We start from the raw sequence: 56698 nt of genomic DNA, 5'->3' as shown, positions 1-56698 counted from the left end.
GCGACACGAAGGAGGATCTGGGGCTGCTGGCGTTGGCGCACGAGCGTTACTACCGGTGGCAGCCGATGCCGCCTGACTGACGCGAGCCTACTGGTGGTAAGTAATGGAGACGTCGGTCACCGACGGCTGCCGCTTGTGCACCTGTGCCGTGCCCAAACCGGAAATGGTGAGCGACGTGTCCGAAGTCCAGCGAGCCTGCAGGGGCACGTCGCCATCCAGGATCAGGGCGTTGCCTGGAATGTTGGACAGCTCGGAATAGGAGGCCAGCACCGAGACCTGGGTATTGGGGACGGTCCCCTCGCAGATGCGATGGAACACCACGGCCTTGTTCTTCCCGGACGGAGACGGGACGGTCGTCACCGGGTCATTGCTGCATCTCTTCCCACAAGCTGACGTGCTTGCACCGAGCAGAACCGCCACTGACAGGATCAGGAACTTGTTCATGGGGCGCTACGCCTGATATGGCCAAGCCGCGGGAACCGCGTTGGTGTCGAGCGTAGTAGCCAGGCATGAGTAAAACGTGAAAGTACTGCGGACGTCGGGCCGGGGGCGGCGAGCTTGAATCTAAGGCGAGTCGCGGAGAGGTTCGGCTTCCGGCTCAAGCGAGTTGGACGCGTCGGCGGACACTTGCGATGCCTGACAAGTGCGAAGGACCCGGTTGGCGGCGAACAGATTCCTGGCGGGCAGGATCAGCCCGGACTCGAATGGGCTCAGCACCAGGGTAGTGATCACGACCGGCCACAATCCAACCGTGCGGGCGGCCGGGTCAATCGTCCGGCAAAGCCTGTGGACCCGGACCGTATACAAGAGCACCGGCGGGACGGTGACCAGCGTCAGCAGCACGGAAACCTTGAGGCCATGCGGGCTCCATCGCAGCCCGATCAGGGCGCACATGACGGAAAACCACGCGACATGCAGCACGTACGTGCGAACAAGGGCCGTACGTGCTTTTTCCAGCTCGTGAACGAGAGGGGCTTTCATGATGGAGCAACGCTTATCCGGCGTGGGCTTTCACCAGTGGATGTGCCGCTAGGTTTGCAGCCCGTAGTACGCCAGGTACGAGCCGGCAACAGTGAGCATGCCGGACGCGATGTAGGCCAGGACAAGTGCACCGGTGGCGACCGCGCCCTTCAGTGCGCCCCGAGACCTGAAGAAGTAGTAGGGCAGGGCGACGATGGCAAGGGCTATGACACCGACGTTGAGCCACGGCGACCGCCGGTAGCCGTTCTGCGCCGAGTCCATGCGATACCAGAGGAAGATCAGGAGCACGCCCACCACCATGAAGCCAATGGCCGAGGGAGGGAATGGATGGCCCGGGTAGAAATACTGATCAATCACCCCGGATGCCAGGGAAGCCCCGGCAAGCGCAACAAGCACCCAATTCTTCGGACTCATGAGACTCTCCCCAAAAAAACCGACCAGCGGTGCGTTCAACGTTGCGAAGCTGGCTCGCCTTGAATGGCGCGCTGTCGCGGTCGGCCCGTTGCGCTAAATGGTCGCCCTCCCCAGGGCGGCCCCAAGGCAAAGGATGCCATGGTCGCTGGAACTGGAGCTGGGCTTGCAGAGGTTTTGTTGGGCGCTGAAAGGCCGATCCGCAAACGGTTGTGACGCAACGGTCAGCCTTCGCCGGCCGACCATTGGTCGCGGATGGTGTAGACGACGGAGAAAATCTTCCATCCTTCTTCGGTGCGAACCAGTTGCCACATCTCTTTGCCCCAGTTCGTCTTGTTTCCGTTTGCCAAAAAGGTGTAGTCGAATGAGACCGAAGCAATCTCGCCGTCCGTGTCTATGCTGACATTGGAGAATGTCTCTTCTCTCGGCTCTTTCGTCGCGACGGCGCCATCGATAAGGCTGATGAAATTGTTGCTCGGAATATGCCGCGCTTTGATCGCGTCCGGCTTTGTTTCCCTGATGTGTTCGAGCCTCGCGTCTTCCGAGACGAACTGCCAGCCGATGTCCTGCGGCTTGTCCGAAAAGAACAGGCTCATATAAGTCGCCTTGTCCTTGTTGACGAGTGACGTCCTGAACAACTCCACGACCTGCTTGAGGGCGGCAACGTCTTCGGGCTTGCCATGCGACTTCACAGATGTCGTTTGACATCCGGCGAAGGCAAGGCAAAGGACCAGCAATAATGCTCGGCTATCAGACACCCTGGAATCCTTGATATTAAGTGAAGTAGCGCCTGAGCCAACCGGGTCGCGAAGCGCTCGGCTTGAATGATTGTCAGGCGGAGGAGTGTGGAGGCTAATCGGTCTGGCGATCATGTAGGCTCGCTTCGGCCGGTTGTCTGAGTCGGACGAATGCGTATGAAGGCGACTTCGCCATTCGGCAAGCATTCTCGATCCTCTGACGCCTAATACGTGAATTAAGCCGAGCCGCGAAGCGGCTTCGGCATGTCGCCGGCCGGATGGCCGACAGTGCTTTTTATATGGGCCTCGGTACATGAGGCGCAATCAGGTCATGTTCAATGGCCAGAGTCCATGCAGTACTGCGGGGATCCACGCGTTCCCGGAACGACGGTAGATGATGCCGAAGAATAGCCCGATGCCGAACACGGCGAGGAGGCCGCCCCAGCGCACGCCGGCGGTTCCAGCGAAGTAGTCGACGTGCAGCGGCCCGAACGTGAAGGCTATGTTCGCAGCGAGCAGACCGGCCGCACCACCGAAGCGACGAGTCATTTCTGTTTGCAACCAACCACGGTAGAGAAATTCCTGCACTGCGCCCCAAAGGAGCCCGGTGGGAATGGAGAGCAGCAGGAATCCGACCAGTCCGTGCCGCTCGCGCAACCCGGCAAGGTGATCGCCGAACACGGCGGCAAAGAGCACCGCAGCCAGCGGCACCACCTGGAGGAAGTACAGGCGTTCGCGACGCGTCCAATCCGAAAATCGGCGCAACCCGACGTCGCTCATCGGGACTCCCACAAATGCCTGTTGCGCCACTACAAATGCCGCCAGCAGCGCAACGACGAAACCCAGGTTCGCAGCGGGAGCTCCACGCGCATCCACTGCAGCGAAGACAAAGCGCAGTGCGAAGAACAGGCCGACGCCGACAACCAGAAACGCCACCAACACGCGCAGCCCGGCCGCGTTTCCGTACGTCGGCGTCAGGGGCCTCTCGAACCTCAATAGGTGAGCGCGCACCGATTCGGCAAGCAGCGATTGCGGACGATCGTCACGTTCCATCGATCACTTTCCAATACGGCCCGAACGCCTGAATCAAGCCGAGCCGTGAAGCGGCCTTGGCTTGAATGAATTGTTAGGCCGCGGACCGACTGCCACGACCAGCAACCTATATTGCCATCCTCATGCGAGAGACCGGTACTCGGATACCGCCAGGTAGATCCAAGTCAAAACGCCCCTCGACGACAAATCCAGACGCCAGATAGAGTGGCTCGCCTGGCATGGTGGCAACCAGCTCCAGCGAACCAAAGCCAGCCTGTCTTGACGCAGCGATGCACGCGGTCATGAGCTGGCGTCCCAGGCCACGACGCGCCATAGACGGATGCACAAAGAACGCGCGAATGCGGGCTGGCTCTGTGCTCGGGTCAAGCAGTGGATCAGGCCCAGTCTTGGTTTGATCCCCGCCGAAAAGCGTGCGTCGCTTGCTCCAGCCGCCACAAGCAACAATTTGGCCGTCCTGCTCAATGACGAAGTAGGTCTGATCGTCAATCAGCTGAGTATCGACGCCGAATACGTGGCAAGTGATCGCTTCAGCCTGCTCCGGCGAATAATGGCCGATGCTCAGGGCGCGACCGGAGAGTTCAATGAGCCCGCCAAGGGCAGCGATGTCGGATCGCTCGGCAGTACGAATCTCCATTGCGAGAGCCTTAAGCAAGCGACCTAACTCCTGAATTAAGCCGAGCCGCGTCGCAGCTCTGGCTGGAATGAATTGTTAGACCGTGCCGGCGACCTCACCGTGAGCTTCCTTGTGCAGTAGAGCGATGGTGGACGCATGCGGCGATCCAAAGCGAAAAATGTCAAATGCAAGATCACCGCAGGCCATAGACAATTCCGCCGATCCTGTTCGCCACATAGCTGTAGACCAGCAACAGTGGTATTGCAACGTTGTACGCCAGCAGTCCTATCAGCAGGGCGTTAGGCGAACCTCCGCGAGCGCTAACAGCCTCCAGCCAACAAGTGAGTCCGATAGCTACCAATGCAGACCGGCTACGCGACCTACGACGAGAGGCTCAACCGAGCCTAGTGGAGCGCCCAGCAATAGCTCAGCAACTAGGCCAGGAACAAGCAATAGTGCGATGCCTGTCACAAGTTTCAATGACGGCGAGTGCCGTCGATGCAGCAGAAATCCGGTGTCTCCATGACACGGCCGTTTTTTTGCTCCGGAGATAGTTCCAAGACAGCGTCTGGTTGGGAAAATCCGTATCCAGGCGGCCATTCGTCATGTTGTTTTCCGCACACGCTGCATTGATGTGTCATGGGCAAGCTAACGCCTGAATTAAGCCGAGCCGCGAAGCGGCTTCGGCTTGAATGAATTGTTAGAGCCCTTGCGGTGACGCCGAAAGAGCCAGAAAGCAACTATTGCCAGTACTAAGGCAAGCGCACCAACTGCGTATGAGATGTAGAGCAGGCGCATGCCAACGCGGCAGTACTGCTCGGCCGCGTCTAAGGAGGTTGGCCCACAGTAGCCGAACCGAAGCGACGCAGTGGCGACCGCCGACAGGAACAGGTAGGCAGCCACGGCGGCCGTACCGATCGCGGATATCCCAAAGAGCCAGGCTGCAAGAGTACGTTTGATCAAGGGCTCTAACGCCTGAATTAAGCCGGCCCGCCCCGATGAACTGTCCGCTCGCGGCCATCACGAAGCGGGCTCGGCTTGAATGAGTTGTTAGGCGGTGATGCCCCAGGAAGCAGCAGACCCCACCGCCGCTGAGCCAAGCATGCCATCGAAGGTCGGGGGGCGGCCAGAGCCAGGCTGTTGGGCTTTACCTGTGAACCTGGGCGCGGAAACGGGCCGAAGTCCAAAGCAATGAGAGCGCGGCGGAGCGCCAGAAATCCGAGCAGCGTGGCGCGCGAACCCAGTGCGGAATTGCCAAGGACTGCTGGCCGGAGCCGACCCCAAACGTTGCGATGACCCTGCCGATGGAAGAACAGGCAAGGTCTTTCAGCAGCAACCGCCTAACGCCTAGTAGACCCCGCATCCGGGGTGTAGCACTGACTATTCAGGAGCCGGGGAGGGGGTGTCAAGGCAGCTTTCCTACGTTCAAACAACGCTTCACCCGATCAACGCCGGCACCGGACTGCGAAAAAATTGTCGGGAATTCCGCGCAAGGCGAAGTGCTATGTCCTATCCACCTGCATTCGGGGCGTTATCCGAGAAAGTCACATCGCCCCCGCGATTGATGGACGAGGTGCGGGCGCGGTTGCGGTTGAAGCACTACAGCGTGCGCACGGAGCGGGCTTATCTGGGGTGGATCCGTCGCTTCATCCTGGCAACCGGCAAGCGCCACCCGAGGACGCTGGGCGGGGAGGAGGTCGAGGCGTTTCTCTCGACGCTGGCGGTGCAAGGCCAGGTGGCGGCGAGTACGCAGAACCAGGCGCTTTCGGCCTTGCTGTTTCTGTACAAGGAAGTGCTCGGGATAAACCTTCCCTGGATGGAAGGCGTCGTGCGGGCCAAGCGGCCGCAACGGGTACCCACCGTGTTGTCGCGGGATGAGGCGCAGCGGCTGTTGGCCCAACTCGACGGTCGCGCCTGGTTACTGGCCAGCCTTCTGTATGGCACGGGCATGCGACTGATGGAATGCCTGCGCCTGCGGGTCAAGGACATCGACTTCGCGCGCAACGAGGTCACTGTGCGCAATGGCAAGGGTGGCAAGGATCGGCGAACGGTGCTGCCCAGATCGCTGGCCGAACCCCTGAAGCGCGAGGTCGAACGCGCACGACTGCTTCATCAGGAAGATCTCCTGCTCGGGTACGGCTCGGTGTGGTTGCCGTTCGCGCTGGCCCGCAAATACCCCAATGCTGCCCGCGAGTGGGGGTGGCAATACGCTTTTCCGGCGGCGCAACGCTCTTTCGATCCGCGCGACGGCAGCGAGCGGCGTCATCACGTCGATGACGCGGTCCTGTCGCGCGCCCTTAAACGAGCCCGCCTGTGCGCCGGAATCGAAAAGCCGGTGAGCGCGCATACACTCCGGCACTCCTTCGCCACGCACATGATCGAAGCGGGTTACGACATTCGCACGGTGCAGGAATTGCTGGGCCACAAGGACGTGGCCACCACGCAGATCTACACGCATGTGCTGAACCGCGGAGCGGGCGGAGTGGTGAGTCCGCTCGATCGCTGAAGACGGCGGTCAGTCGAGGAACTGCAGCTTGGCCAGTTCGGCATACAGGCCGCCCTGGGCCAGCAGTTCCTCGTGGCGGCCTTCGGCGATGATGCGTCCGCGATCCATCACCACGATCCGGTCCGCCTTGAGCACGGTGGCCAAACGGTGCGCGATGACCAGCGTGGTGCGTCCGCGCATCAGTCCTTCCAGGGCCTGCTGGACGGCTCGCTCGCTCTGCGCGTCCAATGCGCTGGTCGCTTCGTCCAGCAGCAGGATCGGTGCGTCCTTGAGCAATGCGCGCGCGATGGCGATGCGCTGCTGCTGGCCACCGGACAGGCGCGCTCCACGTTCGCCAAGTTCCGTGTCCAGGCCCTGCGGCAGGTCGGCGATGAAATCGGAGGCATACGCGGCGCGTACCGCTGCGTCCACCTCGGAGTCGTCGGCTTGCAGGCGACCGTAGCGGATGTTGTCGCGCGCACTGCTGGCGAAGATCGTCGGTTGCTGCGGCACCAGGCCGATGGCATCGCGCAGCACCGACAGGTCGAGCTGGCGGATGTCGGTGTCGTCGATGCGGATCGTGCCGGACTGCGGATCATGGAAGCGCAGCAGCAGCGAGAACACCGTGCTCTTGCCGGCGCCGGACGGGCCCACCAGGGCCACGGTCTCGCCGGGGCGCACGCGCAGGGTGAAATCTTCCAGCGCCGGCAAATCCGGGCGCATGGGGTAGTGGAAGGTCACGCCGTCGAAGGCGACGTCGCCCTGGAAAGGGTGCGGCAAGAGCTGCGGATGTGCGGGCGAGGTGATCGCCGGATCTTCCGACAGCAGCTCGGCGATGCGACCCATGCCGCCGGCGGCACGCTGCAGTTCGTTCGACACTTCGGCCAACGCGCCGATCGAGCCGCCGCCGATCAGCGCATACAGCACGAACTGCCCCAGCGTGCCCGCGGTCATGCGTCCGGCGGCGACGTCGTGCGCGCCCATCCACAGCACCAGCGTGATTGCGCCGAAGATCAGCACGATGGCGACGGCGGTGACCCAGGCCTGCGCCTGGATGCGGCGGCGCGCAGTAGCGACCGCGACCTTCAGCGCATCGCCGAAGCGGCCCTGCTCGTACGGCTCGCGCGCGTGCGCCTGCACGGTACGCACGGCCCCGAGGGTTTCGGCGGCCAGTACATTGGCGTCGGCCACGCGGTCCTGGCTGGCGCGCGAGATCTTCTTCAACCGCCGCCCGCCGATCACGATCGGCAGCACCGCCAGCGGGATGCCGATCAGCGCATAGGACGCAAGTCGGGGACTGGTAACGAACAGCATGACCAGGCTGCCGACGACGGTGACCGAGCTGCGCAACGCGACCGACATGCTGGAGCCGACCACGCTGCGCAGCAGCTCGGCATCGGCGGTAAGGCGCGAGACCAGTTCGCCGCTGCGGGTGCGGTCGTGGAAGCCGGCGTCCAGCCCGATCAGGTGGGCGTACAGGCGTTCGCGCAGATCGGCGACGACGCGCTCGCCCAGCAGCGATACGAAGAAGAACCGGGCGGCGGTGGCCAGTGCCAGCGCGACTGCCACGACAAACAGCAGCACGAAGGCGCGGTCGATGGCGCCGCCGCCTTGCGTGAATCCCTGGTCGATCATGGTGCCGAACGCCTTTGGCAGCACCAGCGTCGCCGCCGAGGAGCAACCCAGGGCCACCAGCCAGCAGACGAACAAGGTCCGGTGCCGGCGCACGAAGGGCCACAGGGCGCGCAGGCTGCCGATCGGCGCCTTGCTGGGGGAGGTGTCGGTGCCGGTCATCAGGACTCGCTTTGGGGTTCCACGGTGCGCAGGCGCACCCGATCACGTGTGGCGTCGCGAAGCCGCGCTTTCAAGGGCTCCAGCTGCGATTCCGGCAGGCGCAGATGCAGGCGCACGCCATCGGCATCGAAGCGTTCGTCCAGTTTCTCGGCATCGTGCGCGGCGAGTGCGGCGTGCACGGCCCCGGTGACGTCGAACGGGTACTCCAGCATCACGCTGGCATGGACGATCAGCGTGCGGCGGGCCGCGACGCGCAGGCATTCGGCGGCGCTGCCGCCATACGCGCGGACCAGGCCGCCAGCGCCGAGCTTGATGCCGCCGAACCAGCGCGTCACCACCGCCACCACCTGGTCCAGTCCCTGGCCATCGATCGCGGCGAGGATCGGTCGCCCGGCGGTGCCGGCGGGTTCGCCGTCGTCGTTGAAGCGGTACTCGCTGCCAATGCGATAGGCCCAGCAGTTGTGCGTGGCGGCCGGGTCGCCGACATCGGCGACGAACGCCAGCGCCGCCTCCGGCGTGGTCACCGGCGCGGCATGGACGAGGAAACGGCTGTGCTTGACCTCGAGCAGGTGCGAGGTCGGTCCGGCCAGCGTGGCGCTCATCGCCCCGGCCCGGAGGCGGGCAAGGCGCGCAGGTCGTCGGGGACGCGGTGATGTGGATGTTCGCGGCGGAACAGCATCAGGCTGCTGCGTGCGCCGTCCAGGTCGCCGCCGTCGCGACGCTCGCGGATGCGCTGCAGCCAGTCCTCGATCGGGAGTCGGGCGTCTTCGCGGACGGGGACATCGGCAAGCGCGAGGCGGCTTCCGGTTACCTCGATGCGGTCGAGTTGCGGCGACTGTTTCGCGGCAAGCTCACGCGCCGAATCCGCCGCTGCACGCGCCTTGGCTTCGCCTTCAACCGCGACGGCCTTGCGCTGCGCCATGTCCGCGGACGGTGCGGGAGGCGCGGATGCAGGCGGTGCCGGGACGAAGTCGGACTCGGCGGCAGCCGGGCTGGCCATGACGGTCGCCGCCGCGGGAGCGGCCGCTGCACGGGGTGCGCGTGCACGAACGTAACCGGCCGGAGCTGCCGGCGCGGGCGCATCCACCACCGCTTCGTCCAGATACGCCTCAGCGGCAGCATTGGCCGCCGGCGCGGGCGCGACATCGTTCCTGGCGACGGGAGCCGCCGCCTGCTGACGGACCTGGGCAGGCGCAGCGGACAAGACCTTGGCGGGCGAGGGTGAGGTGCGGCGTGCCAATGGCGGGGCCGGGGGCTCGGCCGGCGCAGCAGGTGGCGGAGGCGGCGCCGGTGGTGCGGGCGGCCGCTCCCGCTTGATGATCTCCGCACTGACGTAGCCCATGTCGTCGGCCTCGCCGCGCGGTGCGCGAGCCGGCCCCGAGGCCGGACGCAACTGCCAGACCACGCCGACGACCAGCGTCAGCGCCGCGGCCATGCCCACGCCGGTGATCAGGCTGGCCGGGACGCTGGTGAGCGCCAGCCAGCGGCGTCGGCGCGAGGGCGCAACGGCGGCGTGCGCGGCGGCGAGGATCTTCGCGTCCAGCGACGGCGGCGGGCCGTCGTCGTGCGGGCCGATCCGTGCCAGGCGTTCGGCCAGTGCGCGTTCTTCCGGCGTCAGCGGTTCGTGGCGGGGGTGGTTCATTCGCTCAGTCTCGCGCGCAGCTTGTCCAGGGCGTAGCGAAGCCGCGATTTCACGGTCTCGCGCCCAACGCCGGTGATGGCGCCGATCTCGTCCAGGCTCAGTTCCTGTTCCAGGCGCAGCAGCACGGCCTCGCGCTGGTCCTCCGGCAGTTCTTCGATCGCACGTTGCAGGCGGCGGCGCTGTTCGAACTCGGACAGTTCGCGCTCCGGCGTGGTCGGGTCGGGTACGCGGGCGGCGCGCTCGTCGCCGTCCTCGGGAGCTGGCGGACGGTGCTTGAGCCCGCGCCAATGATCGTTCAGCCGATTGTGGGCGATCCGGTAAAGCCAGGTGCTGAATGCTGCCTCCGGCTTCCAGCCGTGGCGGGCGGCGATCACCCGCTGCCAGACGTCCTGGAAGAACTCGTCGGCCAGCGCGTTGTCGCGCAACTGACGAAGCAGGAACCTGTACAGGGGGCCCCGATGGCGGGCGTAGAGCATTTCGAACGCACTGGTATCGCCGGCCGTCCAGGCCAGCATCAGTACGTCGTCGCTCGCGTCCGCTGCATTCATCCGCGGCAGGTTACGGGCTGGCGACGGCAAGGTGAAGCCGTCGGGTGCACCCGGAGGGAAGGGGGGCGTCCCGGTCATCGTCAGATCCATGACCTGATCAAACGGATACCGGGGTGTGACGGGGTTGAGCCTCCTCGGGCTTTCATCACGGTATGCTCCGGGTTCGCAACGGGGGCGGAGCGGGTGCAGACGGCTGGAATGCAGAAGGCAGGCGGTAGGGAACGGGAGGCGGTCTCCGTAGACGCCTTGGCCCGTACCCTGCAGCAGACGTTGCCCGACGGCTCCCATGTGGCCGTGGGCTGGCATGACGGCGCCAATGGTTCGCGAGGATCCGTGTCGGGCGACGCCGGTGCGGGAATGCCGCAGCTGGCAGAACAACTGCTGCGCGGTGGGGATGCCGCCGAGCATCCACAGCGCCTGGTGACCGCCTGGACGTTCGCCGACGGTGGTCGCGCCGCCATTGCCGCCTGGTCGGCCGAGCCGTTGCCCCCAGCCTCGCGCGAGGCTTGGGTGACCATGGCGCAGCGCCTGGTCGCGGCGGAACTGGCGGTGTCGCGAGCCCAGGCCCGCGTGGAATCGCTGGAGAAGTCCGAGCGCCTGCAGCAGGCGCTCTACGAGATCGCCGACCTGGCCGGCTCCGACCTGGAGATGGCCGACATGCTTGGCCGCATCCACGGCGTGGTCGGCGGGCTGATGTACGCGGAGAACTTCTACATCGTGCTGTATGACGATGCCCGCGACAGCATGCGGTTCCTGTACTTCGCCGACCGCATCGACACCTATGTGGCTGAGCCCGACCGCGAGCTGCACGCGGCGGACATGCCCAACAGCCTCACGCTCGCGCTGCTGCGCCACGGCGACCCGCTGATCGGTTGCTCCGAGGACATCCGCGAGCGCCTGGGCATCATTTCCGACACCACCCACGGTCCCGATGCACGGGACTGGCTCGGCGTGCCGATGCGACGCGACGATCGCGTCTGCGGCGCCGTCGTCGTGCAGAGTTACGACCGTGCCGGCATCTACGGCGACGAAGAGCGCGCACTGCTGGTCTTCGTGGCCCAGCACATCCTGACGGCACTGGACCGCTTCCGCGCCCGCGAGGAGCTGGAACGGCGCGTCGAGGAACGCACCCAGGCCCTGCAGCTGAGCAACCGCGACCTGCAGGCCGAGATCATCGAGCGCCAGCGCGCCGAGCGACTGCAGCGCGCCCTGTTCCGCATCGCCGAGCTATCAATTACCTCGGAGACGCTGGAGCGGTTCTACACACAGGTCCACGACGTCGTCGGCGAACTGCTGTATGCGCGCAACTTCTACATCGCGCTGCTGACCGAGGACGCCGAGCGGCTGGAGTTCCCGTATTCGGTCGACGAGCGCGACCCGGTGCGCCACAGCCGCAAGCTGGGCTCCGGCCTCACCGAGTACGTGATCGGGCAGGGTCGGCCGTTGCTGGCCGACCGCCACCGCATCTCCATGCTCGAAGCTCAGGGCCTGCTGCGCAGCCGCGGCTCGCTGGCGCATTGCTGGCTCGGCGTGCCGCTGTTCCGCAACGAGGCGGTGGTCGGCGTGATCGCGGTGCAGAGCTATTCGGCGGCGATCTCGTTCTCGCTGCGCGATCAGGAATTGCTGACCTTCGTCGCCCACCACATCAGCATCGGCCTGGCGCGCAAGCAGGCGCAGGATCGCCTGCTGGCCGCTCACACCGAACTGGAGCAGCGCGTGACCTCGCGCACGCGCGAGCTGGCCGAGACCAACGCCGAGTTGCTGGCGCAGATCAGCGAGCGCCTGCGTGCCGAACAACAGCTCACCCACCAGGCCTGGCACGACTCGCTGACCGGCTTGCCGAACCGTGCGCAGTTGCTGGATCGCCTCAACGGTGCGATCGAGCGTGTGAAGGGGGACAAGGGCGGGCTGTTCGCCGTGCTGTTCCTCGACCTGGACCGCTTCAAGCTGGTCAACGACAGCGTCGGCCATGCCGCCGGCGATGAATTGCTGATCGAAGCAGGCCGTCGCATCGTTTCGGCGGTACGCGCGGACGACACGGTGGCGCGGCTGGGCGGTGACGAGTTCGCGATCCTGGTCGAGGACGTCGACCACCTGCACGCGGTCGAAGAACTGGCCCAGCGCATCCTGGCCGAACTGGGCGAGCCGTGCTGGATCGCCGGCCGCGAGGTATTCCCGTCGGCCAGTATCGGCATCGCCGCGTGGCATCCGCGCTACCGCTCGGGTGCCGAAATGCTGCGCGACGCCGATGCCGCGATGTATCGCGCCAAGTCGACCGGACGCGATCGCTGCGCCGTGTTCGACGAGGCCATGCGCGAGGAGGCGATGCGCATCCTCGACCTGGAAGCCGATCTGCGTCGCGCGATCAATGGCGACGGCTTCGTCGCGTTCTACCAGCCGATCGTGCGCCTGGACGACCGCAAGGTCATCGGCCACGAGGCGCTGCTGCGCTGGCGTCACGAGCGGCGTGGCCTGCTGCTGCCGGCCGAATTCATCGGGCTGGGCGAGGACAGCGGCCTGATCGAGGAAGTCGACTGGTTGCTGTACGCGCAGGCGATCGAGCACCTGGCGCACGACAAGGGCGGCGGTTATATCTCGGTCAATGTCTCGCCGCGGCATTTCCTCGCGAACGATTTCGCCGACCGCCTGTTGCGCATGATCGACCGCGCCGGTGCCGATCCGCACCGGCTGCGCATCGAGATCACCGAGGTGGCCCTGCTCGACGACGTGCCGCGCGCGCTGCGCATGTTGCGCACGCTGCGCAGCCACGGCGTGCTGGCGCAACTGGACGACTTCGGCACCGGCTTCTCGGCGCTGTCGTACCTGCACCGGTTCCCGATCGAGTGCCTCAAGATCGACCAGAGCTTCGTCGCCGGCCTGATCGGCGAGACGCAGCCGGAAAGCGTGGCGGTGGTGCGTGCGATCCAGGCGCTGGCCGGCACGCTGGGCATCCACACCATCGGCGAGGGTGTGGAAACCGAGGCGCAGCGCATCGCACTGCGCGAACTGGGATGCACCTACGGGCAGGGCTTCCTGTTCGGCCAACCGGCCGAGGTCGCACCGAAGCTGGTGGCGCTCACGCGCTGAAGGCGGGCGTCTCCCGCACAACTCCCTGGCGCGGAAGCTAGCCCCTCTCCCGCACGCGGGAGAGAGGTGGTGTCAGGGCAGACCGCGACGCAGCCTATCGAGAGGAAATCGCGGTTTCCGCATCGCCGCGGATCTGGCGTCGCGCCTGTTCGACCAGTCCGGCGAACTCAGCACGTTCCCCTTTTCGATCTCCCTGGGCAGCCGCGCGCGCCTCGCGCTCGATTGCATCCCATCCCCAGCCATCGAAGGCCGTGCCGCCGCGCAACTCGTCGGCAAACGCGGCGACCGTCGCCGCGAAACGCAACGAATTGCCCGGGTGCGCAACGCGCTGCGAGGCCAGGATCGGGGTTTCGATCAGGCGGCTGCTCGACTGCGCCGGCAGCTTGTAGCGCAGGCGCAGGGTCGCCACTTCGCAGGCCTTGCCTTCGCAGGCGGAAGGACGCTCGGACGTGGCGCCGTAGCGCAACGCAGGCACGCGCGTAGCCGCTGACCCCACCGGCGTGATCTCGTAGAGCGCGGTGACTTCATGGCCGGCACCGATGTCGCCGGCGTCGACCTTGTCATTGGCGAAATCCTCGCGCCGCAGCACACGGTTTTCGTAGCCGATCAACCGGTATTCGGCGACCTGCGCAGGGTTGAACTCGACCTGCACCTTCACGTCGCGGGCGATCGTCATCAGCGTGGAGCCCATCTCCTCGACCAGCACCTTGCGTCCCTCGCGCAGGCTGTCGATGTAGGCGTGGTTGCCATCGCCGACATCGGCCAGCCGTTCGGCCAATGCGTCGTTGTAGTTGCCGGTTCCGAACCCGAGCGTGGTCAGCGCGATGCCGCTCCTGCGCTGATCGGCAACCAGCGTCTCCAGAGCGTTCTGGTCGACGGTGCCGACGTTGAAATCGCCGTCGGTGGCCAGGATCACGCGATTGACGCCGCCGTCGACAAACGCCTGTTTCGCCATCGCGTAAGCGAGGCGGATGCCGTCGCCGCCGTTGGTGCTGCCGCCGGCATCGAGCCGGTCGAGCGCGGCGATGATCTCGTCGTGCTGGTCGCCCGGCGTGGGCGGCAGCACCAATCCCGCGCTACCTGCGTAGACCACCATCGACACGCGGTCCTGGCCGCGCAACTGCGGCACCAGTTGGCGCAGCGCCTGCTTGACCAGCGGCAGCTTGTCGGGTTCGTCCATCGAGCCGGAGGTGTCGATCAGGAACACCAGGTTGGCCGGAGGCAGCGTCGCCTTGGGCACGTCATAGCCCTTGATGCCGATCATCAGCACCTGGCGCTGCGCGTTCCACGGCGCCGGCGCCAGCTCGGTGGTCACACGGAACGGCGTATCGCGCGAGGTCGGGGCCGGGTGCCCGTAGTCGAAGTAGTTGATGAACTCCTCGGCGCGCACCGCATCGGCGGGCGGCCTGACGCCCTGGTTCAACATGCGCCTCACGTTGGCGTAGCTGCCGGTGTCGACGTCGATGGAGAACGTCGACAAGGGCTGCTCGGAGGCGCGATGCACGGGATTGTCGCCATGCGCGGCGTACTTCTCGGTGTTGGCCGGCTGCTGCATGGCGAGGTTGCCGGCACCGAGGCGGGCGCCGGTGACGACAATCGAGTCGAGGGCCATTGAAGCGGGCGGAGGCGGAGGCGAGGACGGCGCTGGCGCGACAAGCATCTTGGCGACATACCCTTCCTGCTGTCTGGATGCGCGCCGCGATCTGGCGTCGGCTTCGGCGGCCACGGCTTTGACTTCGGGTTCTTTGACGTTTTGGGCAGCGGCAGCATCCGCTCGTTCGATTGACTCGACAGGTGCGGGGGCGGCAGCTTCGCGTGCGGTATGACAGGCGGCCAACACGGACAGGATGACAACGAACAGCGTGGTGCGGGCGGGCGCGGTACGGGCGAGGCGTTTCATCGGTCGTTCTCCGGGCGGGTTGCGAGGGAGAACGGGTGAGGGCGGGGAACGGGGTTTGGCCGCGGGCCGGGGTAAACGGATGGATGGTCACCCGCGGCGAGTACATGGAGCTGGTGGACTGACTGACCGGGAAGCTCTGTCGCTTTCGCCGGCAGAGTGACCGCCAAGTCACTCCGTCTTGATCACCAGCAGCCGCTGCTCCGTCATGTCCTCGATCGCGTAACGCACGCCTTCGCGACCCAGGCCGGAGTGTTTCACGCCGCCGTAAGGCATGTTGTCGACGCGGAAGCTCGGCACGTCGCCGACGATCACGCCTCCCACTTCCAGCCGGTCCCAGGCGTGCATGGCGTGGTCCAGCCGGCCGGTGAACACGCCAGCCTGTAACCCGAAGTCGCTGTCGTTGACGCGAGCGATGGCGTCGTCGAAGTCGTCGAACGGTTCCAGCAGTGCCACCGGAGCGAACGCCTCTTTCCGGTACAGGTCGCTGTCGTGCGGTACGCCTTCCAGCAGCGTTGCCGGCACCATGTTGCCGACGCGGTCGCCTCCGGCCAATCGCTTGGCGCCGCCTTTGCGTGCCGCAGCGATCCAGCTTTCGATTCGTTTGGCGGCCGCCTCGTCGATCATCGGGCCGATGAAGGTCTTCTCGTCGCGCGGATCGCCCATGAGCAGCTTGCCCACCGCCGTCTTGAGCTTCTTGCGCAGCTTGTCGTAGATGTCCGCGTGGGCGTAAATACGCTGCACGCTGATGCAGCTCTGGCCGCTCTGGTAGTACGCGCCGAACACCAGGCGTTCGACCACCTGGTCCAACGGCATGCCCGGGTCGGCATCGACGATGCAGGCGGCATTGCCGCCCAGCTCCAGCGTGACTTTCTTGTGTCCGGCCTTCGCCTTGAGGTCCCAGCCGACCAGGCCGCCGGTGAAGCTGAGCAGGGCGATGCGCTGGTCCTCCACCAGTTGCGCGGCATCTTCGTTGGAGCAGGTCAGCACCGAGAACGCGCCCTTGGGCAAGTCGGTCTCGGCCAATACCTGCGCGATGATCAGGGCGCCAATCGGAGTTTTCTCCGAAGGTTTGAGCACGAACGGGCAACCCGCGGCGATGGCCGGGGCCACCTTGTGCGCGACCAGGTTGAGCGGAAAGTTGAACGGTGTGATGAAACTGCACACACCGATCGGTACGCGCTTGACCATGCCGCGGTAGCCGCGCGTGCGAGGCGAGATCTGCATTTCGATCACCTCGCCGCCGATGCGCGTGGCCTCGCCGGCGGCGATGCGGAAGGTGTCGATCAGCCGGGTGACTTCGCCGCGTGCATCCCGGATCGGCTTGCCGGCCTCGATGCACAGCGCCAGCGCGAGTTCCTCGAAGCGCTCGCTGAAGCGCTTCACGCAGTGTTCGAGCACGTCGCGGCGCGCGTCCGGTGGGAACGACGCGACCGCTTCGCGCGCCCGGTGCGCAGCGACTATCGCCTTGCGCACCGCGGTCGCGTCGGCCCTGGCCACGCGCGTGGCGCGCTTGCCGCTGTACTTGTCGAACACCTCCAGGTCGGTTTTGGCTTCGACCGGCAGGTTGGCGAGGTAGTAGGGATATCGTTTGGCGAGCATGGGCGGACCTCCTGGCTGCACGCGATCCGTGGTCTGCGGATTATTCGTCGTGCCCGATTACTTTCACGCGAAGGCTGCCGTCCACCAGACGTGCATCGAGACGGTCGCCAGGCGATGCATCCAGCACGCTGCGCACGATCCGCCCGTCGTCGTGGCTGAGGATGCTGTAACCGCGTGCCACCGTGGCCAGCGGACTGACGGCCTCCAGCGAGCGGGCCAGTCCGCGCAGCCGCAGCGCCTCGTTGCCCAGCCGGCGCGCGATCGCGTTCTGCGGCCGCTGGGAGATGGCGGCCATGCGTTCGCGCAGGCGTGCGATGCGTCGCTGCGGATGCGACGCGCGCAGCACGGTATCGGCATGACGAAGGCGCGCCTCCTCGCGCTCGAACTGTCGTCGCCAGCCGGCGATGAGGCGACGCAGCGCCTCGTTCTGTCGCCGGCGAAGCAGGTCGAGCCGCGCTCGCGGCTTCCATGCGTTGAGGCGCAACTGTGCCCGGTCGGTGCGCTGCATGGCCTGGCGCAGGCGTTGCCCCTGCAGGTTGAGCAGGCGCGCTTCCAGGATGCGCAGGCGGTGCAGCAGGTCGTCACGGTGCGGGACCATCAACTCGGCCGCGACCGACGGAGTCGGGGCACGCACGTCAGCGGCGAAATCGCTGAGGCTGAAGTCGGTCTCGTGGCCGACGGCGGAAACGATGGGAATCGGCGACGCCGCGATGGCCCGCGCCAGGTGTTCGTCATTGAAGGCCCACAGGTCCTCCAGCGAACCGCCGCCGCGGGCCAGCACCAGCACGTCGTAGCGCTCCGATGCGATGGCGTCGCGCAGCATCTCCACGATCTGCGCCGCCGCGCCGCTGCCCTGCACCGGCACGGGCAGGACATCCGCCTCGACCAGCGGGAACCGTCGCGCCAGCACGCTCAGCACGTCGCGCACCGCGGCGCCGCTGGGAGAGGTGATCACGCCGATGCGGCGGACGAAGCGTGGCAGCGGCCGTTTGCGTTCGGTATCGAACAGGCCCTCGGCGGCCAGCCGCGTGCGCAGTTCTTCGTAGGCCCGGCGCAGCGCGCCCTCGCCGGCCTCCTCCATGTGGTCGAGCACCAGCTGGTACTCGCCGCGGGCTTCGTACAGGGTCAACCGGCCGCGCGCGAGCACCTGCAGGCCATCGCGCGGCTGGAAGCGCAGCCAGGTGCTCTTGGGCTTGAACATCGCGCAGCGAACTTGGGCGCGCGAGTCCTTCAACGTGAAATACAGATGCCCGGAGGAGGGCCGCGAGACGTTGCCCAGTTCGCCCCCGACCCAGATCAGCGGGAAGGCGCCTTCCAGCAGGTCGCGCGCCAGCGTGTTCAGCTGGCTTGGGGTCAGGACTTCGCTGGCGTCGTCGTTGCGCATGGAAGGGCCGGGTCGGCGGGCCAAGGTAGCGCAGTGACGGCCCGGGGTCACGCCGGCGGTACAATATCGGCATGAATCAAGACGCTCCTTTGCCCTGCGCCAACCCCGGTTTTGGTCCCCTGCCGCGACGCCTGACCCGTTCCGTACGGATCGGCGACGTCGACGTGGGCGGCGGCCATCCGGTGGTCGTGCAGTCGATGACCAATACCGACACCGCCGACGTCGCTTCCACCACCAAGCAGGTGGCCGAACTGTGGCGCGCCGGCTCGGAGATGGTCCGTGTCACGGTCAACACCGCCGAGGCCGCGGCGGCCGTACCGCGCATCGTCGACAAGCTGGCGATGATGGGCGTGGAGGTGCCGATCATCGGCGACTTCCACTACAACGGGCACCAGTTGCTGACCGCCGAGCCGGCTTGTGCGCAGGCCCTGGCGAAGTACCGGATCAATCCCGGCAACGTCGGCTTCGGCAAGAAGAAGGACACCCAGTTCGCCACGCTTATCGAACTGGCGATCCGCTACGGCAAGCCGGTGCGCATCGGCGCCAACTGGGGTTCGCTGGACCAGGCCCTGGCCGCGCAGCTGATGGACGAGAACCACAAGCTGGCCGAGCCGAAGGAAGCCGCCGAAGTGCTGCGCGAGGCGCTGATTCGCTCGGCGTTGGACTCGGCCGCGCGTGCCGTCGAGTTGGGCCTGTCGGCCGACCGCATCGTGCTGAGCGCCAAGGTCAGCGGCGTGCAGGAACTGATCGCGGTGTATCGCGAGCTCGCCCGTCGCGGCGACTACGCGCTGCACCTGGGCCTGACCGAGGCCGGTATCGGCAGCAAGGGCATCGTCGCTTCCTGTGCGGCGCTGGGCGTGCTGCTGCAGGAAGGCATCGGCGACACGATCCGCATCTCGCTGACGCCCGAACCGGGCCAGTCGCGCACCAATGAAGTCATTGTCGCCCAGGAACTGCTGCAGACCGTGGGCCTGCGTGCGTTCACGCCGATGGTCACGGCCTGCCCGGGTTGTGGGCGCACCACCAGCACTTTCTTCCAGGAACTGGCCAAGCGAGTGCAGGAACACGTGCGCGCGAAGATGCCGGAATGGAAGATCAGCCATCCGGGCGCGGAGAACCTGACGCTGGCGGTGATGGGGTGCGTGGTCAACGGCCCCGGCGAGTCGCGCCATGCCAATATCGGTATCTCGTTGCCTGGCACGGGCGAAGCGCCGTCTGCGCCGGTGTTCGAGGACGGCGAGAAAACCGTCACGCTGCGCGGCGAGAACATCGCCCACGAGTTCGTCGAGCTGATCGACCGCTACGTCGAGCGGAACTACGGCGCGCGTGGCGGTTGAAGACGGCAGTCCCGTAACCGGCGAATTGCGCTACGGCGCGGGGTTCCTGCGCCGCCACGGCTGGCGCCTGCTGCTGGTGTTCATTGGGCTGCTGCTGCCGCTGTGGGGATTCGCCGAACTGGCGGACGAGATCCGCGAGCAGGAAGTGATCCCCTTCGACGAACCGATCCTGCGCTTCGCCCACACTTTGGCACGCGAAGGTTTCGACCGCTTCTTCGTGCTGATCTCGAAAGTCGGCTATCGGTGGGGCGTGGTGCCGCTCGACATCGCGCTGGTGCTGTTGCTGACGATGCTGCGTCGGAATCGGGAAGCCACTTTCGCCGCGATCGCGCTCGGCGGATCGGCGCTGCTCAACATGGCCGCCAAGCCGGCGTTCGCGCGGACCCGCCCTTCGTTGTGGGATTCCATTGCGCCCGAGCTCAACTACAGTTTTCCCAGCGGCCACGCGATGGGCTCGATGACGCTGGCCTGCGTGCTGGTACTGCTGGCTTGGCGCACGCGCTGGCGCTGGCCGGTCCTGGTCGTGACGGTGCCGTTCGTGTTGCTCGTAGGCCTGTCGCGCGTCTACCTGGGCGTGCATTACCCATCCGACATCCTGGCGGGCTGGGCGGCGGCGATGGTGTGGACGGTGGCGGTGTTCCTGACGGTGTACGGCATCCGTCTGCGGCCGTGGCATAGACATGCGAATACCGGGCCGGGGGGCGATCGGTTGCGGCGACCGAATTTTAAGAGGGAATAAGGCTCACTCGCCCGGCTTGGCCCCGGCCGTCGGCGCCTCGGAAGCCGCGCGCCGCGAGAGCAGGGCTTCGCGATGGGCGATGTAGGCGTTGGACGTCAGGATGATCGCGGCGCCGACCCAGGTCCACCTGTCCACGCTTTCGCCGAACCACATCCAGCCCGCGAACGCGACCAGCGGCAGCTGCGCGAAACTGATCGGCGTCAGCGCCGAAACCTCGCCGAGCTTGAGCGCGTGCGTCCACAACACCTGTCCGGCAGTGCCGAACACGCCAGCGGCGACCACCCATACCCAGGCGGTGCCTTGCGGCCATTCCCAAACGAACAATGCCGGGACCAGCGAGATTGGTACCCAGAACAGGTACGTGTAAAGAACGATCGTGTTGGCTGCGTCCACGCGCGACAGCTGCTTGATCTGGATCGCGACGATGCCGCTCAGAACCGCCGACAGCAGTGCGATCAGCGTTCCGGTGGAAAACTCCGCCGAGCCCGGTCGCACGATCACCAGCACGCCGATGAAGCCCATCGCCACCGCGGCCCAACGCCGGCCGCGCACGTGTTCGCCGAGGAACAGCGTGGCGGCGATAGTGACGAACACGGGGGTCGAATACGACAGCGAGATCGCCTGCGCCAGCGGCAGGTGCCCGATCGACCAGAAGCCGGCGAGCATCGAGCCGATTCCGATCACGCAGCGGATGAAATAACGTCCCAGCTGCTGCGTGCGCAGCGAGGCCGGATCGACGCCGATCACCAGCGGCAGCACCGCCAGCAGCCCGAACAGGTTGCGGAAGAACGCGATCTCGAAGGTATGCAGGGTCTGCGAGGCGAAGCGGATCGCGATGACCATGAACCCGAACGAGATCGTGCTGGCGAACATGAAGCCCGCCGCACGCATCGGGTGGTGTGGGGCGGAGGTACTCACCAGGCCGCGCCGATGACCCGTGGTTCCGGTTCGATCGCGACCTCGAACCGCGTCTGCACCGATTCGGCGATGCGCCGCGCCAGGCCGAGCAGTTGCTGACCGGTGGCGTTGCCGTGGTTGACCAGCACCAGCGCGTGCGACGCCGCCACGCCGGCATCGCCGTCGCGATGGCCCTTCCAGCCGCAGGCGTCGATGAACCAGGCGGCCGACAGCTTGCGCGTGCCGGCATCGTTGCCGCGGAACACCGGCATCGCCGGATATTGCGCCTGCAGCGCTTCGGCCTGCGCCTGCGGCACGATCGGATTCTTGAAGAAGCTGCCGGCGTTGCCGAGCACGACGGGGTCGGGCAGCTTGCGGCGGCGTATCGCGATCACCGCGTCGGCGACCTGGCGCGGCGTGGGCGCGCCGATGCCCATGGCGGCCAGTTCGTCGCCGATGCCGGCGTAGTCGAGCTTCGGCGCGGGCGTACGCGGCAGGTCGAACTCGACGGCGGTGACGATATAGCGATCGGGAGCGAGCTTGAACACGCTGTCGCGGTAACCGAACGCGCACGCATCCGCATCGAGACGATGAACTTGCCCGGTGGCAGGTTCGTAAGCCTCCACGGCGTGGATGAACTCGCGTACCTCCACGCCGTAGGCGCCGATGTTCTGGATCGGTGCCGCGCCGACGGTGCCCGGGATCAGCGCCAGGTTCTCGAGCCCGGCGAAACCGTCGGCAAGCGAGCGCATGACGAAACCGTGCCACGCGACGCCCGCGTCGGCGCGGACGATGGCGCGCTCGCCATCGTCCCGGGCGATGCTGACGCCACGACCGGTCATCGCGATCAGCGGCATGTCGGGATTTGCGGCGAACAGCAGGTTGCTGCCGCCGCCGATCACCAGCGGGGGCTGCGCGGCGAACTCGGCGCGCGCCATCAGTTCCGGCAGCGCCGTCGCATCGATCACCTCGGCCAGCAGCGGCGCGGTCGCCTCGACACCGAAGGTGTTGCGTGTGAGCAGCGGCGCATCGTGGAGGATGCGGATGGCAACGCTCATGCGACCGGCGGCACGGGGCCGCGGCTGGGGGCTTCCTTGCGGCGACGCATCGCCTCGACGCATTCGTGCACCAGCGCCGGACCGCGATAGACCAGGCCGGTGTAGCACTGCACCAGTGTCGCGCCCGCGGCCTGCTTGGTGACGGCGTCGGCGCCGGAAAGGATGCCGCCGACGCCGATCATCGGGATCGACTCGGGTAGGCGCGTGCGCATCATGCGCAGCACCGCCGTGGCCTGGCTCATCAGCGGGCGGCCGGACAGGCCGCCCTGTTCGGCGACGAACGGCGAGGCTTCCACGCCAGTGCGAGAGATCGTGGTGTTGGTGGCGATGACGCCATCGACCTGGAGATCGGCCAGCACGCGCGCGGCGGCTTCGACGTCATTGTCGGACAGGTCCGGGGCGATCTTGACCAGCATCGGCACGCGCCGGCCGTGGCGCGTGCCGAGCTTTTCCTGCGCATCGCGCAGTGTGCCGATCAGCCGACGCAGCGCCTGTTCTTCCTGCAACTCGCGCAGCCCGGCGGTATTGGGCGAGGAAATGTTGACCGTGATGTAGTCGGCCAGCGGGTACACGCGCTCCAGGCAGTGCAGGTAGTCGTTCTCCGCCGAATCGTTGGGCGTGTCCTTGTTCTTGCCGATGTTGATGCCGAGCAGGCCGCCCTTGCGTTGGGCCTTCTCGACATTGCGCACCAGCGCATCGACACCGCCATTGTTGAAGCCGAGGCGATTGATGACCGCCTCGTGCTCCGGCAGGCGGAACATGCGCGGCTTCGGATTACCCGCCTGCGGCCGCGGTGTGACCGTGCCGACCTCGACGAAGCCGAAGCCGAGCGAGAGCAGGGCGTCGATGTGCTCGCCGTTCTTGTCCAAGCCGGCGGCCAGGCCGACCGGGTTGGGGAACGTCAGGCCGAAGGCCTTGGTCGGCAGCGGAGCCGGACGGCGCGACAGCAGTGGATTGAGGCCGGCGCGATAGGCCACCTCCATCGCCTGCAGGCCAAGCCCGTGCGCGGTCTCGGCATCCAGGTGGAACAGGAAGGGGCGGGCAAGTCCGTACATCGATCAGGGGTTTTCCGCTTTGGCTGTCATCCCCGCGAGGGCGGGGCCAAGTGTCTTCCGTGCTGCCGCTGTGGCTCGTTCTTGTTTTGCTCGTCTTGCCTCGGCATGTCTTGCGTCGGCGCGTCTTGCTTTGGCTCGTCATCCCCGCGAAGGCGGGGATCCAGTGCCTTCGATTCCCAAGTGCTGCAGCGAACAACCGTCAGGCACTGCATCCCCGTTTTCACGGGGATGACAGCAATCCATTACAGGTCGAACTTGATGCCCTGGGCCAGCGGCAGCGCGTCCGAGTAGTTGATGGTGTTGGTCTGGCGGCGCATATAGGCCTTCCACGCGTCGGAGCCCGACTCGCGGCCACCGCCGGTTTCCTTCTCGCCGCCGAACGCGCCGCCGATCTCCGCACCGGACGTGCCGATGTTGACGTTGGCGATGCCGCAATCCGAGCCGGCCGCCGTCAAGAACGCCTCGGCCGCCTTCAGGTTCTGCGTGAAGATCGCCGACGACAGGCCCTGTGGCACGTCGTTCTGCAGATGGATGGCCTCGTCGAGATCGCGGTACTTCATGACGTACAGGATTGGCGCGAAGGTCTCGGTCTGCACGACTTCAGCGTCGTTGGTCAGGCCGGTCACGATCGTCGGCAGCACGAAGTTGCCGGCGCGTTCGATCGCGGCGCCGCCGGTCTCGACCTTGCCGCCGGAGGCTTTGGCCTTCTCTACCGCTTCGAGATAAGCCTGCACCGCGTCAGTGCTGTTGAGCGGGCCCATCAGGTTGGTCGGGTCGGTCGGGTCGCCGATCTTCTTCTCGACCTGCTTGTAGGCCGCGACCAGCTTGGCCAGCACGTCGTCGTAGATCGACTCGTGCACGAACAGGCGGCGCGTGGTCGTGCAGCGCTGGCCGGCCGTGCCGACCGCGCCGAACGCGATGGCGGGGATGGCCAACTTCAGGTCGGCGCTGGGGTCGACGATGATCGCGTTGTTGCCGCCCAGTTCGAGCAGCGAACGGCCCATGCGGCGGGCGACGCGCTCACCGACGATGCGGCCCACCTTGGTCGAGCCGGTGAAGCTGATCAGCCCGATGCGCTTGTCGTCGACGAAGCTGGAAGCCAGCTCGGTGCCGGCGTCGTTGAACAGATAGAAGATGTCCGGGAAGCCGCCAGCACGCAGCGCCTCGTTGCAGATCTTCATCGAAGCGATCGCCGACAGCGGGGTCTTCGGCGAGGGCTTCCAGATGGTGATGTCGCCGCAGATCGCCGCGATGAACGAGTTCCATGCCCAGACCGCGACCGGGAAGTTGAACGCCGAGATCACGCCAACGATGCCGATCGGGTGCCACTGCTCGTACATGCGGTGGCCCGGACGCTCGGAGTGCATGGTCAGGCCGTACAACTGGCGCGACAGGCCGACGGCGAAGTCGCCGATGTCGATCATCTCCTGCACTTCGCCGTCGCCTTCCGGCTTGGACTTGCCCATTTCCAGCGCCACCAGCGAGCCCAGGGCGTCCTTGTGCTTGCGCAGCGCGTCGGCGCACAGGCGGATCGCCTCGCCGCGGCGCGGGGCCGGGGTGGTGCGCCACACCTTGTAGGCAGCCTGGGCGCGCTCGACGATGGTGTCGTAGTTGCCTTGCGAGGAGGCGTAGACCTTGCCCAGCACCTCGCCCGTGGTCGGATTGATCGGCTCCAGGATGCCGGCGTCGCGGGTGGGCGACCACTGGCCGCTGCCCAGGTAAGTGCCGGATTCGCTGTCGTTCAGGCCGAGCGCGGCGAGCACGGGATGGGTCATTGCAAACTCCTATAGGGATGGCGGCCCCGACACGATTCGAACGTGCGACCTTCCCCTTAGGAGGGGGACGCTCTATCCAGCTGAGCTACGGGGCCTTGCTTTTGGATCAATGGCTTACAGTCGCCGAGGCGGTGCCTCGCCCACAAGGCCGGGCGCAACCGACTGCCGCTGATCGTTTCATTGTATCAACTGCTGAACGGACATCGCCCGGCTCTGAGGCGGCTGGCAGCCGGTGGAGGCGCTCAGAACGTTGGCGTGATCTTCATCTGCGGGAGCGGGCGAGGGGCTCCGTCGGTCAGGTCCGGGCGGAGTTCATCCTTCCATTCCCGTCCTTGTTCGGTGAGACCCCCGAGCAGGTCCGCGGCCCCGTCGCGCTTGGCCTGCGAGGAGAATCGGTAGGAAGGCGGCATGCTGCCCGAACTGGCTGTCGCATAAGCCGCAGCGTACGCCGGAATCCTGGGTTTGCAGTCGGCGCCCTCTGCCATCTCCATCGTGTACCGCTGATAGGCGGAGGCAAGGTTGCGCCAGCGAACCCAGTAGTGGTTCTCGAAGGAGAAAGCCTGGAACCGGGTTCCGGCGGCCGTTCCTTTTTTCGAGATCCGGGTGAGCACGTTCTGCGGCATGTCGAGGTTCATGCCGCCTTCGTCGCCGTGCAACGAGACGTGGACGATGCGGTCGCGCTGGCCCGGCGCGCGTGATTGCAGCAGGTCACGCCAGTTCTGCATGGTGGCGATGATGGCGAACAGGAACCCCGATACCTCCTTCGCCGCGATCGGGTGCGTAATCGATTGGTAGGTCCGTTGCCACCCCTGGTTGTTTTCGGTGGGCAGGAAGACCGCGTCCTCGATCTCCTGCTGTTCGCCGGTGCGTGCGACCTGCGGCAAGGGCCGGTCCGAGTCGTCGGTCTTGGGGTAGACCAGGTTGATCGCGAATGTCGGCCACAGCGGCAGCGCCGCATCGAACAGATGGATCGGGAAGTTGCTGGCGATGCCCCCATCGGAAAACCAGCAGGTGCGAAAAGCAGTAATGGTCGAGGTCGCCTCGCCACCGGTTGCCAGGGCTTCGGTACTTTCGGCCACGTTCTTTTCCGCAAGCCCGCTTTCCTGCGTGGCTGGCTCTTCGGTCCTGGGTTTTCGACTACGGGCCGCAGGCTCGTGGAGCGGAACTGCACTGATGATCAGCGGAAAGCTGAGGCTCATCCGCATTCCGACCAGAACCGGCAGGTTCTCGCCAGCGGGCAGCGGGTGGAAAGTCTTGCCCGCTACTTCGATCGAATCTCCGCCCTGCTTGACCATCCAGTCGACCACGGACTTGGGGAACAGCAGATCGAACTCTTCGCGCAGAAACCAGAAGTTGGCATCGTTGAAGGGCAACGTCCGCGGTTCGCGGTGGGAGACGCCTGTCGTGATCACCTGCAGGCTGATCGCATGCTTGGTCTTGGGTTCCCCGTCATAGCGCTGCGCGGCGTGAAGATCCGCGAATGTCAGCGGCTCGGCCATCGGCTTGCCGGACAGTTCCTGCAGTACACCATGAAGCCATTGGGTGAGCGCTGGCTTGGGCTGGCGGCGGGACGGCGCGGTCCCCGGCTCGGGAGCTGGCGCGGGATGTGGGGAGAGACCGGTGCACAGACCCAGCAGATTCTTGCGTGCGACCCGCGCGACACGCAGTGCCGAAAAAAGCGCGCCGCCGGCATAGGCGCAGAGCAGGGCAGGCGCGAGCGCGGCCCAGACTCCCTGGCGATCCGCCGCCCAATAGCCGATGCCCAGGAACGCGGCGAGGATCAGCAGCGTTTCGATTGGCGCGATGGCGACTACCGCGACCAGCAGCGCAAGAAGCTTGCGGAGCGCACCGTTGTTGCCGGCCAGGATCACGATCAGGCGGTACGCGTTACGCGCCCCTTTTGCAGGTTGGAACAGCCCGTAGATGAATCCCTGCGATGAGAGCTTGCTGGAGACCGCGGCGAGCCCCTCGAATCCCATCTTGTTTGCGTCATGCTGCGGCATGCGGTCCCCGGTTCGATCGCCGGCGGCCTTGGCTCGATCGCCCATGGCGGCTGCGGCCGAAACCGCCGCCGCGATCGCGCCGGCCGAGGTTCCGCCGATGTTCTTGAACCGGTATTCCTTCGCGAGCGCGAGAACGGCATTGGGATACACGATGCCGCTGGTGAGCCCACCCTTCATGACGAGATCGCAATACTTTGCGGGCTGGCCTGTCATTGTTCCCCTCCGTGGTCGGTCGATCGGAATGATGCCATCGGTTCGGCCCGTTTCGACCGTTGAGATATTGCGTGCTCGCGGGCGACGGGATGACGTGCATCGGTTTCGGGCAGGGCTTTGCCAGCATGAGCGGCCCTGCCAAGGAACTCGAACGGCGCATCGTTGGCCGCGAGTTGCAACACGACGGCAACCCGGTGTTGCGCTGGATGGTCAGCAACGTCACCGTCACGCAGGACCCGGCCGGGAACATCAAGCCGGATAAGGCCAAGAGCACCGAGCGCATCGACGGCATCGTCGCCGCGTGCATGGCCATCGGCCGCTGGCAGCAGGCCGAGGCTGCGCCGAGCGACCCCTATGCCTCGCGCGGCCTGCTGTTCGTCTAGCGCCTGAATTAAGCCGGGTCGCGGAGCGGCTTCGGCCGTCTGCGCCAAAGAAAGGCGCATGGCCACGCACTACGTCAGCAAGCCGAGTAGATCCACTAGCTCGCCCTTAGGTAACTTTTTACCCCTGTTGTAGACGTAGGCAATCAGCTTGGCCTTTTGAGCGGTTGTCAGCTTGAAGTACTTGTCTCCGATCTCCTCCAAGCCGGAGATCGCCATAAAAATTCGAGTGGCGAACGGGTACATGCATGCCGTCGTCGTTATCCAGCCAGCCTTCCGCCTTGTTGAAGGCGGCTTCGAGTTGACGCGCAGATGCCGGGCGTATGTTGCGAGCTTGAGCATCCTCAGGGGCAGCCAACCACTGATAAATCTGACTCTTGTCCTTGCCGGTTGCGGAAGCCAAGGCGATTACTGACCCGGCTTCAGCGGGCTTGAGCGGCGACAAACAGCGGATGCATCAGGTCGTCATCAAGTATGGATCGCCGGTGCCGTCCGCCTCAGGCGCCGGCTTGACCATTATTGGCTCCCCGTTCTTTGACCAGCCAATAGGTCACGCCCAAGGCCACAGTAGCGCCTGCCAACCCAAACAACTGATCCGCCGAGACTGTGTGCAGGTCCAGGATGATGAACTTCCTGGCCAGGGCCAAAAGAGCAATGAGGATTACAACCGTGGTCTGGATGATGCTCTGTTGTCGAGTGACCACGTATTGGAGCGTGTGGTTGAACTCGAGCGCGATCAGCAGCGTCATGATCTCGCCAAAGATGGTCTGAAATACAACGTGATCCAAGGGATCAAAGGCGCCGAGCAGCAAACCGGAGATGACTGCAAAACTGAGCCGGAAGAGAGCGACGACGATGATTAGTCCGATAAGCAGGGTCAGGACGAGAGCAACGATGCTCTCGAACCTCTGGTAGTACGTAAGCAGCGGCCAATCATCCTTCAGACGCTTGAGTCCGGGTGAAGACATGGGTTGCTCCTACGCTTTTCTTTCAGAGGCGCCTAACGCCTGAATTAAGCCGAGCCGCGAAGCGGCTTCGGCTTGAATGAATTGTTAGCCTTCTGGCCCGTCAAGTTTGGGCATTGATTGCCAGTAGGCGCCAAGAACGGGCAAAGGCTTATCTGACTTGATATGCACGGATTTGATGACGGTTCCGTCCGGAATCTTAGATTCGCAGGCGCATGAAACACAGGCGGAGAGCTCCTCGCTCGAAGTAATGGCACCGTGCATGGCCCAAGCTTGCCCAACACTATCAAGTTGATATTCCTGGCCGTTATCGGCAGTGAGCAAGGCCGAGACCTTTGCCCCTTGGAGCAAGGATTCAAAGTCTCGGTCCATTTGTGCCTGCGGCCCCAATGGATAGTTTGCCTTTAAGACGACGCAGGCATTGGATATGCCCAGTGCCTTCATTTGATCTTTGCTAGTTAAGGTGCGGCCTTGAGGGTCCAGCTCAAATGGCTCCGAGGAAAGGGCGACTGTCTCCCAGCCCGCGAACTGCATCGTTGCTTTGTCGAGCCGATCGCAACTGGCTGTCAGAAGGAGTGCTATGAGAACTAGCCGACGCATCGCTTTCCCCAGAAGGCTAACTACTGATTAGACGGACCCGTGGGTCCGGTTATACGTCCAACGCCACACCCCGGCGAATGGGATGCAACCCCCTGATTCGGCTTGAGCTTATGTAAGCTGGGTCCGGCTAACAAGCCGACGTATAACCGGACCGAGTGCGCAGGCATCGGAGGTGCAGCCGGTTCTTCAACGGCGGGCGCCGGATCATGTTCGATGGTGTCGGCGCGGACTGGTCGACGTGCATCAGCGCAGCGAAGCGGCGGCCAATGATCGTGGGGAGCGGTGCGCGGATATGCCGCTATTTGCTGTTACCACGCTGTTACGAAAAAGCCGGCACTTGGCCGGCTTTTTGATAACTCTTTGAATTTATTGGTGGAGCGGAGGAGGATCGAACTCCCGACCTTCGCATTGCGAACGCGACGCTCTCCCAGCTGAGCTACCGCCCCACGTATGGGGTCAAAGTCTAACGGGCGGAGGAGATTGGCGCTAGCCCTGCGGGGGGCGCGGCGCGAACTCCCGCCAGATCGGCATGCCTGGGGATGAGAGAGGGGCCGTTCAGTCGGCCTCGCCAGCGTGCATGCCGCCCGGCAACGAACCGTTGCACGCGCGGCATCTGACCGGCGCCCACCCCAGCGTAAGATGCCGCCTCCTCACCTCCGCCCGCCCATGAGCTCACGCCCGGTCGCTTACGACAACCTGCGCATTGCGCTGCTGGAAGACGATGACGTGCTTCGCGATGCGGTGCTGGTGCCGCGCATGCGCGATTTCGGGTTCGATCTGGTGGCCATGCGCACTGCAGCGGAACTGCAGGACATGCTGGCGTCCGATCCGCCGGACGTCGTGGTTCTGGATATCGGCCTGCCCGACGCCGATGGTTTCGAACTGGCCCGCAATCTGCGCGACAGCGATCCGCGCCTGGGCATCGTGATGCTGACGGGTCGCGGTGAAACCGACGACCGCATCCGCGGGCTGGTCGAAGGCGCCGACGCGTACCTCGCCAAGCCGGTCGACTTGGGATTGCTTGCGGCGACCCTGCACAGCCTGGCGCGGCGCATCGGCCGCCAATCCAACACGGCGTTCCGCCGTTCCAGCGGCAAATGGCATCTGGATGCCGATGGCTGGTGCTTGATCACGCCAAGCGGGCACAGCGTCGCCCTGAGCAAGACCGAGCGCCGGCTGATGAAGCCGATGATGGCGGCGGCCGGTCGGCTGGTGACGCGCGCGCAGATCATCGATGCGCTGACTTCCGATGTGCACGAGTTCGACCCGCACCGGCTCGATTCGCTGATCCATCGCCTGCGCCGCAAGGTCAACAGCGCCAGTGGCGAAGCCCTGCCGTTGACTTCGGTGCACGGCGAAGGCTACGTGCTCCAGGCGTAGTCGATCGCCTGCTGCAGGGCCGGCGGCGCGGCGATGGCGAGCGGCAGCGCGATGCACACCGTCGTGCCGCATCCCGGCTCGCTCTCCAGGTGGATCTGGCCGTTCGCGCCGGCGATCAGGCTGTGCGTCGTGGCCAGACCGAGCCCCGTGCCCGCGCCGGCCGGTTTGGTGCTGAAGAACGGTTCGAAGACGCGATCGATCATGCTGCGCGCAATGCCGTGGCCGGTGTCCGACAGGCGGATATCGACCACGCCTTGGGCACAACGTGCGGTGATGCGGAACTCGCCGCCTTCTTGCATGGCGTCACGTGCGTTGGAGGCGATGTTGAGCATCGCCAGTTCGAGATGGCCACGATCGACGAACACCGGCATCGGGTCGTCGGCGACGTCCAGGCTGACGGCGATCGTGCGCGGCAGCAGCCGGCGCAGCATCGGCTGTATCTCGCGCAACGCCCGACCGGCATCGACCAGCACCGGGTGCGACTGGTCCGGGCGGCTGAAGTGGAGCAGGCGCTTGTTGAGGTCGATGCCTTTCTGCGCGGATTGCTCGATGCCGTCCAGGGCGTCGGCCATCTCGTAAGCGGTGGTGCGAAGGTCGTGGTCGGTGTCGTCGAGCTGGTGGCGCGTATGCGTGTAGCCGACCACCACGCCGAGGATGTTGTTGAAGTCGTGCGCGACACCACTGGCCAGGCGGCCGACCGCCTCCATCTTCTGGGAGTGGATCAGTTGCGATTGGGCGCGCTCGCGTTCGCCGATCTCCCGATACAGGTCGCGCCGCCGTTCCTCGGATTCGGACAGGCTTGCGCGCAGCGCGGTGATGCAGCGGTCCAGCACCAGGGTGACGACGAAGTAGCTGAAGATCGCCGAAGGCAGGTAGTGGAAAGCCATCTCCACGGATTGCCCGCTCTCCTGTGCCCGCAATGCGTCGGCGCAGAAGCCGGCGACGAAGATCGCCACGATCGCCAGGAACACCGACCACAGTGCTCGCCGTCCCAGCACCAGGCCGCCGATCGCCAGTGACAGCATCTGCGATGTCTGGTCGACCGAGTGCGTCTGGAAGCCGAGTTTCAGATGGCCTATCAGCAACGCCACCAGCAACGACGACACGAACGTGATGACCGCGGGGCGGAAGCGACCGTAACGGATCATCACCACGCCGCAGAACGCCAGCGCCGCGGTAACCATGTCCATGGCGCCGACCAGCAGCCACCCCGTAGGAACGTCATCGAAGCGGGACAGATGCCGCGCCCAGCTGATCGGCAACGTCGTGCCGAAGACGAGGAACAACAGTTGCATCGTCGGCGCATTGCGGCGATCGATGGGATCGTCGATCGGCACGCGCGCGAGCCATCCCATCGCCGGAGCGATGGCGCGGCGGATGGGGCGCAGCAGCGATTGGACGAGGTGGTCGAGGGGACTCATCAGTGTCTGGCTTCGTAAAAAGCGTGAGAAATAGGGAAGAAATACGGAAGTTCGCGTGCGTGACAAGTCATCTGAGTGAAACGTAGTGTCCCAATCGTTCCATGGACTGGCGCGACAACGAGTATGTCGCGTGTCGGGACGAATGCCGCCGAGGAGTTCGGCGAGGGAGAGGGGAACGACATTACCGCGCGTCGCCACGACGCCGCGTTCCTTCTGATTTCACACGACTATCAGCCGAAAGGGTCGGAAGACAATGTTTTGTATGCTCGGGGAGAAGAACACCGGCGCGCAGATCGACATGCGCCGGCATGCTGCAGCAGGTACACGGGACAACACGATTCGGCCGCTGGCGCGCCACGCGCTGGCCGTTGCCATGGCACTGGCCTGTGTGGCGCCTCTGCCGCTGATGGCCGCAGTGCCGACGGCGAACAAGTCCGTCGACGCGAAGAACACGGCGGCTGTTGAACCGATCGACGGCGCGGCCAACGACACGCTCGTCGAAGCGGCCGACGCAGCATCGGCGGAGAATTACTTCCAGGCCGATGGCGCGGGCGACGGCAGCGATGCCGCGTTCACTGACGGCGTCCATGCGGTCGCAGCGGGCGCGTCGAGCTTTGCCGGCGCGGAGAATGCCGCCGCATTCGGTTACGGCGCGGCGGCCCTGGGCATCGACAGCACCGCAGTCGGCGCGCTGACGCTCAGCCTGGGGCAGGGCTCGTCGGCATTCGGCTTCGGCACCACCGCGACGGGCGACTACAGCTCGGCGATCGGGTACGGCTCCAATGCCGGCGGATTCGCATCGATTGCGATGGGCTACAACGCCAGCAGCAATGGCGCTGGCGCGATCGCGATCGGTACCGAGGCGTATCTGACGGTGGGGCCGTTCGAAGGTATCGGGCACTTCGTCACCCGCGCCGACGGCGTGCTGTCGACCGCGTTGGGCCCGGGTGCCGCTTCCGACGGCGACGTATCGGTGGCCATCGGCCCGGGCGCCGAATCCTATGGCGCGCTCAGCGTGGCCATCGGCCACCGCGCGCAGGCGACTGAAAAATCCGTGGCAGTGGGCAATTTCGCCGAGGCGCACGGCTACCTGAGTTCCGCGTTCGGCAGCGAGGCGGAGGCGACGGGCAATGGCAGCACGGCCATCGGCGGTGCTTCGACCGCCCGCGGCGAAACCTCGACCGCGATGGGCGGGGGCACGCTTGCCAATGGCGACCAGTCCACCGCAGTCGGCGCGTATGCGATGAGCTGGGGATACCAGTCGGTGGCGTTGGGCAACGCCGCGCTGTCCCAGTCCGAAGGAACAGTCGCGATCGGCTTCCAGACCTTCACCTGGGGCGAAGGCAGCGTCGCCCTGGGCTATCTCGCGCAGACCGGTGGCGATCGTCCGCTCAAGGAGCTGCCGCCGCCCTGCGATCCGAACACACAGGATTGTGGCGGCGTCATCATCGGTCCGTTCGATTACACCGGGCCCGAGCAGCCGTTGCACGCGGTCGCGATCGGCGAGAAAGCGCACGCGTTCGGCAACAACAGCATGGCGCTGGGCTACAACAGCCTGACGATGAGCGAGAACAGCGTCGCCCTCGGCGCAGGTTCCATGACCGATCGCGACAACACGGTGTCGGTCGGTGCCTCGCAGGACTGGATGCGCCGTGACGGCTCGACCGTCGCCGCATTCACCCGCCAGATCGTCAACGTATCGGCGGGTACCGAAGCGACCGATGCGGTCAACGTCGCCCAGCTCGGCCAGTACGCCGGTGCGCTCGGTGGTGGTGCCAGCATGCAATCGGGTGTACTCGGCGCACCGACCTACGCCATCCAGGGCGCCAGCTACAGCGACGTCGGTGCGGCGCTCGCCGCGGTGGACAGCCGGCTCAGCGGTCTGCAGGACAGCGTCGACAACCTGCCGCCTCCGCCGCCGCCGCCGCCGCCGACACAACCGGAGCCCCCGCAGCCGCCCGCGACCGGCGATGGCATCGCCTACGACGGCGCCGGCAAGACCAGCCTGACGTTGGCCGGCGCCAACGGCACGCAGATACGCAACCTCGCCAATGGCGTGGCCACGACCGACGCCGCCACCAAGGGGCAGGTGGATGCAGCCGATGCCGCCACGCTGGCCAGCGCCAACAACTACACCGATGTCACCGCCACGCGCACGCTGACGTCGGCCAACGGCTATACCGACCAGCGCTTCCAGACATTGAGCGACCAGTTCAGCGACTTCACCCAGGACATCGAACGCCGTTTCTCGGATCAGGACAAACACCTGGACAAGATGGGCGCGATGAACTCGGCGATGATGAGCATGGCGATCAACGCCGCCAATACTCACAGTCCGCGCGGGCGAGTGGCAGTCGGCGCCGGTTGGCAGAACGGCGAAAGCGCGCTCTCGGTCGGCTATGCCAAGCCGATCGGCGATCGCGCGTCCTTCAGCATCGGTGGTGCATTCACCGACGACGACAGCTCGGCCGGCATTGGCTTCGGCCTCGACCTCTGACCACCTCCAGGCGCCCGCCGCGCCTGCGTGGCGGCGCCTCAAATCGGGACTACTCATGAAGCTCATCCAACACATGGCCCTGCTGGGGCTGATCGGCGGCGTGGCCGCCACGACCGACGCGGCCGAAGTCAGCCAGGCCGTGAAATCGAGCACCAAGGCGGCGCCGCGCAGCGTGATGCGCTACACGCCGGACCGCGCGCCGGTGCAGAACCGTTTCAACCGTTTCATCGTCAAGTACCGCACCGCCAACGGCGCGCGCCGGACCACCGCGGCGATGGAACAGCTGGCTAACGCGGCGGCGAAGGGCGCAGGCCTGGTGCAGGTTGCGGCCACCGCGCGCAGCGCGGCCAAACCGCTGCAGATGCGGCACGTGCGCCGCATGGCGGCAGGCGGCGAAGTGCTGAGCAGTTCGCGTCCGCTCGATGCCGCGGAAACGAGCGCGCTGCTGGCGCGCCTGCGCCAGGATCCTGACGTGGTCTACGCGCAGCCGGACTACTTCAAGTACAGGCAGGACGTCATCCCGAACGATCCGCGCTTCGCCGATCTGCAATGGGACTACACCGATCCCGTCGCCGGCCTCGGTGCACCCGCGGCATGGGAAGGCTCGACGGGTACCGGCGTGGTCGTCGCGGTGATCGACACCGGTTATGTCGATCATCGCGATCTCGCCGCGAACATGGTTCCCGGATACGACTTCATCAGCTGGTACGGCCAGACCGAGGACGGCCAGCTCTATCCCGACGTGGCCGCCGACGGTGATGGCCGCGACGCCGATGCGCACGATCCGGGCGACTTCCTCGACGGCAGCGAAGCGTTCTGCAATGGCATGGTGTCGGACAGCTCCTGGCACGGCACGCACGTGGCCGGCACCGTCGCCGCGGTGACCAATAACGCCATCGGCGTCGCCGGCGTCGCCTATGGCGCGAAGGTCCAGCCGGTGCGCGTACTGGGCAAGTGCGGCGGCCTGACCTCGGACATCGCCGATGGCCTGACCTGGGCTTCGGGTGGAAGCGTGCCTGGCGTGCCGGCCAATCCGACGCCGGCCGAAGTGGTCAACATGAGCCTGGGCGGCGGTTACCGCTGCGAGGAAGATCCGGCCACGCAGGACGCCATCAACGGCGCGCTGTCACGCGGCACGACGGTGGTCGTGGCAGCCGGCAACAACAACATGAATGCCGAGAACTTCTCCCCGGCGGGCTGCTCCGGCGTGATCACGGTCGGCGCTACCGGCATCGACGGCGGTCGTTCCTACTTCTCCAACTACGGCCCGGCGGTGACGCTGTCGGCTCCCGGCGGCAATGCCACCTCCGGCAGCGACGGCGACACCGCCTGGATCTGGTCGCTGGGCAACAGCAGCCGCACCACGCCGGTGGCGTCGCCGGCGGGCGACGTGCTGCGCGGGATGATCGGCACCTCGATGGCGTCACCGCACGTGGCGGGCGTCGTCGCGCTGATGCAGAGCGCTTCGGTCGCTGCCGGTCACGCGCCGCTGACGCCGGCGCTGGTCAAGGCGGTGCTGCGCGCGAAGACCAAGCCGTTCGCGATCGTGCCGCCGGTTTCGCAGCAGGTCGGCACGGGCATCGTCGATGCGCCGGCCGCGGTTGCGGTCGCCATCGCCGGTGTGCGCGAGGAGGACCTGGCAACGCCGTTGATCAACCGTGCGCCGCTGCCCTCCCAAGGTGTCGCGGCAGGCGAGAGCGCGCTTTACAGGTTCACCGTTCCGGCCGGCGTGCGCAGCCTCAATCTGCGCAGTTACGGCGGTACCGGCGATGTGTCCCTGTACGTGGCGCGCAACGTCCTGCCGACCACGACGAGCTACCTGATGTCGTCGGCGCGACTGGGCAACGCCGAGGCGATGGTGCTGAGCAATCCGGCCGCTGGTACCTACTACCTGCGCATGGTCGGCGTGGCGGCGGCGAGCAACGTGACGGTGCTGGCTTCGTACTGACCGCAGCGGGGCACGCGGTCCGGATCTTTTCCGGACCGCGTGCACTCGCGCCTTTTCCTTTGGACCTCGTCACGTCCGGGTTTCGACCCCTCGAGGTCCAGGCGTCGATCTCCCGAGGTCCAACGGCCGGGCTTTGGGCTCCGTGCTTCGACCTGTGGTGGTCCAACGATGAAGCGTCGAGGTCCGGGCTTTGAGCTCCGGAGGATCAAGCGTCGACCTCCGATGGTTCGAGCGTCGACCTCCGGTGGTTCGAGCGTCGACCTCAGAGGTTCAACGGCCGGGCTGCGGAGGTCCAACGATGGAGCTTCGAGCCCGGGGCTTCGGCCCGTGGAGGCACAACGGTCGAGCTCCAGAGGTCCAACGATGGACCCCTGAGGCTCGGGAGTGCAAAGACAACGCACTGGATCCCCGCTTTCGCGGCGGGCCAAGGCCCGCGCTACGAATCGAGGCTCTTGACCAGCTTCTTCGGCGCCTGCGCGCGATAGCTCTCGTCGATCCAGGCCTTGAACAATTCCAGCGGCGGCTCGTCGCCGGCTTCGAACGTGGCGGTGACCCAGCCGCTCTTGCCCAGGCCGTAGCCGGTGGGCTTGGCGAACGGCAGCCACAGCGCCTCGGCGTGCGATTGCGGCAGCTTGCAGCTGATGCTGAAGGGTTCGCCTTCGATGCTCAGGTAGGCAAAGGTCTTGTCCTTCACCGCGAGGTCCAGGTGCCCGGGCCAGGGGCTCTTGGTGTGCGCGCCCGGATAGGCGAGGCCGAACTCGCGCAGGGCCTTGAGCACGTCGTCGGTCGAGGTCTTCTTGCGGGGCATGGTCGTGTCCGGACGAGTCAGTCCTGCGCGCCGAGCAGCGGCATCAGATCCGCTTCCAGCGCAGTGCGTCGCCAACCGGTCAGAGCGTCGGGCCAGGTGCCCTGGTCGATCAGCGCTTCCAGCCAGCGCCGCGACGCGAGTACGCCGTCGGGCAGGCCGAGTGCGGCGCTGCGGGCGGCCACGGCGTCCTGCAACCGGCGCAGCTGCTGCTTGTCGCGGGTTTCGGCCACGGTGGAATCGGGCGCCTGGTCCTCATCGGCCAGCGGCGTGTTTAGCACGCGCCAGATCGTGTCGCCGAGCTTGCGCGGGGCCTTGGGGTGCGCATCGAGCTGGTCCTGCAGTGCCTGCCGGTCGGCCGGAGGCTTGCGGGCGAGCGCGACGGCGAGTTCGTTGTCCAGCACCCAGTTGCGCGGGCGGTCGTTGTCGCGAGCGTATGTGTCGCGCCAGCGCAACAGGCGCACCAGGCGGCGCTGCGACTCGCGATCGAGGAACTGCGCGCTGCGCAGTGACAGGTGCGGCCAGCGCTCGGGCGCCTCGTTCTCGGCATTGAGCAGGGTGCGGGTGGCGTCTTCCGCCAGCCAGGCGCGGCGGTCGAGCTTGTCGAGCATGCCGTCGAGGATGTCGTGCATCTCGAACAGATGGCGCACGTCGTCGGCGGCGTATTCGAGCTGCGACGGCGAGAGCGGACGACGCAGCCAGTCCGAGCGCGTTTCGCCCTTTTCCAGCGCGACGCCGGTGAGTTGCTCCACCAGCTTCTGGTAGCCCAGTCCACCGCCGACGCCGGCCAGCGCCGCGGCCTGCTGCGTGTCGAACAGCGGCCTGGGGACGACGCCGCAGGTGTGGCGGAACGCGACCAGGTCCTCGCTGGGGCTGTGCATGATCTTCAGGATCGACGGATCGCTCAACACCGGCACCAGCGCCTGCGCCATGCCGGGAGCGAGCGGGTCGATCAGCAGGATGGTCTCGCCCTTGCCGTCGTGGCCGTTCTCGATCGCGATCTGCACCAGGGCCAGTTGCGGCCAGAAGGTGCGTTCGCGGACGAACTCGGTATCCAGGCCGATGCGCGCGGGGCGACGATCGAGGTGGGCGTGCAGCGCGGCGGGGGTGTTGATCCAGATGGACACGATAGAAGGCGGGTCGGGCGGGCGAGGTTGCCGGGGCGGGCGACAATAGCCTACTTTCGGCGGGCCCGGTTCGGGCCGTCGGTTCAGATTGGCAGTTCAGGTCGCAGGTCAGGAGGGCGATTGCGCGTACATGTCGTTGCCGGGTGGTCGAGCGCGGCTCTGGCGGGAGTGATGCTGGCGGGGATACTCGCAGGTTGCTCGCGGGACCAGGCCGGGAAGGATGCGCGTACCGAAAGCGTGCCGGCGAGAACGCCGATCGTGACCGTCAGCGCCGACCAGGCGGTATCGCCTGTGCCGCCCTGGCAGGCCCCGGTCATCGTCGTCACCGACGACAATGCCGCGAAACTGCGCAAGCAGGCGGCCTCCGCGCTGGATGAGGACCGCTTGTTCGGCGATGCCGAAGCGGCCATTCCGTTGTACCTGGCCCTGCGTGCGCATGCGCCGGAAGACGCGGCGATCCGGCGCGGCCTGCAACGCGCCGTGGTGGCGCTGGTGAAACAGGGCGATGCGGAACTGGCCGGCATCGACGATGACCCGCTGTCGCTGCGTCGTGCGCATGAGGTCGCGGCTGTCGCGCGCGTGGCGGCGCCGGGAGACGAACAGGTGGCGGTGTTCCTGGAACGGCTGGACCGTGCCGACGAAGCGCAGGAAGCCAACCGGCTCGGCGAGGACGAGCTCAATGCCGATCGCCTCGGCGAGAACGGCAACGGCGGTGCCATGGCGCACTTTCGCGAGGCATTGCGGCTGCGCCCGCGCGACGTCCGCGCGATGCAGGGGATGGCAGCCGCGGAAAGCACGCTGATCCGCCGCGCCGAACTGTCCGCCGCGGCCGACGACTATGCCACCGCCGCGCGCTGGCTCGACCAGGCCGGCAAGGTCCGGCCCGGCTTCGCCGCGGTGGACGACGCACGCGGCCGCATCGCCATGCAGCGCATGGTGCGCGTCGGCCGCCTGCGCGACATGGGCCTGGCGGCCCTGTCGCGCGAGGATGGAATCAACGAGGCGCGCTCGCACCTGGCGACGTTGTTGCGCATTGCGCCCAGCGCCGATCCGGCGGCGGCGGAATTGCGCCAGCGCATCGACCTGGCCACGCATTACGGCCTGTTCCGTCCGGGGCAAGTGTTCACCGATGCGATCCGCAATGGCGGCCGTGGCCCGCAGATGGCGGTGATTCCGCACGGCGCGTTCCGGATGGGCGCGGGCGAGGGCGAGCCGGGCGAGGACAGCGAGCGTCCCGCGCGCAATATCCGTTTCGAGCGCGGTCTTGCGGTGTCCCGCTTCGAGATCACCGTCGGCGAATTCCGCCGCTTCGTACTCGCCAGCGGCCACCGGTCGCGATCGACGCGGCGCGGCTATTCGACCGCCTACGACGAGCGCAGCGGCAACTTCGTGCGTAGCGGCAACGTCGACTGGCAGTCCGACTACGCCGGCAACCGCGCTACCGACTCGATGCCGGTAGTGCATGTCAGCGCCAAGGACGCCACGGCCTACGCGCAATGGCTGTCGGAACAAACCGGTCAGCGCTACCGGCTGCTTAGCGAGGCCGAATTCGAGTACGCGCTGCGCGCCGGCGGACGGGGGCTTTATCCGTGGGGCGGTGGCATGCCGCCGGACGACACGGGAAATTTCACCGGTGCATTGGATAAATCGCCCAGCGGGCGGCGCTGGAGCAATGCCTTCACCGGCTACGGCGATGGCTCCTGGGGGCCCGCGCCGGTCGGGCGCTACGCGGCCAATGCATTCGGCCTTCACGACATGGACGGCAATGTCAGCGAGTGGGTCGCCGATTGCTGGCACGATACCTATCGGCGTGCCCCACGCGGCGGCGAAGCCTGGGTCAATCCCGGTTGCCGCGCGCGCGTGGTGCGCGGCGGTTCATGGGCCAGTTCGCCTGAACAGACCCGTTCGTCGTGGCGCATGAGCGGCGAGGCCAATTCCACCACCGCGCGCACCGGTTTCCGCGTGGCGCGCGATATCTGACGAAGGAGTGCGCAGATGAGGGTCGATCCCATGGGAAGCAGCTACGGCCAGCAAGGCAGGCCGCGTCGCGGCTTCGGCGGCATCCGCTGGTGGATTTTGATCCTGTTTGCCGGATACGCGGCCTGGCAGTGGTTCGGCAGCGCCAAGGTCGATCCCTATACGGGCGAGAAAGCGCATTACGGCGCGACCGCCGAGGAAGAAGTGCAGCTTGGCGCCCAGGCATTCCAGCAAGTGGTCGGCGAAGCCAACGCCCAGGGTGCGTTGCTGCCTCCCGATGCCCAGGTAAGCCGGCAGATCCGCGAAATCGCGCAGCGGCTGGTGGCGCGGGTGCCGCAGGTGACGGCCGATCTCGCCGCGCAGTACGGCCAGCAGGCGCCGACCGATCACCAGAGCTTCCAGTGGGACGTGGCGGTGATCCAGTCCGACCAGGCCAATGCGTTCTGCCTGCCCGGCGGAAAGATGGCGGTCTACACCGGCCTGCTTCCGATCGCGCAGAACCAGGACGGGATGGCGGTGGTGATGGGGCATGAGATCGCGCATGCCTTGCTGCGCCACGGTTCGCAGCGCATGGCCCAGCAGAAGCTCGTGCAGATGGGGCAGATGGCCGCCGGTGTCGCGCTGGGCGGCATGGACCCGCAACAGCAACAGGCGGTCATGGCCGCGCTGGGTGCGGGGGCGCAGTACGGCCTGATCCTGCCATACGGACGCAACCACGAGAGCCAGGCAGACCAGGTCGGGCTGATGCTCGCCGCGGCCGCCTGCTTCAATCCTCACGAAGCGATCCCGTTGTGGGAACGCATGTCGCAACTGGAAGGCGGCGAGCGCCCGCCGGAGTTCGCCTCCACGCACCCGGACCCCGCGAACCGCATCGCGCACCTGCAATCGATGATGCCGCAGGCGGAGCAGTACTACGCCAAGTACTGCCAGGGAAAGGCGCCGCTGCGCTGAGCGCGTGGCATGCAAACAAAAAGCCGGCCCAGGCCGGCTTTTTTGTATCCCGCGGGTTTGAATACGCGAGCGATCAGAAGCTCATGAACAACCCGCCGTTGACCGGCAGGTTGATGCCGGTGATGAAGGCGGCATCGTCCGCGGCCAGGAACTCGACCACACGCGCGATCTCCTCTGGCTTGCCGAGCCGTCCCACCGGCACGCTTTCGACGACCCTGCTGCGGACGTCCTCGCTCAGCGCCATCACCATCGCCGTCTCGCAATAACCCGGCGACACCGTGTTGACGGTGATGCCATGCCGGGCGACCTCGCGCGCCAGCGCCATCGTGAACCCGTGCATGCCCGCCTTGGCGGCGGAGTAATTGGTCTGTCCGAACTGCCCGGTCTGCCCGTTGACCGAACTGATGTTGACGATGCGCCCGAACCCGCGCCGGATCATGCCGTCGACCGCGGGCCGGCACAGGTTGAACACGCCGTCGAGGTTGACCGACATCACCTCGTCCCACTGGCGCTGTTCCATGTTGCGCAGGCGCGTGTCGCGGGTGATGCCGGCGGCGTTGACGAGCACGTCGATCGCGCCATGGTCGTCTTCCATCTGACGGACCAGGTCCGCACAGGCCGCGGAGTCGGTGATGTCGAGCGGGCTCAATTGGATGTCGTGGCCCTGCGTCGCCTGGGCGAATGCGGCGACGCGGGCGGGGTCGTGGTCGAGGTCGGCCGCGATCACGCGGCGGCCGTTACGGGCGAGGGACAGGCAAATCGCGGTGCCAAGACCGCCGATGCCGCCGCTGACGACAGCGATGCGGGGATTCATGTCAGAGGGTTGTCGTTCCAGGACGCGGGGAAGCGCGTCAGCGCTTGTTGCCGGTCTTCTTGTTGTCCGCGCTGGGGCTTTGGCCGATGTTCCCCGAGAGATTGCGCTGGAACTCGTTCCACAGCTGCAGGTTGCGCTCGGTGAGCTGGTTCATCATCGCCCACGGGGTCTGCCCGATCACGCCGCCCATCTGGTTGCGGAACTGCTGTTGCTGGTCGAGGAAGACCTGCATCGAGCGCTCCAGGTAGTTGCCCATGAAGCCCTGCAGCGAGTCGCCGTAGAAACGGATGATCTGGCTGAGCAGTTGCGTCGACAGCACCGGTTCGCCGTCCTGCTCGTGCTCGGCGATGATCTGCAGCAGCACCTGGCGGGTGAGGTCATCGCCCGTGCGCGCGTCGCGCACCTCGAACTCCTCGCCATCGACGATCAGCTGGCGCACGTCTTCGATGGTGATGTAGCTCGAGATTTCGGTGTCATACAGACGCCGGTTCGGGTACTTCTTGATGACGCGAATCGAGGTCATCGAGCTTTGGCTCTAAATCGTGGTGCTTCGCAGCATGGCGCAGGGCGAAGGGCCTTGCAACTGGTCCCAAGGCCATCGTTCAAAATGCGAGGCTTCCGCCCCCGTGGCCAGGGGGCGATTCGTGCCGCAAGCGCAAATGACAGCGCATGGCGGGGCCAAAGTTGCCGGCAATGTCGGGGTTCCGGGCGCAGCTTGGGCCTTCACCACCCCATGTGGTGTCCGCCGTTGATATCCAGGTTGGAACCGGTGATCCAGGCCGCTTCCTCGGCGACCAGGAACGAAACCGCATAGGCGATTTCCTCCGGCGCGCCGAGACGGCCGGTCGGGATGTCGGCGACGATCTTGGCGCGCACTTCCTCGGGCACGGCCATCACCATGTCGGTGGCGACATAGCCGGGCGAGACGGTGTTGACGGTGACGCCGAAGCGCGCGTTTTCCCTGGCCAGCGAGATGGTGAAGCCGTGCATGCCGGCTTTCGCGGCGGCGTAGTTGGCCTGGCCGTACTGGCCCTTGAGACCATTGATCGAACTGATCTGCACGATCCTGCCCCAACGGCGCTCACGCATGCCCTCGATCACCGGGCGGGTGACGTTGAAGCAGGAATTGAGGTTGGTGGCGATGACATCGTTCCACTGCATCACGTCCATCTTGTGGAAGGTCGAGTCGCGGGTGATGCCGGCGTTGTTGATCAGGATGTCGATCGGCCCCAATTGGCGCTCCACTTCGCGCACCATGTCGGCGGAGCCGTCGGCCGAGGTCACGTCGCCGTGGGCGATGGCGACCTCCAGGCCCTGTTCGCGCATCAGCGACTGCCAGGCCCTGGCCTTGGCTTCGTCGCGAAAGTTGGTGGCGACGCGGTGGCCCGACTGGGCCAGGCGGCGAACGATGGAGCTTCCGATACCACCGGTGCCGCCGGTGACCAGTGCCACGCGAGACTGCATAGTCTTCTCCCGATCGCGGCACGAGGGCCGCGGTTGTGCGTTGAGCCGCTTGTGGGGTCGATCCTAGGGACTCGAACCCGCGCAGTCGAGTCTAGTCTGCGATTGTTACTTCCGTGGACGCAGTGTCGTCCAGGCGCGCCCGGCGGGCGGGGATGGCTTGCGCCACGAAAGCAGCCTGCGCCTGCGCGAGCAGCGCCGGCACATTGCCAGCGCCGACCAGTGCGTCCGGTGTCTGGCCCAGCCAGCGCCAGGCCGCGCGCAACGCCGGCAGCGGATCGAGAGGATCGACCGGTAGCGCGGCGTCCGACTTGGACAGCTTGCGTCCGTCCCGGCCCAGTACCAGCGGCAGGTGCGCGTAGCGCGGCGAGGGCAGGCCGAGCGCGCGCTGCAGCAGGATCTGCCGGGGCGTCGAGTCGAGCAGGTCGGCGCCGCGCACCACGTCGGTGATGCCCTGTTCGGCATCGTCGACCACCACCGCAAGCTGATAGGCCCAATAGCCATCGGCGCGCTTGAGCACGAAGTCGCCGACCTCGTGCGCCACGTCCTGCGATTGCTGGCCATGAATCAGATCGTCGAAGGCCACCACGCCGTCATCGGGCACGCGCAGCCGGATGGCGGGCTCCACGCGCTGGTTGCGCGTGAGGCAGGCACGATGGATGCCACCACTGGCGGCCAGCGCCGACCGGCTGCAATGACACTCGAATGCCAGGCCCTGAGCCAGCAGGCGCTCGATGGCGGCCTGATAGCGTTCGCCGCGTGCGCTCTGGTAGACGACAGGTTCATCGCTGTGCAGTCCGAACGCGGCCAGCGTGGCCAGTTGCCGTTCCGCCGCGCCAGGAACCTCGCGAGGCGGGTCCAGATCCTCCACGCGCACCAGCCAGGTGCCTTCAGCCTCCCGTGCCAGCAGCCAGCTGCCGAACGCGGCCAGCAACGAGCCGAAATGCAGGTCGCCGGTGGGCGAGGGGGCGAAGCGGCCGCGGTAGGCGGTGGCGGGCGGTATGGGATTTGCGGGCACTGCGGACTCGGCGTGCAAAGCGGCGCGCGGTGGTTTCAAGGGATCATTTCACTTGAATTCAACGTCAGCCTGCCACATTTTCATTGTCAGACGCGCATGGGGCGCGAAAGGTTTCCATCATGTTCAAGCGTATCGCCCTGTTCCTGGCCACCAATCTCGCGGTGCTGGCATTGCTCAGCATCGTGATGGCGGTGTTCGGCATCAACCCGCAGAGCCAGGCCGGCCTGCTGGTCATGGCCACCATCTTCGGTTTCGGCGGCTCGTTCATCTCGCTGCTGACATCCAAGTGGATCGCCAAGCGCAGCACCGGCGCCCACGTGATCGAGCAGCCGCGCAACGAGTCCGAGCAGTGGCTGGTCAATACCGTGCGCCGCCAGGCCGAGTCGGCCGGCATCAAGATGCCGGAAGTGGCCATCTACGACGGCCCGGAGATCAATGCCTTCGCCACCGGCCCGACGCGCAACAACTCGCTGGTCGCCGTGTCGACCGGCCTGCTGCGGGCGATGAACCGCGACGAGGCCGAGGCGGTGCTGGGCCATGAAGTCAGCCACGTCGCCAACGGCGACATGGTGACGATGGCGCTGATCCAGGGCGTGCTGAACACGTTCGTGATCGTGCTCGCGCGCGTGGTGGGACGCGTCATCGACAGCTATCTGAGCGGCAACCGCGAGGGCGGGACGGGCATCGGCTACTACGTAATCGTGTTCGTGCTGGACATGGTGTTCGGCCTGTTCGCCAGCATGATCGCGATGTGGTTCTCGCGTTACCGCGAGTTCCGCGCCGACGCCGGCGGTGCGCGCCTGGCCGGCCGCGACAAGATGATCGCGGCACTGGAGCGCCTGTCGCAGACGTACGGCGAGAGCACGCTGCCCAAGACCGTGCAGGCCTTCGGCATCAGCGGTGCGGTCGGCCACGGCCTGCGCAAGCTGCTGATGAGCCATCCGCCGCTGGAGGAGCGCATCCAGACGCTGCGCAATGCACCGGTCGAGCAGGTACGCGGCACCGTGGTGGGCTGAGAGGCCAAACACCCTCGGCAAGAAAAAAGCCCGCCGGAAGGCGGGCTTTTTTGTGGGACCCGGAAGTCCTTACTCGAACTCGTAGTCCATGTCGGGACTGGCGGCGGCCAGGAAGTGGCCCTGTGCGTAGTCGATGCCGGCACTGAACAGGATGGTCATGCTGCCGGCGTCCTGCACGAACTCGGCGATCGTCTGCTTGCCCAGTTCGTGCGCCTTGTCGGCGATCTCACGGATGCGCTGCTGGTGGTCGGGGCTGGTCGGCAGGTCCTGCATGAAGCCGCGATCGATCTTGAGCAGGGCCGCATCGAAGTGGCTGAGCAACTGGAACGAGTTGAGGCCGGCGCCGAACTGTTCCAGCCCAACCCGGATGCCGAACTTGGCCACCCCGGTCTGGAACTCCTGCGCCGCGCGCAGGTTGGTGAACACCTTGGCTTCCGGCAACTGCAGCACCAGCAGGCTGCCGTCGGTGCCGTGCTTGGCCAGCTTCTCCTCGATGTGGCGCAGCAGGCTGTCGTCCTGCAGCGAAGCCTGGGTGATCTTCACCAGCATGGTGGTGCGCTTGCCGCTGCGCTGGCGGTCGCCGATGACCTGGATCGCCTTGCCCACCACCCAGCGGTCGATCTCCCACAGCAGGCCGTGCTCCTCGGCGATCTGAAGGAAGGTTAGCGGTTGCACCAATTCGCCCGGCTCGTCGCCCTGCATGCGCAGGTAGGCCTCGTACATCTCGCCGGGTGCGCCGTGCAGGCTGATCAGCGGCTGGAAATTCATCAGGAAGCGGTCGCCGTCCAGCGCATCGCGGATGCGCGCGACCCAGGCCTCGATGCGCGCTTCCTCGGCGCGGTCCACCGCGCCCGGATCGAACAATTCGACGCGGTTGCCGCCGACACCGATCGTCGACTGCACGCCCTGACTGGCCTTGGCAAGCACCGCGGTGACGCTGGCGATCTTCTCGCCGATCTGCACGCCGCCGATGCTGACGGTAGCAGTGAGCGAGCGGTTGCCGATTTCCAGCACTTCGTCGGAGAAGGCGCTGCGTAGTTTCTCGGCCAAGGCCGTGGTGCCGACGTGGTCGCTGTTGCGGCTGAGCACCGCGAACTGATGTTCGGAGAAGCGTGCGGCAACGTCGTCCGGTCCCAGCGTTGAGCGCAGGCGCGCGGCGAAGCCGGAGATCAATTCGTCCGCGGCATCCAGACCGATGTCCTGCATCAGGCGGGTGTAGTGGTCGGGTTCGACCAGCAGCAGTGCGTGATGGCTGGCGTTCTGCGCCGCGTCGGCCACGGTGTCTTCCAGCGCGCGGAGGAAAGTGGCGCGGTTGAGCAGGCCGGTGACCTGGTCGCGCTGGCGCAGTTCCTCGACCTCGCGGGCGAGTTCCGGGTCCAGCTCCTGGCGGCGCAGGACCACCTGCAGGCAGTTCTCGCCCTCGTAGCTGGCCGCGGTGAATTCCATCACGGCCGGAAACAGGCTGCCGTCCAGCGCACGCGCCTGGGTGTCGTACCGCGGCGGCGGTGGCTCGCCCTTGGACAACTGCTTGAGCAGCTGCTTGAAGTTGGAGACGTGTTGCGGCGCGATCAGGTCGAGCAGGGACATCCCCTCGATGTCCTCGAACAACTCGAAGCCGAAGATCTCCAGGTAGGCGGGGTTGGCCCGGATGTGCATGCCTTCGTGGATGTAGGCGATGGGATCGCGCGAGGAGTCGATCAGCGCGTCGCAACGGCGTTCGGTCTCGCGGACCTGGGCCTCGAGCCGGCGCAGCGCGCGGCGGGCTTCCAGGTCGGACCATTCGGCGCGGACCGTGCTTTGGACATGGTCCATGTGCTCGCGCAGCACCACGCCGCGGGCACCCAGCTGCATCGCCTGCAACAGGCGGCTGTCGTCGAGCTGGTTGATGAGCACCAGCACAGGCAGGTCCTTGCCGGTCGCGTCGACGACCTGCATCACCTTTTCCAGTGGCACGGTGTGCGCAGAGCGCGCGGCCAGCACCAAGTCGGGCGGCTGCTGCGCGATCAGCGCCCTCAGGTCGTCCTCGCTCTCGGGCCGCGAAGGCCGCACCGCAATGCCGCTGTTGCGCAGTCCGCTGACGATGGCCTCGGCCGCCTCGACGCTGTCGTCGACGATCACCAGGCGCAGCGCCGTGTCTTTGCCGAATTGCATTCGTTACCCCTCCCTGGCGTGTTTATGACACGAAGGACACACTCCCGTCCACGCAACGCGGCATGAAGTGGGAGCTACAACGGTCGTTTGCCCGGATCGCCTGCTACTTCACGCACCAGCCGCGGAACGAGGTAGCCCGACAGTCGTGCGGCCAGGGCGCGGTGCAACGCGCGGGCCTGCTCGTCGGGTACCTCGAAATGTGCGGCACCCTGCACGCGATCGAGCTGGTGCAGGTAGTAAGGCAGCACGCCTGCGCGGTACCCGCGCTCGCTCAAGTCGGCGAGGGCGTCCACGTTGTCGTTCACGCCCCGCAGCAGTACCGCCTGATTGAGCAAAGTAAAGCCGGGCAAATTCGCGCCGGCCTGGCGAAGGCGGCCTAGCGCGGCATCGACCGAGGGATCGAACTCGTTGGCATGGTTGGCATGCAGGACTACGGTCAATGGCCAGGGCAGGCGGGCGACCCATTCCAACAACGCGGCATCCACGCGTTCGGGCAGCACCACCGGCAGGCGCGTGTGCACACGCAGGCGCCGCAGATGGGGCACCGTCGCCAGGGCGTCGGTCAGTTCGGCCAGCTTGGCGGTCGCCAGCGACCACGGGTCGCCGCCGGAGAGGATCACCTCGTCGATGCTGTCGTCGGCGCGGATGAGCTCGATGGCCTCGCGCCAGCCGCCCGCAGCCGCGGTCTCGTCGGCATAGGGGAAGTGGCGGCGGAAGCAGTAGCGGCAGTTCACCGCGCAACTTCCGGTGGCGACCAGCAGCGCGCGCCCCCGGTATTTGCGGATGACGCCGTTCCCGGCCTTGGCCGCGCCATCGCCGACCGCATCCAGGCCAAAGCCCGGCATCGGCGTCATTTCCGCGTCCAGCGGCAGCACCTGGCGGAGCAGGGGATCATCCGGATCGCCCCGCCGCATGCGGGCGATGAAGCCGCGCGGTACCCGCAGCGGGAACTGGGCGGCCGCCTCATCGGACAGGGTCAGTGCTGCCGGGTCCAGTCCGAGCAGGTCCAGTAACTCGCGCGGGTCGCGCACGGCCTCGCGCCAGAGCTGTTGCCAGCGCGGGGCAGGGGGCGCCTGCAAAGGGGCGTGCTGCATGGGGATGGGGGCTGCAGGTATCATGGCGGATCGGTTTTCCTTGCGCCGTGGCCTGCGGGCCCGGCACAACAGCCCGCCATTCTAGCCTTCGCCGCCGACGCGGCGTGGCGCCACGACACCTATTCACCTAGCAGGAGTTCCACCATGGCCAGCCTGGGCATGAACGACGTCAAGACCGGACAGAAGATCCTGGTCAACAACGACCCGTGCATCATCACCGAGACCGAGTACGTCAAGCCGGGCAAGGGCCAGGCCTTCACCCGCATCAAGTACCGCAGTATCAAGTCGGGCCGCGTGGTCGAAATGACCATGAAGGCCACCGACAACGTCGAACAGGCCGACGTCGTCGATACCGACATGCAGTTCCTGTACGCGGACGGCGAATACTGGCACTTCATGAACCAGGAGTCCTTCGAGCAGGTCCAGGCGGACAAGGCCGGCATGGGCGGCGCCGAGAAGTGGCTCAAGGGCGAGGAAGAGTGCGTGGTCACGCTGTGGAACGGCACCCCGATCGCGGTCCAGCCGCCGAACTTCGTCGAACTGAAGATCGTCGAGACCGACCCGGGCGTGCGCGGCGACACCTCCGGCGGCGGCGGCAAGCCGGCCACGCTGGAAACCGGCGCGGTGGTCCGTGTGCCGCTGTTCGTCGCCCAGGATGAACTCATCAAGGTCGACACCCGCTCGGGCGAGTACGTCAGTCGCGTGAAGTGACGCATTGGCCCGCCCGCGCGTTGCGCGGGCGGCTTTGCCAATGTGTCATCCCCGCGAAAGCGGGGATCCATTTTGCTGTTGCCTTTGCTGCGCTCTAACCCAGTCAGCTACGCCTGGAGCCGAAAGGCAAAGTCAAAATGGATTCCGGCTTTCGCCGGAATGACGGTCGGGGACCTGGCCCAGGCATCGGCTTATACCTTGCAGGAATGTCAGGCCGAGTCCCTCCGCTTTCGCGGGAATGAAAGACGCAAGTCCGAAAATCAAAATGGATCCCGCCTTCCCGGGATGACGGACCAGAAACGAATGACGACCGACACCCCCCCGCAAGCCTGCGACCTGTTGATCGAAGCCGGCTGGGTGGTCCCGGTCGAACCGCACGGTGTGGTCCTGGAGGATCACGCCGTGGCCATACGCGACGGCGTCATCGTCGCGCTGCTGCCGACGCGGGAAGCGCGCGCCCGCTTCCTGGCCGCCGAGACCGTGTCGCGTCCGGACGCCGCACTGATCCCGGGCCTGGTCAACGCCCACACCCATAACCCGATGACGCTGCTGCGCGGCATCGCCGACGACCTGCCGCTGATGGAATGGCTGCAGGGCCACATCTGGCCGGTCGAAGGGGCGGTGATCGGGCCGGATTTCGTCGCCGATGGGATCGCGCTGTCCATTGCCGAGATGCTGCGCGGCGGGACCACGTGCGCCAACGAGAACTATTTCTTCCCCGACGTGCAGGCCGCGGTCTACAAGCGCCACGGCTTCCGTGCACGCGTCGGCCTGCCGGTGATCGACTTCCCGACCGCATGGGCCAGTTCGTCGGACGAGTACTTCGACCGTGCCGGCGAAGTCCACGACCAGTGGCGCGACGACCCGCTGATCGCCACCGCGTTCGCCCCGCATGCGCCGTACACCGTGTCGGATGCGAACTTCGAGCGCATCCGCATGCTCGCCGATCAGCTCGACCTGCCGGTGCACCTGCACACGCACGAGACCGCGCACGAGGTCACCGAGTCGCACGACAAGCTCGGCCAGCGCCCGCTGGCGCGACTGGACCGGTTGGGCCTGGTCAACGACCGCCTGATCGCGGTGCACATGACGCAGCTCAACCATGCCGAGATCGAGTTGTGTGCGCAGCGTGGCGTCAGCGTTGTGCATTGTCCGGAATCCAACCTCAAGCTGGCCTCGGGTTTCTGTCCGGTGGGCAAGCTGCGCAAGGCTGGTGTCAACGTCGCCATCGGCACCGACGGCTGCGCCAGCAACAACGACCTGGACATGTTCGGCGAGACCCGCACCGCCGCGCTGTTGGCCAAGGCGGTGGCGCAGGATGCGTCGGCGCTCGATGCCGCCAGCGCGCTGCACGCGGCCACGCTCGGTGGAGCACGCGCGCTGGGCTTCGAGACGAAGATCGGTTCGATCGAGTCGGGCAAACAGGCGGACCTGGTCTGCGTCGACCTGGGTCAACTCGAAACCCAGCCGTTGCACCACGTCATTTCGCAGCTGATCTACGCTACCGGCAGGCACCAGGTGAGCGATGTCTGGATCGCCGGTCGGCCGAAGCTGCGGGATCGCGTGCTGGTCGACATGGATAGCGATGCGCTGATCGTCAACGCGCGCCAGTGGCGCGCACGCATCGCGGCGATCCGGATTTCGTGATCGGGATTTCGTGATCATTCCACGCTGTTGTCACGCCATCGTCACCTGGCTTTCGCTGGGCTGCTGCCGTTGACATCCAAAGCCAGACGTCCGGATTCAGGCAAAAGCAACCGCAAAATGGATCCCGGTTTTCGCCGGGATGACGATTCGAGAGTGTGCAGATGACCGACAGGAACATGTCCACCAACGACAACTTCAGCCAAGCCGAGCTCGACAAGTTCGGCGCGCTCGCCCAACGCTGGTGGGATCCGGAGGGACCGCAGAAGGCGTTGCACGCGCTCAATCCTGCGCGGCTGGGCTACGTAGCCGCCCGCACGCCGCTGAAGGGCGCGCGCGTGCTCGATGTCGGTTGCGGCGCCGGACTGCTCAGCGAGGCCATGGCGGGCGAGGGCGCGCAGGTCACCGCGCTGGACCTGGCCCCGGAATTGGTCAAGGTCGCCCGGCTGCATGGACTGGAGTCCGGCGTGAAGGTCGACTACCGGCTGCAGTCGGTGGAATCGCTGGCGGTCGAAATGCCGGGCCGGTTCGACGCCATCACCTGCATGGAGATGCTGGAGCACGTGCCCGATCCGGGCGCGATCATCCGTGCCTGTGCGACGCTGCTCAAGCCCGGTGGCCGCCTGTTCCTGTCCACGCTCAACCGCACGCCGGCCGCGTTCGCGCTGGCCATCGTCGGCGCCGAGTACGTCGCGCGCATCCTGCCCAAGGGCACGCACCAGTACCGCGACTTCATCAAGCCGTCGGAAATGGGCGCATGGCTGCGCGCGGCCGGGCTGCAGCTGGAGGACGTCAGCGGACTGATGTACGAGCCGTGGCGCAACAATGCACGGATCGTCAGCCGCACCGACGTGAACTACCTGGCCTGCGCGGTGAAGGCCGGTAACGCGGAATAGGTGGCGGCCCCGCCGATTCCAGCCAACCCGCGACGCGAAACCCCCACCCCTTGGCAGCCCCCCAATGCCCGCGACCCCATTCCCCAAGGCCGTCCTGTTCGATCTCGACGGTACCCTGCTCGACAGCGCGCCCGACATGCTCGCCGCGGTCAATGCGATGCGTGCGATGCGGCAATTGCCCGGCATTCCGCTGGAAGCGCTGCGTCCGCACGTATCCAAAGGAGCGAGGGCAATGGTGGCTGCTGCCTTCCCGCACATCGATGCAGCAACGCGTGAGGAATGGATTCCCGAATTCCTCGACCATTACCAGCGCGAACTCGGCCGCCACGGCGCGCCATTCGATGGCATCGAGGTGATGCTGGCGGCAATCGAGGACGCCGGCAGTGTCTGGGGCATCGTCACCAACAAGCCCGAGTACCTGGCCAAACAACTGATTCCGTTGCTAGGCTGGGAGCAGCGCTGCGCGGTCCTCATCGGCGGCGACACGCTGGCCCGTCGCAAGCCCGACCCCTTGCCGCTGACGGTGGCCGCGCAGCGCATTGGCGTTGCCCCGGAGCAGTGCATCTACGTCGGCGATGACGAGCGCGACATCCTGGCCGCACGCGCGGCCGGCATGCCGTCGGTGGTGGCGCTGTGGGGCTATCGCCTGTCCGAGGACGATCCGTTCGCGTGGCAGGGCGATGTGATGGTGGATGAACCCGCAGTGCTGGCGGCCGCCGAGGCGTGGCCGGCCACGCCATGAGCGTGGTGGGATCGGACATGCCCGGACACGAGCGCGACGACGCGTTGCACAGCTTTACGGACAAATGGCGCGCGCGCTGGCCCGAATGGGCGGTGGCGCAGGTGTTCGTGCCGGCGACGCAGCGTCCCATCGCATTGGCATGGGCATCGTTGCTGCAGGAACTCACCGATGCCGCCTGGGGCGGCAGCGACGCGCGACCGGGCGAGGCCAAGCTGGCCTGGTGGGGCGAGGAACTGCAGGGGTGGGCGCAAGGCCGCCGGCGGCACCCACTCGGCACGAACCTGCAACGCCAGCCGGCGCCGTGGGCGCAACTGGCCTCGGCCTTGCCCTCCCTGCGCGACAGCCGCGAACGTCCGCGCGATAGCGAGGAGGCGGTGGCCGCGCTGCAGCCGTTTGCGCGCGCGGCGGCCGCGACCGAGGCGGTGCTGTTCGAGGGGCCCTTCGATGCGGCCATTCCGGCGGTCACCGCAAGCCTCCTGCATGCGCGGCTGGCCCATATGGGCGAGCCGGCGGTACCGCTGGGCCTGCTGGCCGTGGCCGGCGAGAGCGGCCCCCTGAGCGCCTGGGGACGCGAACTGTTGGCCCAGTGGCCTGTAACCGCGGGCGCGCGGCCGCGCCGGGTCTGGTCGGCGCTGGCCCGCCAACGCCTGGCCAGGGGCGATGCGGCCCTGCCTCTGCCGCCGTGGGCCACGCTGCTGGCCGCCTGGCGGGGCGCGCGGAGCTGACCAGGCGCCGATTCAAGGAAGGCATCCCGAAACTGATTGTTTCAACGCCGCAGGCGGCCCCTGAAGGGTTGGCCGCTACAATGGCCGTCCGTTTCGTCCCCCCGCCGAACCCGGAAACACCGTGAGCACCACCTCCAGCACCCCGCGTCGTCTTCCCGATGTCGCCTTCGATGCCGCCGCCGCTGCGCGTCCGCTCGACTGGGTCGGCATGTCCAACGTCGCCCTGCCGCTGCGCGTGGCCACGGGCGAGGGCGAGGCCATTACGGTGGCCGCTTCGGTCGACGTGTCCGTCGATCTGAAGGACGCCGACGCCCGCGGCATCCATATGTCGCGCATGTACTTGCAACTGCAGAGCGCGTTCGCCAGCGAGACGGTGACTCCAGCCGGATTGCGCCGCGTCCTGCAGACCCTGATCGAAAACCAGGGCGGCATCTCCAGCGCGGCGCGCCTGGTGCTGCGCTACGAGCAACTGCTGCTGCGTCCGGCGCTGGCCAGCGACAACGCTGGCTGGAAGCGCTACCCGGTCGAGATCGACGCCAGCCTGCGCGACGGTCACCTGCACCTGGCGCTGCGGTTCGCGGTCGAATATTCCAGCACCTGTCCCGCCTCGGCGGCCTTGTCGCGACAGCTCAATGCCGAGCGCTTCGCCGAGGACTTCGCTGCGGCGCGGCCCTTGTCGACTGCCGTGGTTGGCGAATGGCTGGCATCCGAACGTGGCCTGGCCGCGACCCCGCATGCCCAGCGCAGCCGCGCCGACATCCGCGTCGAACTGCGCCCGGCTTTCGACGAGCTGCCGCTGGCCGCGCTGATCGACGCGATCGAACAGGGCCTGGGCACGCCGGTGCAGACCGCGGTCAAGCGCGAGGACGAGCAGGCCTTCGCTCGGCTCAATGCCGAAAACCTGATGTTCTGCGAGGATGCCGCGCGCCGTGTCGCGGCCGTGCTGGCCTCGGATCCGCGCATCGAGCGCTTCGACGCCGAAGTGGCCCACTTCGAGAGCCTGCACGCCCATGACGCGGTCGCCCGCGTCACCGGGTCCGGCGCCCGCGAGTAAAACCCCGCGACCAACCCTTCGCGGTGGCCGATGCGCCGCCGGCCCATCCTCGGCTATGCTCCGGGTCACTGCGCAGTGCCGGAACGGGTCGGGGGAACCTTGCGACGGACGGGGCGGGCCATTTTCTTGTTGCTCGGGATGCTGTTGGCGGCCTCGGTGCCGGCGCAGGATTTCCGCGTGGCCAGGCTGGACTCCGATCCAGTGCCGGCCGAAGTGATGGCCGGTGCCCACGATGCCGAATTCGCTGAAGTCGAAGGCCAGGCCATCTTTGAGACCCGCCGGGAACCGCGCTGGTGGCGGTTGACGACCACCCGCCCCATCGATGCGGCTGACACACCGCTATTGGTCATGCGGTCGCCCTACCTCAACCAGGTTGAGGTCTGGCTGCCAGGCGAGGCCATGCCGGTCCAGCGTTCGATTTATGGCCAGTTCGCGGACTACGAGTACTCCACCCGCGCGCTGGTGACGCCGCTGCCCAAGGGGCTGGCGAGCGGGGAATCCCTGTACGTGCGTGTTCTCGCCCCGACCAGCCAGCCGATGCCACTGAGCATCGAGTCCATGTCCGTCGTGCATCGTGGCGACCTGATGCACGTGGCGCTGCGCTCAGCCGTGCTGGCGACCATGGTCGTGCTGGCGATACTGGCATTGGGTTTCCGCGTTGGCGTCGGTGAGTCGAGCTACGCCTATCTGCTGTTGACCTTGATGGCGCAGATCGGATACCTGTCCATGACGGGCGGTGAAATGCGCCTGGCGCCCACACTGGCCGGCCTGATCGGCAGCGATCCGCGAGTGGTGCACCTGTTGGGGCTGATCGCGGTGCTGGCCAGCAGCCATTTCCTGGCCTTCTATCTGAACCTCGGCGAGCGGCAGCCGCGGCTGATGCGGGTCGTGGAGGGTTGCAGCGGTGCCCTGTGCGTGCTGTTGCTGCTGTCGCTGGCGACCGGCGCCGAGATCGTGGTCAACATCGCGAACCTGGTGCTGCTGATGCTCACCGGTACGCTGTTCGTGGCCAGCATCGTGGGCTGCGTGGAACGCCTGCGTGCGGCGTACTTCGTCCTGCTTTCATGGCTGCCGTTGTTCGTATTGACTGCATGGCGGATCGGCGAACTGCAGGAGTGGTGGCCCGCTTCGGGCTGGATGCTGTACGCCTTTCCGGCCGGTTTCGCCGTGGCCGGGCTGGTGCTGATGGTCGGTTTGGCCGACAAGATGCACCAGTTGCGTCGCGACCGCGACCGCGCCAGCCAGATGGCAACTTACGACAAGCTCACCGGCGCACTGTCGCGCAGGGCGATCGAGGAGCGGTTGCGCGCCGCCATCGAGGAGGCACGGGCGCGGCGCACGCGGCTTTCGATCGTGTTCTTCGACATCGACCGATTCAAGCAGATCAACGACGAGCACGGTCACCGCATCGGCGATGAATTCCTGCGCATCATCGTCCTGCGCGCGCGCAACCGACTGCGCGTGTACGACGCCTGCGGCCGGTATGGCGGCGACGAAATCCTGGTGATCCTGCCCGACACGGAGTTGCGCGAAGCGATGGGCGTGGCCGAAAACCTGCGTGGCGCGATCAATGGGCGCCCGCTGTCGATAGATGGGCGGCTGTTCGAGGCAAGCGTGAGCCTGGGTGTCGCCGAGCTGCACCAGGACGACGAGATGGCGCAGCTGATCGAACGCGCGGACAAGGCGCTCTACGCCAGCAAGGCGGCCGGGCGCAACCGTGTCAGCAATGGCCATGCCATCACTACCGCCTGAGCGGTGACCGCGCCACTTGGCCCCCGGGCCAGCCGAGATGACGAACGCGCCGCCGCGCGTGGGAAGGACGAACCTTGGGGAAAGAATTACTGGCCGCGCTCGAGCACCAGCAAGGGATCGATGCGCACGTCGAACCGCGCCGCCTGGTAACACGGCTGGCAGTGATGACGAACGCGCCGCCGCGCGTGGGAAGGACGAACCTTGGGGAAAGAATTACTGGCCGCGCTCGAGCACCAGCAAGGGATCGATGCGCACGTC

At 66.4% G+C, this 56698-nt stretch carries 50 protein-coding genes and 2 tRNA genes (1 of these 52 cut by a window edge); 19 read left to right on the top strand and 33 right to left on the bottom strand.

Annotated features, from left to right (window positions below; all coding sequences use genetic code 11):
- Positions 1–80, top strand: the 3' end of a protein-coding gene (locus J2X06_RS17190) for an HAD family hydrolase (protein WP_310064568.1). It extends 520 nt beyond the left edge of the window; 80 of the gene's 600 nt are visible here — the last part of the coding sequence; its start codon lies off the left edge, out of view; its stop codon occupies positions 78–80.
- A 7-nt stretch (positions 81–87) separates the two neighbouring features.
- Here J2X06_RS17190 and J2X06_RS17185 read toward each other — a convergent pair whose 3' ends face one another.
- The 7 genes from J2X06_RS17185 to J2X06_RS18095 all read right to left on the bottom strand — a co-directional run bounded on the left by J2X06_RS17185 (position 88) and on the right by J2X06_RS18095 (position 4436).
- Positions 88–444, bottom strand: a complete 357-nt coding sequence (locus J2X06_RS17185; protein WP_310064566.1) for a hypothetical protein — start codon at positions 442–444, stop codon at positions 88–90.
- 120 nt (positions 445–564) lie between these two features.
- Complete coding sequence (locus tag J2X06_RS17180) at positions 565–981, bottom strand: hypothetical protein (protein ID WP_310064564.1); 417 nt, start codon at positions 979–981, stop codon at positions 565–567.
- 48 nt (positions 982–1029) lie between these two features.
- The gene (locus tag J2X06_RS17175) at positions 1030–1395 is read right to left on the bottom strand and encodes a hypothetical protein (protein WP_310064563.1); all 366 of its coding nucleotides are present in this window, start codon (positions 1393–1395) and stop codon (positions 1030–1032) included.
- A gap of 221 nt (positions 1396–1616) precedes the next feature.
- Entirely contained in the window at positions 1617–2084 is a 468-nt protein-coding gene (locus tag J2X06_RS17170) for a nuclear transport factor 2 family protein (protein WP_310064770.1), read from the bottom strand.
- 369 nt (positions 2085–2453) lie between these two features.
- Positions 2454–3182: a CPBP family intramembrane glutamic endopeptidase gene (locus J2X06_RS17165; protein ID WP_310064561.1), complete on the bottom strand. Its 729-nt coding sequence runs from the start codon at positions 3180–3182 to the stop codon at positions 2454–2456.
- 106 nt (positions 3183–3288) lie between these two features.
- Positions 3289–3816: a GNAT family N-acetyltransferase gene (locus J2X06_RS17160; protein ID WP_310064559.1), complete on the bottom strand. Its 528-nt coding sequence runs from the start codon at positions 3814–3816 to the stop codon at positions 3289–3291.
- Between the two features lie 455 nt (positions 3817–4271).
- Positions 4272–4436, bottom strand: coding sequence for a DUF2199 domain-containing protein (locus J2X06_RS18095; RefSeq protein ID WP_430539626.1), 165 nt, complete (start codon positions 4434–4436; stop codon positions 4272–4274).
- 863 nt (positions 4437–5299) lie between these two features.
- Here J2X06_RS18095 and J2X06_RS17155 point away from each other — a divergent pair.
- Positions 5300–6301 carry an integron integrase gene (locus J2X06_RS17155; protein WP_310064557.1) on the top strand — a complete coding sequence of 334 codons (1002 nt, stop codon included), beginning with the start codon at positions 5300–5302 and terminating at the stop codon, positions 6299–6301.
- Positions 6302–6310: 9 nt separating this feature from the next.
- On the opposite strand, the gene J2X06_RS17150 is transcribed toward J2X06_RS17155, so the two are convergent.
- The 4 genes from J2X06_RS17150 to J2X06_RS17135 are packed head-to-tail and all read right to left on the bottom strand — an operon-like array spanning position 6311 to position 10264.
- On the bottom strand, positions 6311–8074 hold the full coding sequence (locus tag J2X06_RS17150) for an ABC transporter transmembrane domain-containing protein (protein ID WP_310064556.1): 1764 nt from the start codon (positions 8072–8074) through the stop codon (positions 6311–6313).
- On the bottom strand, positions 8074–8676 hold the full coding sequence (locus J2X06_RS17145; RefSeq protein WP_310064554.1) for an IMPACT family protein: 603 nt from the start codon (positions 8674–8676) through the stop codon (positions 8074–8076). Before J2X06_RS17145 ends, J2X06_RS17150 begins: the two co-directional genes overlap by 1 nt.
- Positions 8673–9716: a hypothetical protein gene (locus J2X06_RS17140; RefSeq protein ID WP_310064553.1), complete on the bottom strand. Its 1044-nt coding sequence runs from the start codon at positions 9714–9716 to the stop codon at positions 8673–8675. Before J2X06_RS17140 ends, J2X06_RS17145 begins: the two co-directional genes overlap by 4 nt.
- A complete protein-coding gene (locus J2X06_RS17135; protein WP_310064769.1) occupies positions 9713–10264 on the bottom strand; it encodes an RNA polymerase sigma factor in 552 nt (183 codons plus the stop codon). Before J2X06_RS17135 ends, J2X06_RS17140 begins: the two co-directional genes overlap by 4 nt.
- A 198-nt stretch (positions 10265–10462) precedes the next feature.
- On the opposite strand from J2X06_RS17135, the gene J2X06_RS17130 reads away from it, so the two are divergent.
- Positions 10463–13351 (top strand): putative bifunctional diguanylate cyclase/phosphodiesterase, encoded by a 2889-nt coding sequence (locus J2X06_RS17130; RefSeq protein WP_310064552.1) that lies wholly within the window; start codon positions 10463–10465, stop codon positions 13349–13351.
- Between the two features lie 94 nt (positions 13352–13445).
- Here the strand turns inward: J2X06_RS17130 and J2X06_RS17125 are convergent, their stop codons facing one another.
- From J2X06_RS17125 to xseA, 3 genes are all read right to left on the bottom strand, one after another.
- Entirely contained in the window at positions 13446–14963 is a 1518-nt protein-coding gene (locus J2X06_RS17125; protein WP_310064550.1) for a vWA domain-containing protein, read from the bottom strand.
- A gap of 456 nt (positions 14964–15419) precedes the next feature.
- On the bottom strand, positions 15420–16850 hold the full coding sequence (locus J2X06_RS17120; protein ID WP_310064548.1) for an aldehyde dehydrogenase family protein: 1431 nt from the start codon (positions 16848–16850) through the stop codon (positions 15420–15422).
- Between the two features lie 40 nt (positions 16851–16890).
- The gene (xseA, locus tag J2X06_RS17115) at positions 16891–18234 is read right to left on the bottom strand and encodes an exodeoxyribonuclease VII large subunit (RefSeq protein ID WP_310064547.1); all 1344 of its coding nucleotides are present in this window, start codon (positions 18232–18234) and stop codon (positions 16891–16893) included.
- Between the two features lie 71 nt (positions 18235–18305).
- On the opposite strand from xseA, the gene ispG reads away from it, so the two are divergent.
- Both ispG and J2X06_RS17105 read left to right on the top strand, forming a co-directional pair.
- Complete coding sequence (gene ispG / locus J2X06_RS17110; RefSeq protein WP_310064545.1) at positions 18306–19571, top strand: flavodoxin-dependent (E)-4-hydroxy-3-methylbut-2-enyl-diphosphate synthase; 1266 nt, start codon at positions 18306–18308, stop codon at positions 19569–19571.
- Positions 19561–20310, top strand: coding sequence for a phosphatase PAP2 family protein (locus J2X06_RS17105; protein ID WP_310064543.1), 750 nt, complete (start codon positions 19561–19563; stop codon positions 20308–20310). The genes ispG and J2X06_RS17105 overlap by 11 nt, the downstream gene beginning before the upstream one ends.
- Positions 20311–20313: 3 nt before the next feature.
- Here J2X06_RS17105 and J2X06_RS17100 read toward each other — a convergent pair whose 3' ends face one another.
- The 6 genes from J2X06_RS17100 to J2X06_RS17075 form a co-directional block, all read right to left on the bottom strand.
- The gene (locus tag J2X06_RS17100; protein WP_310064768.1) at positions 20314–21201 is read right to left on the bottom strand and encodes a DMT family transporter; all 888 of its coding nucleotides are present in this window, start codon (positions 21199–21201) and stop codon (positions 20314–20316) included.
- Positions 21202–21224: 23 nt separating this feature from the next.
- Positions 21225–22265 (bottom strand): UDP-N-acetylmuramate dehydrogenase, encoded by a 1041-nt coding sequence (gene murB / locus J2X06_RS17095; protein ID WP_310064541.1) that lies wholly within the window; start codon positions 22263–22265, stop codon positions 21225–21227.
- A complete protein-coding gene (locus tag J2X06_RS17090; protein ID WP_310064539.1) occupies positions 22262–23320 on the bottom strand; it encodes a quinone-dependent dihydroorotate dehydrogenase in 1059 nt (352 codons plus the stop codon). Before J2X06_RS17090 ends, murB begins: the two co-directional genes overlap by 4 nt.
- Positions 23321–23562: 242 nt before the next feature.
- Positions 23563–25095 carry an L-piperidine-6-carboxylate dehydrogenase gene (gene amaB / locus J2X06_RS17085; protein ID WP_310064537.1) on the bottom strand — a complete coding sequence of 511 codons (1533 nt, stop codon included), beginning with the start codon at positions 25093–25095 and terminating at the stop codon, positions 23563–23565.
- Between the two features lie 18 nt (positions 25096–25113).
- Positions 25114–25190: transfer RNA gene (locus tag J2X06_RS17080), tRNA-Arg, on the bottom strand.
- A 147-nt stretch (positions 25191–25337) separates the two neighbouring features.
- Positions 25338–27311, bottom strand: coding sequence for a patatin-like phospholipase family protein (locus J2X06_RS17075; protein WP_310064535.1), 1974 nt, complete (start codon positions 27309–27311; stop codon positions 25338–25340).
- A gap of 89 nt (positions 27312–27400) precedes the next feature.
- On the opposite strand from J2X06_RS17075, the gene J2X06_RS17070 reads away from it, so the two are divergent.
- A complete protein-coding gene (locus tag J2X06_RS17070) occupies positions 27401–27694 on the top strand; it encodes a terminase TerL endonuclease subunit (RefSeq protein WP_310064766.1) in 294 nt (97 codons plus the stop codon).
- Between the two features lie 69 nt (positions 27695–27763).
- On the opposite strand, the gene J2X06_RS17065 is transcribed toward J2X06_RS17070, so the two are convergent.
- The 4 genes from J2X06_RS17065 to J2X06_RS17050 all read right to left on the bottom strand — a co-directional run bounded on the left by J2X06_RS17065 (position 27764) and on the right by J2X06_RS17050 (position 29702).
- Entirely contained in the window at positions 27764–27937 is a 174-nt protein-coding gene (locus J2X06_RS17065) for a hypothetical protein (protein ID WP_310064533.1), read from the bottom strand.
- Between the two features lie 251 nt (positions 27938–28188).
- The gene (locus tag J2X06_RS17060; protein ID WP_310064531.1) at positions 28189–28659 is read right to left on the bottom strand and encodes a phosphate-starvation-inducible PsiE family protein; all 471 of its coding nucleotides are present in this window, start codon (positions 28657–28659) and stop codon (positions 28189–28191) included.
- A gap of 84 nt (positions 28660–28743) precedes the next feature.
- A complete protein-coding gene (locus J2X06_RS17055; RefSeq protein ID WP_310064530.1) occupies positions 28744–29190 on the bottom strand; it encodes a hypothetical protein in 447 nt (148 codons plus the stop codon).
- 436 nt (positions 29191–29626) lie between these two features.
- A tRNA-Ala gene (locus J2X06_RS17050) sits at positions 29627–29702 on the bottom strand.
- Between the two features lie 220 nt (positions 29703–29922).
- On the opposite strand from J2X06_RS17050, the gene J2X06_RS17045 reads away from it, so the two are divergent.
- Positions 29923–30636, top strand: coding sequence for a response regulator transcription factor (locus J2X06_RS17045; protein ID WP_310064529.1), 714 nt, complete (start codon positions 29923–29925; stop codon positions 30634–30636).
- On the opposite strand, the gene J2X06_RS17040 is transcribed toward J2X06_RS17045, so the two are convergent.
- Complete coding sequence (locus J2X06_RS17040; RefSeq protein WP_310064528.1) at positions 30618–32057, bottom strand: sensor histidine kinase; 1440 nt, start codon at positions 32055–32057, stop codon at positions 30618–30620. The genes J2X06_RS17045 and J2X06_RS17040 overlap by 19 nt on opposite strands.
- Positions 32058–32319: 262 nt before the next feature.
- On the opposite strand from J2X06_RS17040, the gene J2X06_RS17035 reads away from it, so the two are divergent.
- Both J2X06_RS17035 and J2X06_RS17030 read left to right on the top strand, forming a co-directional pair.
- Positions 32320–34554, top strand: coding sequence for a YadA-like family protein (locus J2X06_RS17035; RefSeq protein ID WP_310064527.1), 2235 nt, complete (start codon positions 32320–32322; stop codon positions 34552–34554).
- Positions 34555–34609: 55 nt separating this feature from the next.
- Entirely contained in the window at positions 34610–36502 is a 1893-nt protein-coding gene (locus J2X06_RS17030) for a S8 family peptidase (RefSeq protein ID WP_310064526.1), read from the top strand.
- Between the two features lie 436 nt (positions 36503–36938).
- On the opposite strand, the gene J2X06_RS17025 is transcribed toward J2X06_RS17030, so the two are convergent.
- Together J2X06_RS17025 and rnd are read right to left on the bottom strand one after the other, a co-directional pair.
- Positions 36939–37310: an MmcQ/YjbR family DNA-binding protein gene (locus tag J2X06_RS17025; protein WP_310064524.1), complete on the bottom strand. Its 372-nt coding sequence runs from the start codon at positions 37308–37310 to the stop codon at positions 36939–36941.
- Positions 37311–37327: 17 nt separating this feature from the next.
- Positions 37328–38434 carry a ribonuclease D gene (rnd, locus tag J2X06_RS17020; protein WP_310064522.1) on the bottom strand — a complete coding sequence of 369 codons (1107 nt, stop codon included), beginning with the start codon at positions 38432–38434 and terminating at the stop codon, positions 37328–37330.
- A 171-nt stretch (positions 38435–38605) separates the two neighbouring features.
- Here rnd and J2X06_RS17015 point away from each other — a divergent pair, with 171 nt between their 5' ends.
- Positions 38606–40414, top strand: a complete 1809-nt coding sequence (locus J2X06_RS17015) for an SUMF1/EgtB/PvdO family nonheme iron enzyme (protein ID WP_430539625.1) — start codon at positions 38606–38608, stop codon at positions 40412–40414.
- A gap of 15 nt (positions 40415–40429) precedes the next feature.
- Complete coding sequence (locus J2X06_RS17010; protein ID WP_310064518.1) at positions 40430–41362, top strand: M48 family metallopeptidase; 933 nt, start codon at positions 40430–40432, stop codon at positions 41360–41362.
- Between the two features lie 73 nt (positions 41363–41435).
- Here the strand turns inward: J2X06_RS17010 and phbB (J2X06_RS17005) are convergent, their stop codons facing one another.
- The 4 genes from phbB (J2X06_RS17005) to gluQRS form a co-directional block, all read right to left on the bottom strand.
- On the bottom strand, positions 41436–42176 hold the full coding sequence (gene phbB / locus J2X06_RS17005; protein ID WP_310064516.1) for an acetoacetyl-CoA reductase: 741 nt from the start codon (positions 42174–42176) through the stop codon (positions 41436–41438).
- A gap of 37 nt (positions 42177–42213) precedes the next feature.
- Positions 42214–42699: a polyhydroxyalkanoate synthesis repressor PhaR gene (phaR, locus tag J2X06_RS17000; protein WP_310064514.1), complete on the bottom strand. Its 486-nt coding sequence runs from the start codon at positions 42697–42699 to the stop codon at positions 42214–42216.
- A gap of 200 nt (positions 42700–42899) precedes the next feature.
- Complete coding sequence (gene phbB / locus J2X06_RS16995; protein WP_310064512.1) at positions 42900–43640, bottom strand: acetoacetyl-CoA reductase; 741 nt, start codon at positions 43638–43640, stop codon at positions 42900–42902.
- A 91-nt stretch (positions 43641–43731) separates the two neighbouring features.
- Complete coding sequence (gene gluQRS, locus J2X06_RS16990) at positions 43732–44655, bottom strand: tRNA glutamyl-Q(34) synthetase GluQRS (protein WP_310064510.1); 924 nt, start codon at positions 44653–44655, stop codon at positions 43732–43734.
- A gap of 119 nt (positions 44656–44774) precedes the next feature.
- Between gluQRS and htpX the strand changes: the two genes are divergently transcribed.
- Positions 44775–45671, top strand: a complete 897-nt coding sequence (htpX, locus tag J2X06_RS16985) for a protease HtpX (protein ID WP_310064508.1) — start codon at positions 44775–44777, stop codon at positions 45669–45671.
- Positions 45672–45740: 69 nt separating this feature from the next.
- On the opposite strand, the gene J2X06_RS16980 is transcribed toward htpX, so the two are convergent.
- Positions 45741–47822 (bottom strand): EAL domain-containing response regulator, encoded by a 2082-nt coding sequence (locus J2X06_RS16980; protein ID WP_310064506.1) that lies wholly within the window; start codon positions 47820–47822, stop codon positions 45741–45743.
- 74 nt (positions 47823–47896) lie between these two features.
- On the bottom strand, positions 47897–48940 hold the full coding sequence (gene epmB, locus J2X06_RS16975) for an EF-P beta-lysylation protein EpmB (protein WP_310064504.1): 1044 nt from the start codon (positions 48938–48940) through the stop codon (positions 47897–47899).
- Positions 48941–49060: 120 nt separating this feature from the next.
- Here epmB and efp point away from each other — a divergent pair, with 120 nt between their 5' ends.
- The 7 genes from efp (at position 49061) to J2X06_RS16940 (ending at position 56440) form a co-directional block, all read left to right on the top strand.
- Positions 49061–49627: an elongation factor P gene (efp, locus tag J2X06_RS16970; protein WP_310064502.1), complete on the top strand. Its 567-nt coding sequence runs from the start codon at positions 49061–49063 to the stop codon at positions 49625–49627.
- A 303-nt stretch (positions 49628–49930) separates the two neighbouring features.
- Positions 49931–51274 (top strand): TRZ/ATZ family hydrolase, encoded by a 1344-nt coding sequence (locus tag J2X06_RS16965; protein ID WP_310064500.1) that lies wholly within the window; start codon positions 49931–49933, stop codon positions 51272–51274.
- 161 nt (positions 51275–51435) lie between these two features.
- Complete coding sequence (gene ubiG / locus J2X06_RS16960) at positions 51436–52167, top strand: bifunctional 2-polyprenyl-6-hydroxyphenol methylase/3-demethylubiquinol 3-O-methyltransferase UbiG (RefSeq protein ID WP_310064497.1); 732 nt, start codon at positions 51436–51438, stop codon at positions 52165–52167.
- A 64-nt stretch (positions 52168–52231) separates the two neighbouring features.
- Positions 52232–52909 carry a phosphoglycolate phosphatase gene (locus J2X06_RS16955; RefSeq protein WP_310064495.1) on the top strand — a complete coding sequence of 226 codons (678 nt, stop codon included), beginning with the start codon at positions 52232–52234 and terminating at the stop codon, positions 52907–52909.
- 17 nt (positions 52910–52926) lie between these two features.
- On the top strand, positions 52927–53634 hold the full coding sequence (locus tag J2X06_RS16950) for a phytoene/squalene synthase family protein (protein WP_310064493.1): 708 nt from the start codon (positions 52927–52929) through the stop codon (positions 53632–53634).
- A 121-nt stretch (positions 53635–53755) separates the two neighbouring features.
- The gene (gene folE2 / locus J2X06_RS16945; RefSeq protein WP_310064491.1) at positions 53756–54688 is read left to right on the top strand and encodes a GTP cyclohydrolase FolE2; all 933 of its coding nucleotides are present in this window, start codon (positions 53756–53758) and stop codon (positions 54686–54688) included.
- Between the two features lie 138 nt (positions 54689–54826).
- Entirely contained in the window at positions 54827–56440 is a 1614-nt protein-coding gene (locus J2X06_RS16940; RefSeq protein ID WP_310064489.1) for a diguanylate cyclase, read from the top strand.
- Positions 56441–56698: the final 258 nt, after the last annotated feature.

The organism is Lysobacter niastensis (assembly GCF_031457115.1).
Lineage (GTDB): Bacteria > Pseudomonadota > Gammaproteobacteria > Xanthomonadales > Xanthomonadaceae > Lysobacter_J > Lysobacter_J niastensis_A.
This window is presented reverse-complemented; position numbering and strand designations above follow the sequence as displayed.

Excerpts from the sequence above, each read along its gene's own strand:
- J2X06_RS17185 (WP_310064566.1), bottom strand. The coding sequence starts at position 444 with ATGAACAAGTTCCTGATCCTGTCAGTGGCGGTTCTGCTCGGTGCAAGC.
- J2X06_RS17180 (WP_310064564.1), bottom strand. The coding sequence starts at position 981 with ATGAAAGCCCCTCTCGTTCACGAGCTGGAAAAAGCACGTACGGCCCTT.
- J2X06_RS17175 (WP_310064563.1), bottom strand. The coding sequence starts at position 1,395 with ATGAGTCCGAAGAATTGGGTGCTTGTTGCGCTTGCCGGGGCTTCCCTG.
- J2X06_RS17165 (WP_310064561.1), bottom strand. The coding sequence starts at position 3,182 with ATGGAACGTGACGATCGTCCGCAATCGCTGCTTGCCGAATCGGTGCGC.
- J2X06_RS17160 (WP_310064559.1), bottom strand. The coding sequence starts at position 3,816 with ATGGAGATTCGTACTGCCGAGCGATCCGACATCGCTGCCCTTGGCGGG.
- J2X06_RS18095 (WP_430539626.1), bottom strand. The coding sequence starts at position 4,436 with ATGACACATCAATGCAGCGTGTGCGGAAAACAACATGACGAATGGCCG.
- J2X06_RS17155 (WP_310064557.1), top strand. The coding sequence starts at position 5,300 with ATGTCCTATCCACCTGCATTCGGGGCGTTATCCGAGAAAGTCACATCG.
- J2X06_RS17150 (WP_310064556.1), bottom strand. The coding sequence starts at position 8,074 with ATGACCGGCACCGACACCTCCCCCAGCAAGGCGCCGATCGGCAGCCTG.
- J2X06_RS17145 (WP_310064554.1), bottom strand. The coding sequence starts at position 8,676 with ATGAGCGCCACGCTGGCCGGACCGACCTCGCACCTGCTCGAGGTCAAG.
- J2X06_RS17140 (WP_310064553.1), bottom strand. The coding sequence starts at position 9,716 with ATGAACCACCCCCGCCACGAACCGCTGACGCCGGAAGAACGCGCACTG.
- J2X06_RS17135 (WP_310064769.1), bottom strand. The coding sequence starts at position 10,264 with ATGAATGCAGCGGACGCGAGCGACGACGTACTGATGCTGGCCTGGACG.
- J2X06_RS17130 (WP_310064552.1), top strand. The coding sequence starts at position 10,463 with ATGCAGAAGGCAGGCGGTAGGGAACGGGAGGCGGTCTCCGTAGACGCC.
- J2X06_RS17125 (WP_310064550.1), bottom strand. The coding sequence starts at position 14,963 with ATGGCCCTCGACTCGATTGTCGTCACCGGCGCCCGCCTCGGTGCCGGC.
- J2X06_RS17120 (WP_310064548.1), bottom strand. The coding sequence starts at position 16,850 with ATGCTCGCCAAACGATATCCCTACTACCTCGCCAACCTGCCGGTCGAA.
- xseA (WP_310064547.1), bottom strand. The coding sequence starts at position 18,234 with ATGCGCAACGACGACGCCAGCGAAGTCCTGACCCCAAGCCAGCTGAAC.
- ispG (WP_310064545.1), top strand. The coding sequence starts at position 18,306 with ATGAATCAAGACGCTCCTTTGCCCTGCGCCAACCCCGGTTTTGGTCCC.
- J2X06_RS17100 (WP_310064768.1), bottom strand. The coding sequence starts at position 21,201 with ATGCGTGCGGCGGGCTTCATGTTCGCCAGCACGATCTCGTTCGGGTTC.
- murB (WP_310064541.1), bottom strand. The coding sequence starts at position 22,265 with ATGAGCGTTGCCATCCGCATCCTCCACGATGCGCCGCTGCTCACACGC.
- J2X06_RS17090 (WP_310064539.1), bottom strand. The coding sequence starts at position 23,320 with ATGTACGGACTTGCCCGCCCCTTCCTGTTCCACCTGGATGCCGAGACC.
- amaB (WP_310064537.1), bottom strand. The coding sequence starts at position 25,095 with ATGACCCATCCCGTGCTCGCCGCGCTCGGCCTGAACGACAGCGAATCC.
- J2X06_RS17075 (WP_310064535.1), bottom strand. The coding sequence starts at position 27,311 with ATGACAGGCCAGCCCGCAAAGTATTGCGATCTCGTCATGAAGGGTGGG.
- J2X06_RS17070 (WP_310064766.1), top strand. The coding sequence starts at position 27,401 with ATGACGTGCATCGGTTTCGGGCAGGGCTTTGCCAGCATGAGCGGCCCT.
- J2X06_RS17065 (WP_310064533.1), bottom strand. The coding sequence starts at position 27,937 with ATGTACCCGTTCGCCACTCGAATTTTTATGGCGATCTCCGGCTTGGAG.
- J2X06_RS17060 (WP_310064531.1), bottom strand. The coding sequence starts at position 28,659 with ATGTCTTCACCCGGACTCAAGCGTCTGAAGGATGATTGGCCGCTGCTT.
- J2X06_RS17055 (WP_310064530.1), bottom strand. The coding sequence starts at position 29,190 with ATGCAGTTCGCGGGCTGGGAGACAGTCGCCCTTTCCTCGGAGCCATTT.
- J2X06_RS17045 (WP_310064529.1), top strand. The coding sequence starts at position 29,923 with ATGAGCTCACGCCCGGTCGCTTACGACAACCTGCGCATTGCGCTGCTG.
- J2X06_RS17040 (WP_310064528.1), bottom strand. The coding sequence starts at position 32,057 with ATGAGTCCCCTCGACCACCTCGTCCAATCGCTGCTGCGCCCCATCCGC.
- J2X06_RS17035 (WP_310064527.1), top strand. The coding sequence starts at position 32,320 with ATGCTCGGGGAGAAGAACACCGGCGCGCAGATCGACATGCGCCGGCAT.
- J2X06_RS17030 (WP_310064526.1), top strand. The coding sequence starts at position 34,610 with ATGAAGCTCATCCAACACATGGCCCTGCTGGGGCTGATCGGCGGCGTG.
- J2X06_RS17025 (WP_310064524.1), bottom strand. The coding sequence starts at position 37,310 with ATGCCCCGCAAGAAGACCTCGACCGACGACGTGCTCAAGGCCCTGCGC.
- J2X06_RS17015 (WP_430539625.1), top strand. The coding sequence starts at position 38,606 with ATGCTGGCGGGGATACTCGCAGGTTGCTCGCGGGACCAGGCCGGGAAG.
- J2X06_RS17010 (WP_310064518.1), top strand. The coding sequence starts at position 40,430 with ATGAGGGTCGATCCCATGGGAAGCAGCTACGGCCAGCAAGGCAGGCCG.
- phbB (WP_310064516.1), bottom strand. The coding sequence starts at position 42,176 with ATGAATCCCCGCATCGCTGTCGTCAGCGGCGGCATCGGCGGTCTTGGC.
- phaR (WP_310064514.1), bottom strand. The coding sequence starts at position 42,699 with ATGACCTCGATTCGCGTCATCAAGAAGTACCCGAACCGGCGTCTGTAT.
- phbB (WP_310064512.1), bottom strand. The coding sequence starts at position 43,640 with ATGCAGTCTCGCGTGGCACTGGTCACCGGCGGCACCGGTGGTATCGGA.
- htpX (WP_310064508.1), top strand. The coding sequence starts at position 44,775 with ATGTTCAAGCGTATCGCCCTGTTCCTGGCCACCAATCTCGCGGTGCTG.
- J2X06_RS16980 (WP_310064506.1), bottom strand. The coding sequence starts at position 47,822 with ATGCAATTCGGCAAAGACACGGCGCTGCGCCTGGTGATCGTCGACGAC.
- epmB (WP_310064504.1), bottom strand. The coding sequence starts at position 48,940 with ATGATACCTGCAGCCCCCATCCCCATGCAGCACGCCCCTTTGCAGGCG.
- efp (WP_310064502.1), top strand. The coding sequence starts at position 49,061 with ATGGCCAGCCTGGGCATGAACGACGTCAAGACCGGACAGAAGATCCTG.
- J2X06_RS16965 (WP_310064500.1), top strand. The coding sequence starts at position 49,931 with ATGACGACCGACACCCCCCCGCAAGCCTGCGACCTGTTGATCGAAGCC.
- ubiG (WP_310064497.1), top strand. The coding sequence starts at position 51,436 with ATGACCGACAGGAACATGTCCACCAACGACAACTTCAGCCAAGCCGAG.
- J2X06_RS16955 (WP_310064495.1), top strand. The coding sequence starts at position 52,232 with ATGCCCGCGACCCCATTCCCCAAGGCCGTCCTGTTCGATCTCGACGGT.
- J2X06_RS16950 (WP_310064493.1), top strand. The coding sequence starts at position 52,927 with ATGCCCGGACACGAGCGCGACGACGCGTTGCACAGCTTTACGGACAAA.
- J2X06_RS16940 (WP_310064489.1), top strand. The coding sequence starts at position 54,827 with ATGCTGTTGGCGGCCTCGGTGCCGGCGCAGGATTTCCGCGTGGCCAGG.